This window comes from Thermoactinomyces sp. CICC 10521 (genome assembly GCF_016055135.1).
In the GTDB taxonomy this organism is placed as follows: Bacteria; Bacillota; Bacilli; order Thermoactinomycetales; family Thermoactinomycetaceae; genus Thermoactinomyces_A; species Thermoactinomyces_A daqus.
This window is the reverse complement of the sequence record NZ_JAECVZ010000004.1, coordinates 114,799-170,636: the sequence shown is the minus strand read 5'-3', so window position 1 is coordinate 170,636 and position 55,838 is coordinate 114,799. Positions and strand designations below refer to the sequence as shown.

Annotated in this window: 52 protein-coding genes and 1 pseudogene; 13 read left to right on the top strand and 40 right to left on the bottom strand. The window is 51.1% G+C overall.

What is annotated here, in order from left to right; genetic code table 11:
- Positions 1 to 119: 119 nt before the first annotated feature.
- From I8U17_RS05120 to I8U17_RS05070, 11 genes are all read right to left on the bottom strand, one after another.
- Positions 120 to 1,337 (bottom strand): dihydrolipoamide acetyltransferase family protein, encoded by a 1,218-nt coding sequence (locus I8U17_RS05120; RefSeq protein WP_198059116.1) that lies wholly within the window; start codon positions 1,335 to 1,337, stop codon positions 120 to 122.
- Between the two features lie 21 nt (positions 1,338 to 1,358).
- Positions 1,359 to 2,336 carry an alpha-ketoacid dehydrogenase subunit beta gene (locus I8U17_RS05115; RefSeq protein ID WP_033100149.1) on the bottom strand — a complete coding sequence of 326 codons (978 nt, stop codon included), beginning with the start codon at positions 2,334 to 2,336 and terminating at the stop codon, positions 1,359 to 1,361.
- Positions 2,333 to 3,415, bottom strand: a complete 1,083-nt coding sequence (gene pdhA, locus I8U17_RS05110; protein ID WP_370589213.1) for a pyruvate dehydrogenase (acetyl-transferring) E1 component subunit alpha — start codon at positions 3,413 to 3,415, stop codon at positions 2,333 to 2,335. The genes I8U17_RS05115 and pdhA (I8U17_RS05110) overlap by 4 nt, the downstream gene beginning before the upstream one ends.
- A gap of 5 nt (positions 3,416 to 3,420) precedes the next feature.
- Complete coding sequence (locus tag I8U17_RS05105; protein WP_033100190.1) at positions 3,421 to 4,521, bottom strand: Leu/Phe/Val dehydrogenase; 1,101 nt, start codon at positions 4,519 to 4,521, stop codon at positions 3,421 to 3,423.
- 152 nt (positions 4,522 to 4,673) lie between these two features.
- Positions 4,674 to 5,468 (bottom strand): enoyl-CoA hydratase-related protein, encoded by a 795-nt coding sequence (locus I8U17_RS05100; protein WP_033100147.1) that lies wholly within the window; start codon positions 5,466 to 5,468, stop codon positions 4,674 to 4,676.
- A 12-nt stretch (positions 5,469 to 5,480) separates the two neighbouring features.
- Positions 5,481 to 6,254, bottom strand: coding sequence for an enoyl-CoA hydratase-related protein (locus I8U17_RS05095; protein WP_033100146.1), 774 nt, complete (start codon positions 6,252 to 6,254; stop codon positions 5,481 to 5,483).
- Between the two features lie 204 nt (positions 6,255 to 6,458).
- The gene (locus tag I8U17_RS05090) at positions 6,459 to 6,740 is read right to left on the bottom strand and encodes an AbrB/MazE/SpoVT family DNA-binding domain-containing protein (protein ID WP_052154041.1); all 282 of its coding nucleotides are present in this window, start codon (positions 6,738 to 6,740) and stop codon (positions 6,459 to 6,461) included.
- Positions 6,741 to 6,848: 108 nt separating this feature from the next.
- The gene (locus tag I8U17_RS05085) at positions 6,849 to 7,913 is read right to left on the bottom strand and encodes an anti-sigma factor domain-containing protein (RefSeq protein WP_198055894.1); all 1,065 of its coding nucleotides are present in this window, start codon (positions 7,911 to 7,913) and stop codon (positions 6,849 to 6,851) included.
- A gap of 22 nt (positions 7,914 to 7,935) precedes the next feature.
- Complete coding sequence (locus tag I8U17_RS05080; RefSeq protein WP_198055893.1) at positions 7,936 to 8,643, bottom strand: sigma-70 family RNA polymerase sigma factor; 708 nt, start codon at positions 8,641 to 8,643, stop codon at positions 7,936 to 7,938.
- A 227-nt stretch (positions 8,644 to 8,870) separates the two neighbouring features.
- Complete coding sequence (locus tag I8U17_RS05075) at positions 8,871 to 10,811, bottom strand: AMP-binding protein (RefSeq protein ID WP_198055892.1); 1,941 nt, start codon at positions 10,809 to 10,811, stop codon at positions 8,871 to 8,873.
- Positions 10,812 to 10,963: 152 nt separating this feature from the next.
- Positions 10,964 to 12,373, bottom strand: a complete 1,410-nt coding sequence (locus I8U17_RS05070) for an amino acid permease (RefSeq protein ID WP_198055891.1) — start codon at positions 12,371 to 12,373, stop codon at positions 10,964 to 10,966.
- A 274-nt stretch (positions 12,374 to 12,647) separates the two neighbouring features.
- Here I8U17_RS05070 and I8U17_RS05065 point away from each other — a divergent pair, with 274 nt between their 5' ends.
- Positions 12,648 to 13,364, top strand: coding sequence for an alpha/beta hydrolase (locus I8U17_RS05065; RefSeq protein ID WP_220184974.1), 717 nt, complete (start codon positions 12,648 to 12,650; stop codon positions 13,362 to 13,364).
- Between the two features lie 48 nt (positions 13,365 to 13,412).
- Here I8U17_RS05065 and I8U17_RS05060 read toward each other — a convergent pair whose 3' ends face one another.
- From I8U17_RS05060 to I8U17_RS05025, 8 genes are all read right to left on the bottom strand, one after another.
- A complete protein-coding gene (locus I8U17_RS05060; protein ID WP_198059115.1) occupies positions 13,413 to 14,375 on the bottom strand; it encodes a glycine-rich domain-containing protein in 963 nt (320 codons plus the stop codon).
- 216 nt (positions 14,376 to 14,591) lie between these two features.
- Positions 14,592 to 15,029 (bottom strand): BrxA/BrxB family bacilliredoxin, encoded by a 438-nt coding sequence (locus I8U17_RS05055; protein ID WP_033100186.1) that lies wholly within the window; start codon positions 15,027 to 15,029, stop codon positions 14,592 to 14,594.
- Between the two features lie 79 nt (positions 15,030 to 15,108).
- Positions 15,109 to 15,708 carry a pyridoxamine 5'-phosphate oxidase family protein gene (locus I8U17_RS05050; RefSeq protein WP_033100141.1) on the bottom strand — a complete coding sequence of 200 codons (600 nt, stop codon included), beginning with the start codon at positions 15,706 to 15,708 and terminating at the stop codon, positions 15,109 to 15,111.
- A 222-nt stretch (positions 15,709 to 15,930) separates the two neighbouring features.
- Positions 15,931 to 16,422: a preQ(1) synthase gene (gene queF, locus I8U17_RS05045; protein ID WP_033100140.1), complete on the bottom strand. Its 492-nt coding sequence runs from the start codon at positions 16,420 to 16,422 to the stop codon at positions 15,931 to 15,933.
- 20 nt (positions 16,423 to 16,442) lie between these two features.
- A complete protein-coding gene (locus I8U17_RS05040) occupies positions 16,443 to 16,829 on the bottom strand; it encodes a 6-pyruvoyl trahydropterin synthase family protein (protein WP_033100139.1) in 387 nt (128 codons plus the stop codon).
- Positions 16,830 to 16,835: 6 nt separating this feature from the next.
- Positions 16,836 to 17,534, bottom strand: coding sequence for a 7-cyano-7-deazaguanine synthase QueC (gene queC, locus I8U17_RS05035; RefSeq protein WP_033100138.1), 699 nt, complete (start codon positions 17,532 to 17,534; stop codon positions 16,836 to 16,838).
- A gap of 14 nt (positions 17,535 to 17,548) precedes the next feature.
- Positions 17,549 to 18,262 (bottom strand): 7-carboxy-7-deazaguanine synthase QueE, encoded by a 714-nt coding sequence (locus tag I8U17_RS05030; protein WP_033100137.1) that lies wholly within the window; start codon positions 18,260 to 18,262, stop codon positions 17,549 to 17,551.
- Positions 18,263 to 18,517: 255 nt separating this feature from the next.
- On the bottom strand, positions 18,518 to 19,081 hold the full coding sequence (locus I8U17_RS05025; protein ID WP_033100136.1) for a class I SAM-dependent methyltransferase: 564 nt from the start codon (positions 19,079 to 19,081) through the stop codon (positions 18,518 to 18,520).
- Between the two features lie 377 nt (positions 19,082 to 19,458).
- On the opposite strand from I8U17_RS05025, the gene I8U17_RS05020 reads away from it, so the two are divergent.
- Positions 19,459 to 19,647: a hypothetical protein gene (locus I8U17_RS05020; RefSeq protein ID WP_198059114.1), complete on the top strand. Its 189-nt coding sequence runs from the start codon at positions 19,459 to 19,461 to the stop codon at positions 19,645 to 19,647.
- 92 nt (positions 19,648 to 19,739) lie between these two features.
- Here the strand turns inward: I8U17_RS05020 and I8U17_RS05015 are convergent, their stop codons facing one another.
- The 5 genes from I8U17_RS05015 to I8U17_RS04995 form a co-directional block, all read right to left on the bottom strand.
- Positions 19,740 to 20,489, bottom strand: coding sequence for a DeoR/GlpR family DNA-binding transcription regulator (locus I8U17_RS05015; protein WP_232330915.1), 750 nt, complete (start codon positions 20,487 to 20,489; stop codon positions 19,740 to 19,742).
- A gap of 268 nt (positions 20,490 to 20,757) precedes the next feature.
- Positions 20,758 to 21,507 carry an SDR family NAD(P)-dependent oxidoreductase gene (locus I8U17_RS05010; RefSeq protein ID WP_033100133.1) on the bottom strand — a complete coding sequence of 250 codons (750 nt, stop codon included), beginning with the start codon at positions 21,505 to 21,507 and terminating at the stop codon, positions 20,758 to 20,760.
- 56 nt (positions 21,508 to 21,563) lie between these two features.
- Entirely contained in the window at positions 21,564 to 21,848 is a 285-nt protein-coding gene (locus I8U17_RS05005) for a hypothetical protein (protein ID WP_152568492.1), read from the bottom strand.
- 76 nt (positions 21,849 to 21,924) lie between these two features.
- On the bottom strand, positions 21,925 to 22,674 hold the full coding sequence (locus I8U17_RS05000; RefSeq protein ID WP_033100131.1) for an IclR family transcriptional regulator: 750 nt from the start codon (positions 22,672 to 22,674) through the stop codon (positions 21,925 to 21,927).
- A gap of 103 nt (positions 22,675 to 22,777) precedes the next feature.
- Positions 22,778 to 23,653: a LysR substrate-binding domain-containing protein gene (locus I8U17_RS04995; RefSeq protein ID WP_198055889.1), complete on the bottom strand. Its 876-nt coding sequence runs from the start codon at positions 23,651 to 23,653 to the stop codon at positions 22,778 to 22,780.
- A gap of 239 nt (positions 23,654 to 23,892) precedes the next feature.
- Between I8U17_RS04995 and I8U17_RS04990 the strand changes: the two genes are divergently transcribed.
- From I8U17_RS04990 to I8U17_RS04980, 3 genes and pseudogenes are all read left to right on the top strand, one after another.
- Positions 23,893 to 25,110 carry an MFS transporter gene (locus I8U17_RS04990; RefSeq protein ID WP_033100130.1) on the top strand — a complete coding sequence of 406 codons (1,218 nt, stop codon included), beginning with the start codon at positions 23,893 to 23,895 and terminating at the stop codon, positions 25,108 to 25,110.
- A gap of 320 nt (positions 25,111 to 25,430) precedes the next feature.
- Positions 25,431 to 28,136: an aconitate hydratase AcnA gene (gene acnA, locus I8U17_RS04985; protein WP_033100129.1), complete on the top strand. Its 2,706-nt coding sequence runs from the start codon at positions 25,431 to 25,433 to the stop codon at positions 28,134 to 28,136.
- A gap of 251 nt (positions 28,137 to 28,387) precedes the next feature.
- Positions 28,388 to 29,040, top strand: a pseudogene (locus I8U17_RS04980) (site-2 protease family protein).
- Here I8U17_RS04980 and I8U17_RS04975 read toward each other — a convergent pair.
- Together I8U17_RS04975 and I8U17_RS04970 are read right to left on the bottom strand one after the other, a co-directional pair.
- Complete coding sequence (locus I8U17_RS04975; RefSeq protein ID WP_232330914.1) at positions 29,037 to 29,546, bottom strand: GNAT family N-acetyltransferase; 510 nt, start codon at positions 29,544 to 29,546, stop codon at positions 29,037 to 29,039. The pseudogene I8U17_RS04980 and the gene I8U17_RS04975 sit on opposite strands and share 4 nt — an antisense overlap.
- Before the next feature lie 58 nt (positions 29,547 to 29,604).
- Positions 29,605 to 30,405 carry an ATP-binding cassette domain-containing protein gene (locus I8U17_RS04970; RefSeq protein ID WP_198059112.1) on the bottom strand — a complete coding sequence of 267 codons (801 nt, stop codon included), beginning with the start codon at positions 30,403 to 30,405 and terminating at the stop codon, positions 29,605 to 29,607.
- 602 nt (positions 30,406 to 31,007) lie between these two features.
- Here I8U17_RS04970 and thiC point away from each other — a divergent pair.
- Complete coding sequence (gene thiC, locus I8U17_RS04965) at positions 31,008 to 32,840, top strand: phosphomethylpyrimidine synthase ThiC (protein WP_198055884.1); 1,833 nt, start codon at positions 31,008 to 31,010, stop codon at positions 32,838 to 32,840.
- Between the two features lie 4 nt (positions 32,841 to 32,844).
- Here the strand turns inward: thiC and thpR are convergent, their stop codons facing one another.
- Together thpR and tpx are read right to left on the bottom strand one after the other, a co-directional pair.
- Positions 32,845 to 33,417, bottom strand: coding sequence for an RNA 2',3'-cyclic phosphodiesterase (thpR, locus tag I8U17_RS04960; RefSeq protein ID WP_152568491.1), 573 nt, complete (start codon positions 33,415 to 33,417; stop codon positions 32,845 to 32,847).
- Between the two features lie 102 nt (positions 33,418 to 33,519).
- Positions 33,520 to 34,041 (bottom strand): thiol peroxidase, encoded by a 522-nt coding sequence (tpx, locus tag I8U17_RS04955; RefSeq protein WP_033100126.1) that lies wholly within the window; start codon positions 34,039 to 34,041, stop codon positions 33,520 to 33,522.
- A 409-nt stretch (positions 34,042 to 34,450) separates the two neighbouring features.
- On the opposite strand from tpx, the gene I8U17_RS04950 reads away from it, so the two are divergent.
- Entirely contained in the window at positions 34,451 to 35,959 is a 1,509-nt protein-coding gene (locus I8U17_RS04950; RefSeq protein ID WP_198055883.1) for a class I adenylate-forming enzyme family protein, read from the top strand.
- 24 nt (positions 35,960 to 35,983) lie between these two features.
- Here the strand turns inward: I8U17_RS04950 and I8U17_RS04945 are convergent, their stop codons facing one another.
- Genes I8U17_RS04945 through hutU form a run of 3 tightly spaced genes read right to left on the bottom strand, consistent with a single transcriptional unit; the run spans position 35,984 to position 39,924 of the window.
- Positions 35,984 to 36,982: an agmatinase family protein gene (locus I8U17_RS04945; RefSeq protein ID WP_198059111.1), complete on the bottom strand. Its 999-nt coding sequence runs from the start codon at positions 36,980 to 36,982 to the stop codon at positions 35,984 to 35,986.
- Complete coding sequence (gene hutI, locus I8U17_RS04940; RefSeq protein WP_198059110.1) at positions 36,964 to 38,256, bottom strand: imidazolonepropionase; 1,293 nt, start codon at positions 38,254 to 38,256, stop codon at positions 36,964 to 36,966. Before hutI ends, I8U17_RS04945 begins: the two co-directional genes overlap by 19 nt.
- Positions 38,257 to 38,262: 6 nt before the next feature.
- Entirely contained in the window at positions 38,263 to 39,924 is a 1,662-nt protein-coding gene (gene hutU / locus I8U17_RS04935; RefSeq protein ID WP_198059109.1) for a urocanate hydratase, read from the bottom strand.
- Positions 39,925 to 40,229: 305 nt separating this feature from the next.
- Here hutU and I8U17_RS04930 point away from each other — a divergent pair, with 305 nt between their 5' ends.
- From I8U17_RS04930 to I8U17_RS04920, 3 genes are all read left to right on the top strand, one after another.
- Complete coding sequence (locus I8U17_RS04930) at positions 40,230 to 40,547, top strand: iron-sulfur cluster biosynthesis family protein (protein ID WP_052154035.1); 318 nt, start codon at positions 40,230 to 40,232, stop codon at positions 40,545 to 40,547.
- Positions 40,548 to 40,591: 44 nt separating this feature from the next.
- Positions 40,592 to 41,173 (top strand): YdcF family protein, encoded by a 582-nt coding sequence (locus I8U17_RS04925; RefSeq protein WP_198055879.1) that lies wholly within the window; start codon positions 40,592 to 40,594, stop codon positions 41,171 to 41,173.
- A gap of 140 nt (positions 41,174 to 41,313) precedes the next feature.
- Complete coding sequence (locus I8U17_RS04920; protein ID WP_160173818.1) at positions 41,314 to 41,541, top strand: DUF1128 domain-containing protein; 228 nt, start codon at positions 41,314 to 41,316, stop codon at positions 41,539 to 41,541.
- 111 nt (positions 41,542 to 41,652) lie between these two features.
- On the opposite strand, the gene I8U17_RS04915 is transcribed toward I8U17_RS04920, so the two are convergent.
- From I8U17_RS04915 to I8U17_RS04880, 8 genes are all read right to left on the bottom strand, one after another.
- A complete protein-coding gene (locus I8U17_RS04915) occupies positions 41,653 to 42,045 on the bottom strand; it encodes an acyl-CoA thioesterase (RefSeq protein ID WP_198059108.1) in 393 nt (130 codons plus the stop codon).
- 28 nt (positions 42,046 to 42,073) lie between these two features.
- On the bottom strand, positions 42,074 to 42,694 hold the full coding sequence (locus I8U17_RS04910; protein WP_198059107.1) for a hypothetical protein: 621 nt from the start codon (positions 42,692 to 42,694) through the stop codon (positions 42,074 to 42,076).
- A gap of 263 nt (positions 42,695 to 42,957) precedes the next feature.
- Entirely contained in the window at positions 42,958 to 44,376 is a 1,419-nt protein-coding gene (gene lpdA, locus I8U17_RS04905; RefSeq protein ID WP_198059106.1) for a dihydrolipoyl dehydrogenase, read from the bottom strand.
- Positions 44,377 to 44,380: 4 nt separating this feature from the next.
- Positions 44,381 to 45,664 (bottom strand): dihydrolipoamide acetyltransferase family protein, encoded by a 1,284-nt coding sequence (locus tag I8U17_RS04900; protein ID WP_033100117.1) that lies wholly within the window; start codon positions 45,662 to 45,664, stop codon positions 44,381 to 44,383.
- Positions 45,665 to 45,785: 121 nt separating this feature from the next.
- Positions 45,786 to 46,766 carry an alpha-ketoacid dehydrogenase subunit beta gene (locus I8U17_RS04895; protein ID WP_033100116.1) on the bottom strand — a complete coding sequence of 327 codons (981 nt, stop codon included), beginning with the start codon at positions 46,764 to 46,766 and terminating at the stop codon, positions 45,786 to 45,788.
- Positions 46,767 to 46,769: 3 nt separating this feature from the next.
- A complete protein-coding gene (pdhA, locus tag I8U17_RS04890) occupies positions 46,770 to 47,876 on the bottom strand; it encodes a pyruvate dehydrogenase (acetyl-transferring) E1 component subunit alpha (protein WP_198059105.1) in 1,107 nt (368 codons plus the stop codon).
- Positions 47,877 to 48,635: 759 nt separating this feature from the next.
- A complete protein-coding gene (locus I8U17_RS04885) occupies positions 48,636 to 49,964 on the bottom strand; it encodes a hemolysin family protein (protein WP_232330913.1) in 1,329 nt (442 codons plus the stop codon).
- Positions 49,965 to 50,575: 611 nt separating this feature from the next.
- The gene (locus I8U17_RS04880; RefSeq protein ID WP_033100115.1) at positions 50,576 to 51,442 is read right to left on the bottom strand and encodes a Cof-type HAD-IIB family hydrolase; all 867 of its coding nucleotides are present in this window, start codon (positions 51,440 to 51,442) and stop codon (positions 50,576 to 50,578) included.
- A gap of 146 nt (positions 51,443 to 51,588) precedes the next feature.
- On the opposite strand from I8U17_RS04880, the gene mnmL reads away from it, so the two are divergent.
- Together mnmL and mnmM are read left to right on the top strand one after the other, a co-directional pair.
- Positions 51,589 to 52,578, top strand: a complete 990-nt coding sequence (gene mnmL, locus I8U17_RS04875; protein WP_232330912.1) for a tRNA modification radical SAM protein MnmL/YtqA — start codon at positions 51,589 to 51,591, stop codon at positions 52,576 to 52,578.
- Between the two features lie 6 nt (positions 52,579 to 52,584).
- Positions 52,585 to 53,154, top strand: a complete 570-nt coding sequence (mnmM, locus tag I8U17_RS04870; RefSeq protein WP_033100114.1) for a tRNA 5-(aminomethyl)-2-thiouridylate-methyltransferase MnmM — start codon at positions 52,585 to 52,587, stop codon at positions 53,152 to 53,154.
- Positions 53,155 to 53,418: 264 nt separating this feature from the next.
- On the opposite strand, the gene I8U17_RS04865 is transcribed toward mnmM, so the two are convergent.
- Positions 53,419 to 53,799 (bottom strand): S1 RNA-binding domain-containing protein, encoded by a 381-nt coding sequence (locus tag I8U17_RS04865; protein ID WP_033100113.1) that lies wholly within the window; start codon positions 53,797 to 53,799, stop codon positions 53,419 to 53,421.
- Positions 53,800 to 54,132: 333 nt separating this feature from the next.
- Between I8U17_RS04865 and pckA the strand changes: the two genes are divergently transcribed.
- Positions 54,133 to 55,716: a phosphoenolpyruvate carboxykinase (ATP) gene (pckA, locus tag I8U17_RS04860; protein WP_198059104.1), complete on the top strand. Its 1,584-nt coding sequence runs from the start codon at positions 54,133 to 54,135 to the stop codon at positions 55,714 to 55,716.
- Positions 55,717 to 55,838 lie beyond the last annotated feature (122 nt).

The window sequence follows — 55,838 nt, the reverse complement described above, 5'->3', positions numbered from 1 at the left end:
TAGGTCACATCAGGTTTACTTTATCTGTATATATCCTAGAAATATACAAAACCCCATTCCTTTTCCGAAGAAAAGGGGGGGGTTTGTCATCAATCTCAGCCGGTTGATTCTACCGGCTTTCACACTAACTCTTTCACCAGCCTGCCAGGGTCGGAAACATATTCTCCCAGGGTTTTTGTAAAGCGAATCGCATCCGCCCCATCCAGGACGCGATGATCAAAACTGAGCGAAACATTCATTTGCCAGCCAGCCGTGAGAACGCCTTCCCGAACGACCGGCTTTTGTTCAATGGGATGAATAGCCAGGATGGCCACTTCCGGGGGATTGATAATCGGTGTAGCCCAGCTGCCGCCAAGCGCACCGGCGTTGCTGATGGTAAATGTGCTCCCTTTCATATGCTTGGGCAAAAGTTTTCCTTCTCTCGCCCACTCTGTCAATTGTCCCAATTCCTCAGCGATTCTCTCCATACTCTTTCTTTCCACCTGATGGATTACGGGAACCAGCAAACCGCGCGGCGTATCGGTGGCAATCCCCAGAGAAACGGAAGAAAAACGCCTTACTTTCTGTTCATCTTCCAAAAAATGGACATTGAAATGAGGATGGTGTTTCAAAGTGACGGCAACCAGTTTGGCCAGAATCGCCATGTAGGTCAGACGGGGCCCTTCGGGGTCGTGAAGCCGGTTCTTGCGCCACTCCACCAATCCGTCAGCGGCCAGCTCATCAAAGTGGGTCGCGTGGGGTTTGCGCGTCACCGAAAACAACAACCGGTCAGCGATCTTGCGACGGGTGGGGGTGAGGGGTTCTTCCACCCACTCCCGGGCATGCGAAGGGGCATCGACAATCCCGGTTTGCCCGTCTTCGCCGGCGGATAACAACTGATTCGATCGGGCTGCCTTCCTCACATCATCATCAGTCACCCTGCCGTGAACGCCTGTCCCCTCCACTTGCAGCAAATCAACTCCCAAATCCCGTGCCAGACGGCGGGTGGACGGCGCGGCCAACACCCTTTTCCGCTTCTTTGCTCCTGTCGCCTCCCGCAGATTCTTTTCGTCCCCGCCGGAAGCTCCCGGTGTTGGAGGCGGATCCGGTTTCTCTTCCTCCTGACCTGCGAGCCTGTATAATACTTCTCCCACCGGAACCACATCCCCGATTTTCCAGCAAAGGCTGGCAATGCGTCCGGCCGCGGGGGCAGGCAGTTCGACCACAGCCTTATCAGTCTGCACTTCAATCACAGGCTGATTTTCTTCCACCTCTTCTCCTTCCGCCACCAACCAGCGCACCACTTCCGCTTCTGCCACGCCTTCACCGATATCCGGCAAGCGAAATGCCACTGACATCCCATTTCCCTCCTCGCTTTCTTAAAATGATGCAACCTGACCGATCGCTTGTGAAACGCGCTCCACTCCGGGAAGAAAATGGTCTTCCAAAGCAAACATCGGAACCGGAGCATCATATCCGGTCACGCGGGCGATCGGAGCCTCCAAATACAAAAAGGCGTGTTCTTGGATCAGGGCAATCAGTTCGGCGCCAAGGCCCGCCGTTTTCGGAGCCTCATGAACGATGACGGCTCTGCCGGTCTTTTTGATCGATTCGATGATCGTCTCTTCATCCAGCGGATAGAGCGTGCGCAAATCGATAACGTCACAGCTGACCCCTTTTTGCTCCCACTCCCGGGCCGCTTTTTCCGCAATCGGCACCATCGCCCCCCAAGCAAATACGCTGAGATCATCCCCTTCTCTCACCCGTCGCGCTTTTCCAAGCGGCACTTCGAACCAGCCCTCGGGGACCTCTTCTTTGACGGAGCGATAAATTCGCATCGGCTCCAGGAAAATGACCGGATCCGGATCTTTGATCGCTGCGAGCAACAGCCCTTTCGCGTCGGACGGGGTGGAAGGCACGACGACTTTCAGACCGGGAATATGCACAAACAAGCTTTCTGTCGAATCGCAATGCAGTTCGGGAGCGCGAATTCCGCCTCCGTAAGGGGCCCGGATGACCAGCGAGGCGGGAAACACTCCCTGTGTCCGGGTGCGCAGGCGGGCGGCATGCGTGACGATTTGTTCAAAAGCGGGATAGATAAAACCCATAAACTGAATTTCCGCCACCGGTCGAAACCCGTTGACCGCCAGGCCGATCGACGTTCCGACAATCCCCGCTTCCGCGAGAGGCGTATCAATCACGCGCTCATCGCCGAACTCTTCCCACAATCCGTCCGTCGCCCGAAATACCCCTCCGTTTTTGCCCACATCTTCCCCGAGAACGATTACACTGGGGTCGGTCTTCAAGGCGACGCGCATTCCGTCACAGATCGCCTGCACGATGGTCATCTTCGTCATCCTACTCCCCCCTTATCCTGTTCCAATTGCTTTTGTTGCCGCCTTTCATTGGGAGAAAGCTGCGCATACACATGTGCGAACAGATGGGTGGGCGGGGCGGGAGGACGGCTTTCCGCTTCCCGGATCGCCTCATCGATTCGCCGCTTGCACTCCTGTTCCCACTCTTTTTCCTCTGCTTCATTTAGAAGGCCTTCCGCTCGTAACAAGTGAATGTAGCGCTTGAGCGGGTCTTTCTTTTGCACCCACTCTGCCACTTCTGCATCGGGACGGTAGCGTTTCGCATCATCGGCTGTGGTATGGGAACCTTTGCGATAGGTTACCGCTTCAATCAAGGTCGGCCCTTGACCTGACCGGGCCCGTTTCACCGCTTCCGTCATCACATCATAAACGGCAAGCACATCATTGCCGTCAACGCGGACTCCCGGAAACCCATAGGCAGCGGCCCGTTCCGCCACCGTTTCCGACGCGGATTGGCGCGAAAAAGGAACACTGATGGCGTAGCCGTTATTCTGGCAGAAGAGAATCACCGGCACGCGAAAAACGCCTGCGAAGTTGCATGCTTCATGAAAATCGCCCTCCGAGGTGGCTCCATCTCCAAAATAGGCAACAGCAACCGACGATTCTCTGCGCAGTTTTGCCGCCCAAGCCGCCCCGACCGCATGCGGAATCTGAGTGGCGATGGGAACGGAAGGCGGAAGCAAGCGAACCCCTTCGGGCGGCTTGCATCCCTCCACCCGTCCCATCCAATAAAGCAGAATATTGGCGATCGGCATTCCGGCGATCATCGCTACCCCGTGTTCACGATAACTGGGGAAAATCCAGTCTTCCTCCTTCAGCGCCATCGCACTGCCGATCTGTGCCGCCTCCTGGCCTTCCAGCGGCGCATAGGTGCCGATCCTCCCCTGCCTCTGCAACAAAATCGCCCGGCGGTCAAACATGCGGACGAGCGTCATCTCGCGGTAAAATCGAAGTTTCGTCTCCCGGTTCAGCCGTGTCCATATCTCCATCCCCCGTCCCGACAGCGTGCCGTCCGGCAGGAGATATTGAACGAGATTTTCTTGACGCTGGTCAGTAAGCACAAACCCTACCTCCCTCTTTCCGACAAATGAAAACCGAGCAGAATCCGGCGAAGATCCGCCACTTTCTCGATGCGCTCCATCACCAGTTGATCGGCTGCCCTGCTCGTGGCAATATTCTCGGCATGCGAACGTTCATAAATGGCTAACAACATGTCATAAATCGCTTTCGTCTTGGCCAGAACCCGTTTCTCTTCGTAACCCTCCACTTCATCGGCTACCTGAATCAATCCGCCCGCATTGACAAGATAATCAGGGGCATAGAGAATTCCTTTTTCATGCAGGTAATCGCCATGACGCGTTTCTTCGAGCTGGTTGTTGGCAGAACCGACAATCGCCAGGCAGCGAAGCTGGTCGATCGTTTCATCGTTCACCACACCACCGCGGGCGCAGGGGGCGAAAATGTCACACTCCACGCGATGGATTGTATCCACTCCGGTCAATTCCACATTATCTCCGTACTTTTCTGCCAATTCCATGCAACGCTCCTCGTTGATATCCGCGATCACCACCCTTGCCCCCTCGGCAACGAGCAGTTCAACCAGGCGGTATCCCACTTTTCCCACTCCTTGGACCGCCACTTTGCGCCCGCGCAGCTCAGGTGATCCCCAAAGGTACTTCGCCGTCGCCTTCATTCCCTGCAAAACACCGAACGCCGTAGGAATCGAGGTATCCCCGCTGCCGCCGTGTTCTTTTGGCAGACCGACAATCGCCTTCGATTCTTTGGCGGCATGAACAAAGTCCTCCGCATAAGTCCCCATGTCCGTTCCCGTCAAAAAGCGCCCGTTCAATCCTTCGACAAAACGGCCCACCGCCCGGAACAATTCGGGGGTCTTATCAGTCCGGGGGTCCCCGATGATCACCATTTTCCCCCCGCCAAAATCGGCATCCGCCAAACCGCATTTATACGTCATCCCTTTGGACAAGCGCAACACATCCTCAAGCGCTTCATCCGTGGAGGAATACGGGATCATGCGACAACCGCCCAGCGCCGGGCCCAGTGTCGTGTTATGGATGGCAATGATCGCCTTTAATCCGGTCGGCCGGTGGCGGCAAAATACTACCTGCTCGTGTCCGTGCTGATCCATGAGATCAAAAATATCGCGCATCATCGCCTGATCTTCACGCTCTTGATTTTTTCCCTGATCGATTTTCATGCTTCCCATATCTCTCATCCCCATTTTTCCAGCTTGAAGCGATCAGACAAGCCTGAAAATCTCCAACCTGCTTCATCATATGACCCAAACGAAGGGGTGTGCGTTTATTCCCCTTTGAACGAAGGTTTCCTCTTTTCTGCAAAAGCTTGTACCCCTTCGAGAAAGTCCCGTGTCTGCCCCGCTCTCTCCTGCAGAACGGCTTCCGATTCCAGAGCCTCTTCCAGACTTCCTTCCATCCCCTTGTAAATCGCCTGTTTGGTCAATCCGATCGCCACCGTCGGCCCCTCCGCCAGCTTGCGCGCAAAGGCAAAAGCTTCGTCCATCAACTGATCTTCGGAAACCAAGCGGTTCGCCAGTCCGATCGCTACGGCTTCTTCCGCTTCGACATCCCGTCCCGTCATCGCAATTTCCAGCGCCCTTCCCAGCCCGACCAGCCGCGGCAAAAAGTAGCTCGAGCCGCTGTCCGGAACCAGTCCGATCCTGACGAACGCTTCGACAAACTTTGTTTTCGGCGTGATCAAACGAAAATCGCAGGCCAAAGCGAGGCTTGCTCCGGCTCCGGCCGCCACGCCGTTGACAGCCGCAATGATCGGCTTTTCCATCCCGACCATCGTTTTGATCAGAGGATTATAACGGCTGCGCACGCTGTCACCGAGTGAAATCAGCTCTCCTTTTTTTTGCATGGCGGAACGGTCGTTTAAGTCTTGTCCAGAACAAAACGCTTTCCCTGATCCGGTCAAAATGACAGCGCGGATTTCCCTGTCTTCTTTTACCTTTGTCAATTTTTCCAGAAGCTCACGGCTGAGCTGGTTATTGATCGCATTATACAGCTGTGGCCGGTTTAGCGTAAGAATTCCGACCCCCTCTTTTTTCTGCAAAAGAACCGTGCGTTCACTCAATTACGTCCCCTCCTATTTTCCTTTGAATTGCGCTTTTCTTTTTTCTATAAATGCATTCATGCCTTCACGCTGATCTTCGGTGGAAAACAGCATGCCAAACGCCAGCTGTTCAAAGTGAAGTCCCTGTTCCAGCGACATTTCCTGCGCCCTTAGAATCGCCTGTTTCGCCATTTTAACCGCCAGCGGCGGCTTTTCCGCAATCTTTTGCGCCAGGCTCAACGCTTCCGGTTCCAATTGTTCCGGAGGAACCACGCGGTTGATCAAGCCCCAGTCCAATGCCTCCTCCGCGGTAATCGGATCGCCGGTCAAGATCATCTCCATTGCCTTCCCCTTGCCGACCGAACGAGTCAACCGCTGCGTTCCACCCGCTCCCGGAATCACCCCAAGCAAAATCTCCGGCTGCCCAAAACGGGCGGTTTCCGCCGCAATAATGATGTCACAGCACATGGCCAATTCATTTCCGCCGCCTAAAGCATAGCCTGCCACCGCAGCGATGAGCGGCTTCTCCACCCGGCGGACCCGCTGCCAATCGGCGAAATAGGCGTTTCCGACAAATTGGAAAGGAGCAGCATCGGCCATTTCACTGATATCCGCTCCGGCGGCAAACGCCTTGCCCTGACCCGTAAGGATGATGCAGCCGATGTTCTCATCCCTGTCCATTTCTTCCAACACGTCTGCCAGTTCTTTCATCAACGATGTGTTTAATGCATTTAACACGCGGGGCCTGTTGAGGCGGACAATCCCGACCCTGCCTTCCCGTTCTACCAGAATCAGCGGCTCGTCCATCTGGCTTGTTCCTCCTTTTCTGTTAGAAAGCGGTTACATTTAATCTTTTATAAAAATAATCTCTTTTCTGATCATACGATTTTATTTTACCAAACAAGCGGTTGTTTGTCATTTCCTTCATGTACAGCAGCACAGCAGTAAAGACAGGAAATTCCCGGCATCCACATGCTTCGCTCAACAGAAAAAGCGCCCTTTTCCAGGCGCTTATTTGTGTGAAACGGTCTTTTGCGGCTGTTTCGCCAACACATATTTCGCTGTTTCTGAGATGCATTCTTCACAAATGATCTTGTCACGAAAGTAGAAGAGATTGTAAGAACTTCCGCACAAAATACAACTGGGGTTATATTTTTTCAGGACAATCGCATTGTTATCCACAAAAATTTCCACCCCATCGTGGGGATTGATGCTCATCAAATCTCTTAATTCCTTTGGTAAAACGATGCGTCCCAAATGGTCTACTTTGCGAACGATCCCGATTCCTTTCATCCCATGGCTCCTCTCATTACTGTTGAAAGCTGTTTCGGGAGGTGTCAGCTTGCAACAAACAAGCGAGCGTCACAAAAAGGTTGTCGGTATCGCTGTGACCGTTTATCTCTACTGGGAACCTGATGGACTCTGCGTCATTGACCCAGTTGAAGTTCCCGTGTCGGTTTGGGTGTTGCCTTCCACATTGGTCGTAGCAGAACCCGGGTTGTTTGATGTGGAAGTGTCAGTTCCCGGATTGGCTTTAGTCGGCTGATTGGTCTGATCGGGAGTATTCTGCTGACTTTCGTTATCGGTGGGTGTCTGATTTCCCGATCCATTCAATTTCTGATTGGAATCCGCCGGTTCTTCCGTGGGCTGGTCTTTTGGCGGGGTTTGCCCATCCGTTTCCGAACCGTCATCGATAATCGAATTCCAATCCGTAGCAGAAGGCTTTTTCAACAATTCGGATACCGGTTTGATATCATTGGCCAAAGCTTCGATCGGCGTATCATTGACCTCTTCCAGCGGAAGCTCTTTTCCTTCTTTCTTCGCGAGCACCCAGACAGCGTATTTCGCCGGCGACAAACCTTTCTTCGCCGCTTTTGTCTGCACTTTTTTGGGCATGGCCAAAGTGTGCACATGCAAACCGAGATGTCGGTCTTCGCTCTCCTCACTGATCACCTTTTTCAAGGAATTGATCGTGGAGACGCTCTCTTTCTCCTCTTTAATCCCTGACAGCACCACTTGGTCTTGATTGTGCAGATATCCGTTTCTTCGCGCTGCTTCCAAAAACTGAACAGCAAAATCGTCGACGCTTTCCCCATGGAAATCAGCCTGCTTCAGCAGCTTTTCCGCCGACTTGTTCAGCGGTTCAACCTTGACCACTTTTCTATCTTTATTTAAAGCGATGGCAACACTCGGATTTACATCAAGATACACATAGGTTTGGGCATAGGCTTTGTCGGGTGCCGCCGAGGACAGAATAAAAAAAGTTCCGAGCATCGCCGCAGCCGCAGCAGAAATGGCCGCAATCCATGCAGCGCGCTTCTGCTTTCTCACGGGTGATGTCTGAACGGAAATTTCTTCTCCAACCTGGGAAAGATCATTGGTTTTTGGAACTTTAACAAATTCACCATCGGTGGTTAAAATGATCCAGTGCTTCGCCTGAACCTCCATAATGATCCCTTTTCGCATCAGTCCAACCTCCCTTCTTCCCCTATAACCCAATGTAACTGCGGATCAGGGTAAGATCTTCGACCACAACAATGGTGAGGGCGATAAGGTAGTTTCGATGTCTGTTAAGCGTTCGTCTGTGCAAACCGAGTGTTTTTGCCAGATCTTTCTCTGTCTTTTTCTGGGATAAAAACTTTTGCATTAAGTTTTTGTCCGATACTAACATTTTGGCAACTTGCAACAAACTTTCCCGTGTATCCCGATGTTTCGGACTCTTTTTCGTCAATTCCTCCAACGTGATTCCGTATTTTTCCAAAGAACGGATAAAAATTTCAATCTCCAAACGGCGCAATCGGTCTGTCTCTTCTTTTTTGTGTCTTTCAAACGACAAAGCGACTAACTCTTGATTATGCGTCTCTTCTTCACGTGCACCCGGCGCAGAGAGGGGAACCGAGCGTTGATGCCTGCCTTCCTGCCTGAAATAGTCTACCAGCCGGCGCTGGATGACCTTGTAGGCAAATGATAAAAAGGTGGCACGATGTTCGGGATTATATCTCCCGATCGCTTCATCGATCGCCCGATAAGCAATCATGTATTCATCATCATGAGGTGTAACAACCCTTCTGCAGATCCGTGATGCAATTCTGCGCACGTGCGGTTCAAGTTCACGCAATAGTTCGTCTCTCTGTTCAGGAGAGTGCGTTTCTTGCACCTGTAACACGCGCATTTCCAAATCTGTTCCCCGAAACATGCAATACCGACACCTCTCCCTATGTATTTATTCGCATCGCCAACCTTGTTTTTGTCCCCACAGGCCATCAACATTTTACCATGTTCCCCGCACCCCGTCTTTTGAAGATAATTTATTTTAAAAAATAGTATAAATTAAAGCAAGGTGTCGACTTGCATGATTTGCAGAAACAAAACAGGAAGAGGATCACCCCGGGCGGATGCCTCCTCTTCCTTCTCCCCCGTCCGTCACACACCGGCCAACCGGCGAATTTTTTCAACTGCGTGTGCATTCTCCAGCGATGAAAGATCCCCTGCATTCTCCCCCAGATAGGCGGCACGAATGACCCGGCGCAAGATTTTGCCGTTACGCGTTTTCGGCAGTTCGTCCACGATATGCACCCGTTTCGGTTTTAATGCTTTTCCCATCCGCTCTCCGACGAATCGGACCAGCTCTTCTGTCAGCGACTGAACTTCCTCCCCGTCGCCGCGTACGACAACGAAACAGACGGCGCTTTCCCCTTTGTCGGCATCCGGAACCCCGATCGTTGCCGCTTCAATCACGGACGGATGATCGACCAGAACCGATTCCATCTCCGCCGGTCCCAAACGTTTTCCGGCGATTTTCAATGTATCATCGGAACGGCCGGTGATGAACCACTGCCCCCCCTCATCGACAATGACCCAGTCCCCGTGCAGCCACGTTTTGGGCCAGCGCGACCAATAGGTATCCTCATAGCGTCTGGCATCCTGCCAAAATCCGCTGGTCATGCCTACCCACGGCTGCCGCAACACCAATTCGCCCACCTCGCCCCGAACCGTTTTTCCCTGATCATCAAACACCTCGGCGTCCATTCCGGGCAGCGGTCCGGCAAAACCGCAGGGAACGATCGGCTTGAAGAAATGGTTGCCCAAAATTCCGCCAGAGATTTCGGTTCCGCCTGAGTAGTTGAAAATGGGAACCCGCTTTCCTCCCACTTGTTCAAACAGCCAGTGCCAAGGCTCCGGGTTCCAGGGTTCCCCCGTCGAACCGAACACGCGCAGACTGCTTAAATCCCGCTGGCTGAACCACGATGTGCCATGTTTCATGAGCGCACGAATCAGCGTGGGAGAAATGCCCAGATGGGTAACGCCGTGTTTTTCCGTCAATTCCCAGAGACGTCCCGGAGTCGGATAATCCGGCGTACCTTCAAATACGAGCATGGTGCTTCCCAACAGCAGAGTGCCAAAAACCATCCACGGCCCCATCATCCAACCCATATCGGTCACCCAGAACAGAATGTCCCCCAGTCCCACATCGAAGGCATAACCCGCATCAAAGGCCGCTTTGAGCGGAAATCCGCTGTGTACATGGACCGTTCCTTTCGGTTTGCCGGTTGTTCCGGAGGTATAGATAATCATAAACGGGTCATTCGCGTCCGTCACCGCAGGAGAAAGCGTTTTCATTTCTGCAGTCAATTGATCCCACTTCACATCCCGGTCCGGGTTCCACGGACAATCTCTTCCCAGCCGGCTGACCACAACCACTTTCTCCACACTCGGCGACAAATCTGCAGCCCGATCCGCCTCCTCTTTCATCGCAACCACTTTTCCCCGGCGCAAATAGCCATCAGCCGTGATCAGCCATTTCGCCTGACAGCCCTGAATCCGGGTCGCCACCGCTTCAGCTCCGTATCCGGAAAAACAGGGAGTAAAAATAGCGCCTATCCGGGCAACCGCCAGCATGGCTATCACATTTTCGGCAATCATCGGCATGTAGATAGCGACGCAGTCCCCCGCAGCCACCCCCAATTTCTTCAATCCGCATGCCAGCCGGTTCACTTCCAGCCACAGGTCGCGGTAGGTGTATTTTTTCGTCGTCCCGTCATCTCCCTCCCAGATGAGGGCCAGGCGATGCCGGGCAGCGGGTTCTTCGACAAACCGGTCCAGGCAGTTATCGGAAATGTTGATCTTTCCATCGACAAACCAGCGGGTCCAGGCGATGCCATCGGACATATCCAACACTTGCCGGTACGGCATCATCCATCGCAAGCCCAGATCATTCACAACTTCATCCCAAAACCAGGCGATATTCTTGATTGATTGTTCATAAAACCGGTCATAGTCCCGAAACCCCAGCCGTTTCATAAATCGATACAAGCGTGTCTGTTCCATTTGCTCTTGTTTTGGAAACCATACTGGCTTGTGCATCGAAAGATCACTCCATTTCTGAATAAAATCATCCCTCTATATTTTAAATCTATTATGATTATTGGGTCAAAACTTTGCATATTTCAGATATAAAATACACACTTTCACAGAAAAAAAGCTCCCATGCTCAACACATGGAAGCCCGCACATCTTTATTTCGTTTCCATTTTCAATCTCGCGGCCTCGCTCTTTTTGCGGAAAAAGAGGAAATACAGGATATAACAAAGAATAAATGCCGGAATGCCGTATTCGATCGCCGGCCGCTGCGTCGGATCAAACCACAGGCTGATCAAAGCGATCAGGTTAATGAGAAAGGCAAGAATCGGCACAACCGGATAAAGCGGCGTTTTAAAATGGAGTGCTTCCAATTTTCCGCCTTCGGCCAGGTAACGGCGCCGGAAGAAAAACTGCGATGCAGCAATGGACATCCATGCCAGAATCGCCGTCATTCCCGCGATGGAAAGAAGCACCATATAGACAGTATCCTCAGCAAATTTGTAAGACAGGAGGGAAAGGCAAGCAATTGCCATACTCAAAATCAAAGCGTTAAACGGAACACCCCGTTTGGTCAGCCTGCCGAACACCGGACTGGCCATACCGTTTTTGGACAAGGCGTACAGCATCCGCGTCGTTGCGTACAAGCCCGAGTTCGCCACGGATAACAGTGCCGTCAAGATGACAAAATTCATGATATCCGCAGCATATGGAATGCCGATTTTATCAAGTACAGTCACAAACGGGCTCTCCATGACCCCAGCCTGTTTCCACGGCAATAATCCGCATAAAACAAAAACAGCCAGTCCAAAAAACAAAATCGTTCTCCACACCGTTTGCCGGATGGCGCGCGGGATCGTTTTTTGCGGGTTTTCACTTTCCCCGGAGGCAATCCCAATCAATTCCGTCCCCTGAAAGGAAAAATTGACGGCCACCATCGTAACCAGCACATTGATAAACCCATTGGGGAACAACCCGTCCTGAGTAAAGTGGCTCAAGTAGGGAGCCGCTTCTCCACCCTTCAGGTGGATGAATCCAAACATGGCAGCCCCGCCCAAAATAATGAACAAAATGATGGTAATCACTTTGATGCTGGCAAACCAGAACTCGGTCTCCGCAAATCCCTTGGCCGAGAAAGCGTTTACAACAAATAACACGACTCCAAAGATTAAGCACCATACCCAAATCGAGACATGGGGAAACCAGTGCTTCATGGTCAACCCGATCGACGTGAGTTCCAGCGCCACTGTCACGGCCCAGCCCAGCCAATACATCCATCCGACGGCAAAACCGGTGGCCGGCCCGATGAATTTGGTGGTATAATCCTGGAACGATCCTGCAGAAGGCATCGCCACAGATAATTCACCCAGGCACAACATGATCAGGTACATGCAGATTCCGCCGATTATATAAGATAATACCGCACCTAACGGCCCCGCCTGTCCGATCGTGAAGCCTGTACTGAGGAAGAAGCCCGTTCCGATCACTCCACCGAGGGCAATCATGAACAAGTGGCGGCTCTTCATCGATTGTTTCAGCTGTCCTTGCTGCTCTTGACTCGTATTCAACAGACGACCTCCCCTTTTTTTATAGCCATTTCCCTCTAACTCGATTTTATAATTTTTTTAAAAAAACGCAAAGCAATATTTTTCCGCACTCGTTAGAAATGACAGATTTCTTGTATATTTTATTGAGTCCTGAACACAAATACCTTTAAACTATCAATACCAACAGTATAAATATACAAGAAAGTGATATAAATAATCAACAGGTAAATAAAGCAAAAATAAGGTATAGTATGGGTACAATCGTCTTACACCAAGGGAAAAGGAGCCAATCACATTGAAAAGGATCATCAAAAGAGAAGAATTGAACAGCAAGCATCTGGGTGAAACAAAAGAAATTTTGGTTTATCTTCCCGACGACGAAGAGAAAAACGGAGAATATCCTCTGCTCGTATTGCATGACGGGCCGGATTACTTTAATCTTGGCCGGATAGTAACCCAGGCCACCCGCATGATGGAGCAGAAAAAAATCATACCGTTCATGATGGCGGCCGTACCCGTGCAAAAGGAAAAACGCACGTCGGAATACTCACCCATCGGCCAGCGTCAGCCGCTTCACATGAACATGATCGTCGAAGAACTTCTCCCTTTGATTCGCACAAAGTATCCCGCCAGCCGGAAAAAAGAGGATCTCGTGATCGGCGGTTCCTCCCTCGGCGGAACAGTCTCCCTGCATATCGCCTTGACTTATCCCGAGGTATGTGACCAAGTGCTCTCCCAATCCGGCGCGTTCATGGAAGCGACGACTGAGCAAATCCTGCGTCAGCCTTCGCTCTCCCGCCTTAAACTGTATCAATCGGTCGGAACATCGGAAACGGCCGTTCCCACGCATCTGGGCACGTTCGATCTCGTTGCACGCAATCGCGAAATTTATCGCAGCCTGAAGGAAAAAAACGCGCAAGTTCACTACATTGAAGATGAGGGAGACCACACCTGGGGCTTCTGGCAACGGGACCTGCCCCGTGCCCTGCAAACTTTCTTTGGCACAGAGTGATCTACATAAAAATCATCCGCAGAGGCTTCGGCCCCCTGCGGATGGTTGCTAATCCAAAAACTCCTTTTTTCCGTCCGCTGTTTCCACGTCACTGCCTGAAGCGGCAAAACATCCAAGCTCATCCTCCGACCCCGGATCTTTGCCAAACAACTCCTGATAACGCTGGCGAAAACTTTCCGGAAAATAACTGGACAAAAAGATGACACCCTTAACCATTGAAAGAGCCAAATCTTTGTTTTGCGGCTGAAACGCGGCGTTCTTCCGAAATGAATCAACATCCGTGCCAAATCGGAAAGCGTGATGTTCAACTTCTCTCAGCAGTTTTTTTATGTATTGAATCAAATGGCGAACAAGCACTCCAGCTCCGGGAAGATCATTTTGCGCCCGAGTGTTGAAATATTTCTCTGCCAACCGATCCTCGTCTTCCTTTTTGAATTCTTCGAGGAATTCCCTGGATAACGGGTGTCGCAAGAAAGGTCCCCAGGTTTGCAAACTGTACCGGGTCGGTTTGAACAGCAGGACATACACGAGATCGAACCACGCGCGTTCTTGCGGATTAAAAGGCGCATCCGTTTTGTTCGGGGCATGGTGCAATGCCGTTTTAAGGTAACGTCTGCAAAAATCCTCATATTCGCGGGTAAACATCAATTTTTCGTGCCAGATTTCATCGACTTCCCGGCTGAACATCGGAACACTTTTCAGGAGCGCGGCCATGATCAAATAACGTTTCCATTCAAACCAGCGGTTTTCCCATTCAGTCAGACTGATTTGGTGTTCGCGAATGACGCGTTCCTTAACCCGTTCCACATAGCGTTCGGAAAGCGATTGTTCCAAGTGGCGCAACAATGCCCGGAAGTTTCCCCGAAACTCTTCGCCATGATCCTGCATGCCAAGATCGGGCAAAACGTATAAAAGCCGGTGTTTCTTTCTCTTGGCCAACCGATAGAGAACATTGACCACGATGCTCATTCCAATGAAAAACACCAGCAACAAACCAGCGATGATTTCCATTCCCCGCCATCTCTCCTCTCTCTACCATTGTAATCAATCGATGAAGAGAAATGCACCCTTGCCGCTCATCAGCCAAAGAAATGACACCTTCTCACCGGCAGAAAAACAGGGATGAAAGCTGGACACAATCGGGAGGGGCGTGGCATCCCCCGCCGCTATTTCACAGAAAAAACTCCCTCAGAATTGGGAGGGAGTTCAAGGGCCGTCATTCTGCAATTAGTCACAATACCGGTCATAAGCAGCCGTCAGGTTGGCAGCGATCTCTTCCAGCGGCACATTCTCGATTTCATGACGGTGAATCATATGCACCAACTTGCCGTCTTTTAAAAGAGCAAAAGACGGGGAAGAAGGCGGTTGACCTTCAAAATACTCGCGTGCCCGGGCGGTTGCTTCCCGGTCTTGCCCGGCAAAAACGGTATATAAATGATCCGGCACTTTATCGTGTTTCAGCGAAAAGGCAGCTGCGGGGCGGGCCAGGCCGGCTGCGCATCCGCAAACGGAGTTGACCACCACCAGGGCCGTTCCTTTTGCGCCTTCGCCGGTCAAGGCTGCATCCACCTCTTCGGGTGTGCGCAATTCCTTAAATCCGACGTTGGTCAACTCATCACGCATATGTTGAACCATAGCTTGCATTTGTTGGACATAAAAGTTCATGGACACTGTCATCCCTCCTTCGCATCTATTTTATCCCATTTTCAAAGCAAGAGTCTACCAATCATGCTTGAGGCCTTTGTCACGTCATTTGCTGCTTGTACATCTTTGTCCCAAAAAAGTCCCCGCTGGCCGTGGACATTTGATTTGCCTGCACAGCCGGTTCCACCTTTTTCAGCAAGGGAATGTTTTTGGAACAATGAATATAAGCTTCGTCAATTTTCACCAAAACCCAAGCCTCCACCTGTTTTTCCACTGTCTGCTGCAGATGAAGCGCAATCGGTCTCGGAATGCATCGCGTCAGTGCTTCATCTTCAATGATTCCCGCTGTCCCGTTGATATGCAGACCGATTCTGTGGGTAAAAAAATCGATAAACAACATTCCGATATGCGGATTTTCCAACATGTTCCCAAGGCTTGCCAATACACCATTTCCACGATACTCCGGGTATATCACGTTTTTTTTATTTATTATATGTATAAACCCTGGTTTACCGGCACGAAAGGACATATCGCAATTCCCCTGGCGGTCGCTTGTGGCAAGAAACATCATTTCCTGTTTCAGGAGAAAATCCTGCATGGCAGGCGACAGGTGATCAAGCATCTGATTTTCATAAAATGTGTTGGCCCGTTTTTCGGTGCCAAACCTCTTTTGGAGCCAGTGCTCGCCTTGTGAAGACATGGATTTAACACACCTCTATACTTTATAGGGTTTTTTCTTAACCAAAGTATAAGAAAAATAATCAAATTCAGCAAACAATAATCAGAAATGTTTTACATGTTTCTGGTTCTCATTTGAAAAACAAATTCGTTAAGGTTTTTTTGTGAAAACGGGTGCACCCCTTCGTTCCCAGCGTTTCAAATGGTCGATCAGAGGTACACCCGCTCGCCAGCTGTATATTCCTTACCGGTTATCCACCCGCTCCGGGTAGAGGTCGTGCTTGGCCAAGCGCTCCTGCGCAATTTTCTCCCATTTTGTCCCTGGTTTTCCATAATTGACATAAGGATCAATGCTGATCCCGCCGCGCGGGAGAAATTTTCCCCAGACTTCGATATATTTGGGATCCAATTTTTTAATCAAGTCTTTCATGATGACAACCACACAGTTTTCATGAAAGTCCCCGTGATTGCGGAAGCTGAAGAGATAAAGCTTGAGCGACTTGCTCTCCACCAGCTTTTGATCCGGAACATAACTGATATAGATTGTAGCAAAATCGGGCTGGTTGGTAATCGGACAAAGGCTGGTAAATTCCGGGCAATTAAACTTGACAAAGTAGTCGAGGTCCGGATGACGGTTATCAAACGCTTCGAGCAAACCGGGATTATATTCAAATTCATAGTCCGTCTTGCTGCCAAGCAAATGCAGATTCAAGTCTTCCTTCTTTTGCTCGTTCATGTTCTTTCCTCCACACATGATTATAAACGCTCAAAACGCGCATAGGCTTCATTCGTTTCCTGCACTTCGACCCATTTGACCAGCGGCTGGTTTTTCTTTTGCCGGCAAAGGCCATCGATGATCGAGAAAAAGACTTCAGCCACTTTTTCCGTAGTGGGGGCAGCCCCTCCTTGCTCGGGATCGAATTCGGGAAACTGGTTAAGCAGATAATGGTCATATTTTTTTTCCAATGCATGCTTTACCTGACGGAAATCAATCAACATATGCTGCTCGTCCAGTTCCTGCCCCTCCACGCAAAAAGTCACTTTGTAGTTATGACCGTGAATCCGTTCGCACTTGCCCGCACCCGGGACGCTATGGGCACAGGAAATCCAGAAATGCTTGACGAGTGTATACTTGCCGCGCATCGTTCATCACCTGAATTGTGAGGGAATTTTTTTATAGGGGATCGGATCAGTTGCGTTGTTTTCCGCAAAACCCTTGAGCCTGAGCAGGCAGCTGTCGCATTCCCCGCAGGCTTCTTCCCCGCCGAGGTAGCAGGAAGTGGTCAGTTCATACGGTACGCCGAGTTCCAAGCCGCGCCTGATGATTTCCGCTTTGGACCAATGAATGAGCGGTGTCTCAATGCTCAATTTTCCCTCCGATGTAACCCCCATTTTGGTCGCAAGATTAATCGTCTCCGTCATCGCAGCGATAAACTCGGGCCGACAGTCCGGATAACCGCTGTAATCAACCGCAGTCACTCCTGTATAAATCTTTTCCGCCCCGATCACTTCGGCATAAGCGGTCGCCAGTGACAAGAAAATCAAATTTCGCGCCGGCACATAGGTGTCGGGAATCCCATCCTGCACTCCGCCTGTTTGCACCTCGATCGCCTCGTCGGTCAGGGCACTGCCGCCAATATCCCCCAAAAAGGAAACGTTCACGATTTTATGCCGTTGTTCCACTCCATAGAAAGCCGCCACTTTTTTGGCATGCTCCACTTCTTTGTCATGCCGCTGCTGGTAATAAAAAGTGATGGGATACAATTCATAGCCTGCCTCTTTGGCAATCCCCATGCACGTGGTACTGTCCAAACCGCCGCTCAATACGACAACCGCTCGATTGCTCATGCGTTTTCTCCCCCTTAAACGCCCCGCGCATCGGGGTCCCAAATGATTTTGTGAATCTGCAAATTGAGTTTGACCTTAGTCAATCGCTGTTCGAGGATCAGATCCACCAGACGGTCCGGTTTCATCGTTTCCCAGACCGGGCTGAACAGCGGGACGCCCTTCTTCATTTTTTCCTTTACCACGGACGCCGCCAGGCAAAAATCTTCCTCATCAGCGATCACAAACTTCACCTCATCCGTGTCACGCAAAAAGGCAAAATTCTCTTCAATCATCTTGTCGTTTTCTCCGCTGGCCGGCAGTTTGTAATCCAAAATAAACCGGACCTTTTGCCCGATTTTTCCGTTGTTTTTGCGCCATTCATCAAAAGGCCCGAGGTGGATGGCGCCGTTGGTTTCCACATGCACGTCATCCACCTCTTCGATTCCGGCAAGGGCCGCCATCAAAAGAAGGGACTTATTCCCGTGCATCAGCGGCTCACCCCCGGTCAGGCAGATGTGCCGATTGCCGTATTCCCTCACCTGCCCGACAATTTCTGATACCGTGGCAAAGTACTCCGGTTTAGCGGGGGCATAACTGTAGGGTGTATCACACCACGTACAGCGCAGATTGCAATTGTACACCCGTACGAACGTGGTCGGATACCCCGCTTTCGTCCCTTCTCCTTCCACTGTTTGAAATACTTCGACCATCGGAAGTTTCGGATCTTCCGTCAATCGTTCTTTCTGCAAAAGAACGCACCTCTTCTCTATCTGAAAAGCGTTTCGCTCAGGATCCGGACTAAACCCATGCTATCAAAAGCAGGCGCGGACAGACAATACCGCACATCCAAAAATCATAGCGAAATTCGCCTTGTTTCACAAGATCGGTCTTAAAAAAGGGAAAATCAGGGATTCAAAAGAGCGGAGAGCAACCCGGCCATCGTTTCGGAAAAGCCGGGCAGATATCGTGGAATTCAAAGGTAAGGGTTGCCTGCAATCAGCGGTTCAAAACGGCTTTACCGCATCGACGATCAGGGAAACACTTTTCAGCTCACCCGACTGATTGCGGTGATCAAAGCGGCGGGAGCGGTAGATAAAACCATCGAGGGGATCCCAGTCCACATAATGAAAATGACCGTTTTCATCGCAGTATTCAAGCAGCTTCACCAAAAAACCGGCTTCCTCAAACATCCGGGTGAACGATTGATAATTGTAGACGATTTTATGCGAAGCAGCCGGGTTATCCGCATTTCCCGCTCTCCCCGCTTTGACGAGTTGCTGATATTCTTTGTTTTGAAAATACCCGTCCGGCACGGCACAGCGAATCCATCCTCCCGGCAATAAAAAACGGCGGCAAATACGGGCAGCCCTCACTCCTTCTTCAAAAGTCAGATGCTCCCACACATGTTCCGCCAAAATGGCCGTAATCGATTCTTCAGCAAATCGCGCTTCCCAATCTTCCGGTTTCAGCAAATTCAATTCATGTTCATTAGTGTGAATCCAGCCCGGGTTGTTGATCGTTTTTCCCGCCCCTACAACGACGCGGATTTCGTCAATTGATTCACCCATTGTGAAAACCCCCAATAAGTTCTGTTTATCTGTCTGCCATCAGGCGTGTGGATTGGTGGAATCATCAAAATGCCGGATCGGCCATGTCGCGCTCAAGCGTCTTTTTTCATTATAATCCTGATTCTGCTTGAATTTTTATGTTATTTTTGCGAAACCTGCGCCTGGAACGGTGCGGGAAAGACAAATATTTCCCCGGTCATAAGCGGGTTCACATCCGCATACAGATAAAAAACCGACTTTTCAGCTGTTGATTCCTTATTTTTGAGCGCCAAGCCGGAGAATCAAAACACAAACCAACCTGTCAGGTTCCGGGACAGGAAAATCGAGCGGCTAATTCCCCTTTTCCTTGTCGAAAATGAAAAAGGAGGAGGGAAATGATGAGTAAGAAGCTGACGGATGATTCCTATGTGCGCATCTTTGATGCCGAAGAATGCGCCATCATTGAATTTGCCCTGCTTGATACTTACAAGCGATTAAAAAACTATGAGGACGAATGGCACCAGCAACAACTGAAAAAAATGAGAAGGCTGTTAATCCAGAAGTTTGAAATTCTCCCGGACGAATAACAAAAAAGCAGTCACCGCCGTGTGCGGGCAATGCCGTTGCAGTTCTTCCTGACGATACAGACCGGGTCCAGGCTTGCCCGCGTTTCTCCATATTAATCCCGTCCTTCTCCTGTCTCCAGTGCTTCGATCTCCAATCTGTCCAACACCGGCTTCCAACGCTCCGGAATCCGGTCGGCAATCAAAAAATCAACCTGGTCCAGCGAACACACTTTGTAAAACAAGGGCTTCCCGAATTTTGTATGATCAGCGAGCACGATCACCTGTTCAGCGCGATGGATCATTTCCCGCACAACCTGCCCGTCCTCTTCGCTTTTAAAAAAAATGCCTTCATCGGTAATTCCGCCCGCGCCCATTAAAAATTTGTTCACTTTATATTCCTGCAACTTTCGGGTCGTCTCCGATCCGTACAAATAGCGGTCCCGCGCATGGAGTATCCCGCCCAAGACGTGAATCTTCACTCCCGGTTTCGCGGACAGGATATCGGCGATGTCGATCGAATTGGTGACCGCCACAATGTTTTGCGCCGTTATTGCCTGGGCGGCATATTGAACCGTCGTGGAAGTATCCAGCAGAATCGTGTCATAATCCTGAATCCACTTCGCCGCTTCCCTCCCGATTCGCTCTTTGCTCTCCCCTTTCAGATCCAGCCGTTCCTTATAACTTTCAATTTCCTGGTTCAAGGTAGGGAGAACCGCGCCACCCCGGGTTCGGATGATCAGTTTTTGCTCGCTCAATTTGACCAGATCCCTTCTCGCCGTGTCGCGGGAGACGTTAAATTGCTCGCAAATGTCCTGTACGCGGATCCGGCCGTGTTCTCTCAAATATTGTAATATCCCCAGCATTCGTTCCTCCTGGTACATGATTCGCCTCCGTTTAAGCATTTTTAAGCAAAGTTAAGCATTTATCACCAATAAAAACAATAAACACTTACTATTGCTTAATTTTAACGTTGCTTTTTGCGATCCGGCAAGGTAGATTGAGGATAGGAGAGAGGGAAAATCAACCACCGGTATCCCCTTGATCCTGCCACTCCCGGTTGCCAGCGTAACCTGCCGAAAGGGCGTGATGGCAATGGGAAAAGTCCCGGGACCAACATCCCCGGGACTCTCATCACTCTTCATAAATCATTTTGCGCGTCATTCCGCCGTCGACCACCAGCTGAATCCCCGTCACAAAATCATTTTCGGGATCACTCAGGTAGAAACAGGCTTTTACAATGTCTTCCGGTTTCCCCACCCGTCCTGCCGGGTGCTGTTCATGATCAACCGCCCGCAACGCTCCGTAATCACCCGTTTCAACCCAGCCCGGGGCAATCGCATTCACCCTGATCCCGTCCGGGCCCAATGAAATGGCAAGTGCATGGGTCAACCCGACGATCCCCGCTTTGGATGCGGCATAAGCCTCTGTGTTGGGTTCAGACATGAGTGCGCGGGTTGAAGCGAGGTTGATGATCACGCCGCTCTTTTGCGTTCGCATCACTTTTGCCGCTTCGCGCGAGCATAAAAAGACGCTGCGCAAATTGGTGTCAATCACGTCATCCCACTCTTCGGCCGTCAGGTCATAAGGCGATTTCCAACGTGATACCCCCGCATTGTTGATCAAAATATGCACCGTTCCGAAGGCATCAACGGCTTTTTGCACCAATCGGACAATCTCCTCTTCTTTGCGCACATCAGCGGGCACCGCAATCACTTCTCCATTCAACGATTGCAGGCGGCTTGCTGCTTTGAGCAACAGATCCCGGTTCAGATCAGCCATGACCACCTTAGCCCCTGCACGCGCATAACCCTCGGCAACAGCCCTGCCGATTCCCTGGGCTGCCCCGGTGACAATCACCACTTGACCGCTGAATTTCCCCATCGGTCCTTCCTCCTTTTCACAAGAAAAATCCCCACACCTCGGCGGGGAATCATCCTTCATTGCTCTACTTTTTGCAAGATCGATTGATAAACGCCGGTCCCGTGCCCATGAATATGATGGATTTCATCGCGGGCCAAACGGGCCACCAACGCTTTCTCTTCCTGCGTCATCTCGCTCTTTAAATCGCGCAGTTTCCGCTGCAATTCACTGATCAAGCGCAATTCCCGTTGCCTCTCTTCCGGGGTCGCCGCAAGCTCATCAGACTGCCCCTGACGCAACCGGACTGCTTCTTCTTCCAGTCTTGTGGAAAGAAAATTCATCTCTTCCGGGGAAAAAAGCATCAACTTTTCCTCCTTGTTCCTGAGGCTTGCATCCATAGTATCAGCCAATGTCTTTTTTCCCATTCTCTCTTCCGGCCTACGAGCGGATCATTTTGCCCATTTGCACCGCCGCCTCTTTCATCCGCGGGACAAACTGAATCATCTTGTCGATATTCATGCGGGAAACCGGACCGGATACGGCCAAAGCAGCCACCAAATCGCCCCGCTTGGAAAAAACAGGGACGGAAACGGCAGCGGTTCCTGCTTCCCGTTCTTCCACACTGATGGCAAACCCTTCTTCCCTGATTTTCTGCAATTGTTCAAGGTACTGTTCACGCTCGAGATTTTCCGGCCAGTCGGGGGAAGAGAGTAATTTGGATACCGCTTCTTCCCCGGCATATGCCATGAGGACTTTGCTGGAAGCACCAACGGCAAGCGGCATCCGCGCCCCAACCGGAGCCACGCGCCGGATCGCCTGCCTGCTTTCCACCGCCTGAATCCGCACGCGCTCCCCTCCGTCGCGAATATATAAACTGACCGTTTCATCCAGTTCATCACGCAACCGCTCCATCTCCGGCAAGAAGAGCACAGCCGGGTCATCGGACTGATCAAGATTGGCCGACAGCTCCCAGACGCGAAAACCGAGGCGGTACTTCTCCGACTGAGGATCGCGTTTTACAAATCCCTTTGCCTCCAATGTAGCCAAAAGGCGAAAGACCGTGCTTTTATTCAGTCCCGTCTTCTCGGCGATCTCCATCATTCCAAGTTGGGATGCATCTGCAAAGCACAACAATATATCCAAAGCCCGCTCGGCTGCCCGCACTGTTGCTTTTTTCGCTTCACTCAAGGTTTAGCCCCTCCGCGTTTCATTCTATGAAACTTATTTCGTTTTTCAAACATTATACTCTTCCAGGCTAAAAGATGAAATAAAAATATCGTGCAAACATGGTTCACCCCAAGCGCTGCATCACAAACGTCCGAAATTTCAAGACCGGAAGCGGCATGAATCCGCCTTCCCGCCAGGCCATCCCGATCATCCTGCGGCAACGGGGTTCACTCACTTCCAGACAAACAGTTTTTTCCTGATTCAGTCCGGAAACCTCCGGGATCAAAGCGATGCCCAGTCCCGCCGCGACCAATCCGGCCACGGTTGTCACCTCTTCCCCCTCAAAAGCGACTTGCGGGCGAAAACCGGCTTCCCGGCACAGGTTTTCGGTGATTGAGCGCAATCCGTATCCATGTTTCATGCAGATGAACGGGTCGTTTGCCACCTCATCCAAACGAACGGTTCCTCGCCCGGCCAAACGATGGTGTCGCGGAACCAGAAGAACCAGTTTCTCCTCAAGCAAATCCACCCAGCCGAAACCGGGACGCCGCACCGGGGGGGAGGTAAAACACAAATCGATTTCCCCCGCCTCCAGCTGTGTCAAAATATGCTGGGCTGAATTCTGGTAAAGCTGAAAGCGAACGAAGGGATTGGCCTCTCGAAATTCCCGCAGCAAGGACGGAATAAGCTGCGCACCCAGCGTATGCAAAAAAGCGAGTGAGACCAGTCCCCTCTCCGGATTAAGAAGATCGTCGATTTTCTTTTTTCCTTTTTCAATCTCAGCCAGCGCCCGCTCCACATGCTGAAGAAACAGATGCCCATAGCGGTTCAGGCGCACTGATCTTCCCTCCCGTTTAAAAAAGGGAACGCCGATTTCCTCTTCCAGCGCAGCGATGGAACGACTGAGCGCGGGCTGGGAGATCGCAAGCTGCTCGGCGGCGCGTGTGAAATGTTCCAGACGGGCGACGACCCTGAAATATTCGAGCTGTTGCCATTCCATCCCGATCCCTCTTTCTGTTCATTTAATAACAGAAAAACATTGATTTAATGCAAAAATGAAATTTTACGACCAGCAAAGGATAGCGCTACGATAAGAGAAAGAGGGGAGATGCCCCCTTTTTTTATATTTCAAGCCGGGCCTTGGTATGCCCACCCTCTCCGGTTTTGCTCCCGTTTCCACCTTCAGGTTGCACCAAAAAGAAAGATGAATGTTTTCCATCCTTGAAGGAGGCATAAACATTGAACAAAATTGTTCCGGGATCCCCCGCCTTTGCCAAAGCGCTGACTTGCCTTTTCGCCGGGGGATTCGTAAGTTTTTCCATCCTTTACAGCACCCAGCCTCTTTTACCCCTTTTCTCACATGAATTTCACGTAAAGCCCGTAACCGCAAGTCTATCCGTATCACTGTCAACGGGGATGCTCGCCGTCTTCATGCTCTTGGCGGCTTCTCTCTCCGATAGCTGGGGCAGAAAAAAAATGATGAACCTGTCGCTTCTTTGTTCTTCGGTTCTCGCTTTGCTGCTTCCTTTTCTGCCCAATTTCACTCTCCTGCTCATCTTCCGGGCGCTGACCGGAGCAGCACTGGCCGGTCTACCCTCGATCGCCATGACCTATATTAATGAAGAGTTTCATCCCCAAAGCCTGGGGCGGGTGATGGGCATTTACATCGCCGGCACTTCCATTGGCGGAATGAGCGGGCGTATCGCCGTCGGCATTTTGTCCGATCTGTTTTCATGGCAAACGGCTCTTACCTGCATGGGTCTCTTCAACCTGTTGCTCAGCTGTTGGTTTTGGAAACACCTGCCGGAGTCCGCTCATTTCCATCCAAAACGGCTGAAGCTCCGCAGCTTGTTTTTTTCCCTGGTCAATTGCTTGAAAAATCCGGGTTTGCTCTTATTATACGGAATCAGTTTTGCCCTGATGGGCAGTTTTGTCTCCCTGTACAATTATATCGGTTACGATCTAATGGCCTCGCCTTATCACTTGAGTTCTTTTGCCGTCAGCCTGATCTTCATCGTCTATTTGACCGGAACATTCAGTTCGGCCTGGATGGGCCGTCTTGCCGACAAATGGGGGCAGGCGAAAGTTTTGGGCTTTGGAATCTTCCTGATGCTGATCAGCGACGGACTCAGTCTCTATCCCCATCTCATCAGCAAAATAATCGCGGTCGCAATTTTTACTTTCGGCTTTTTCGGCAGTCATTCCGTGGCCAGCGGCGGGGTGGGAAAACTTGCTGCCGCCAGCAAAGCACAAGCATCTTCCCTTTATCTCTTTTTCTATTACACCGGTTCCAGTCTGGCGGGTTCAGCGGGAGGCTGGTTCTGGAGCCGGTTTGGTTGGTTCGGGGTGACCGAAATGATCGGCTGCCTGTTGCTTGTCTCACTCGGTTTGGTATTTCTCCTTTTCCTCCTGAGAGAGAAGCCGAAGCCCGGCCGAAGTTTTTATAAGAGTCATTAACCTTGTCATGATCTAAACCGCTGCTCACCACACATATAGTAAGACAGGGGATGTCCGTCGGGGAAAACCGCTTATATTGTTGCAGGCCGCACAAGATTCCCGGCTTTCGTCTCCGGGTTGCGCCAAAGAAGCGAATGGTTTTTTCCGGATGTTGGAGTGACAGCCCCCGCTCCTGGTTGATCAAAGCCTGCTTTTTTCCATTGTTTTCTCATTTTTTTTAAGTGGAAGCCTATACAATATTTCAAAACCATTGTATAATGGTATCGAATTTAGAACCTTGTTTCACCAGACGAAACCAACCCGCAAAGGAGGTTGCCCGCATGGCAAAGGATTTGTTCAACGTCCGCTCCAAACTGACCGTTGAAAATCAGGAATATGTGTACTACCGTTTAAGCGGATTGGAAGAACAAGGAGTCGGCTCTGTCTCCAAATTGCCATTCTCCATTAAAGTGCTGCTGGAAGCAGCCGTACGCCAATTTGATGGAAAATCCGTAACAAAAGAACATATCGAACAATTGGCCACCTGGGCAGAAAAGCGTTCCGACAAAGAAATCGCCTTCAAACCCGCGCGGATCGTGCTGCAGGATTTCACCGGGGTACCGGCCGTTGTGGACCTTGCTGCACTGCGCTCAGCCATGGCGCGCGTCGGCGGTGATCCCAAACGCATCAACCCGCTCATTCCCGTTGATCTGGTCATCGACCACTCCGTGATGGTCGATAAAGCCGGAACTAGCGATGCTTTGGAGTACAACATGGACCTGGAGTTCAAACGCAACGAAGAGCGTTACCGACTCTTGCGCTGGGCTGCCGAATCCCTGGATAACTTCCGCGCTGTTCCTCCGGCAACCGGCATCGTCCACCAGGTAAACTTGGAATATTTGGCCAATGTGGCCGTGACCCGGGAAGTGGACGGCGAAAAAGTGGTATTCCCGGATTCGCTTGTCGGTACCGACTCCCACACCACCATGATCAACGGGCTCGGCGTTGTCGGCTGGGGCGTTGGCGGCATTGAAGCCGAAGCATGCATGCTCGGGCAACCGCTCTACTTCATCACCCCAGAAGTGATCGGCTTTAAACTGACCGGAAAACTGGCTGAAGGAGCCACTGCAACCGACCTCGCCCTCACCGTCACCGAAATGCTGCGCAAAAAAGGCGTTGTCGGCAAGTTCGTCGAGTTCTACGGTTCCGGTCTGTCCAATCTGAGCCTGGCCGACCGTGCGACGGTTGCCAATATGGCTCCGGAATACGGTGCCACGATCGGTTTCTTCCCGGTTGACGAAGAATCGCTCAACTACCTGCGCAACACCGGGCGCGATGAAAGCCTCGTGCAGCTCGTAAAAGAATACTACACGGCACAAGGCCTCTTCCGTACGGATGAAACACCTGATCCGGTATACACCGATACGATCGAACTCGACCTGTCGACCGTCGTTCCAAGCTTGTCCGGACCAAAACGCCCGCAAGACCGCATTGAGCTGAGCAAAATGAAAGAATCCTGGAATGAAACCTTGCGCAAACCGATTGATGAGCGCGGATTCGGCCTGTCCGACCAGGAAATCAGCAAATCGGTCAGCGTTACCCGTCCCGACGGAACCACTTATGAACTGAAACAAGGCTCGGTTGTGATTGCAGCCATCACCAGCTGTACCAACACATCCAACCCGTCCGTGATGGTCGGCGCCGGTTTGGTGGCGAAGAAAGCGGTCGAAAAAGGCCTGAGCGTACCTGCTTACGTGAAAAGCAGCTTAACCCCCGGTTCCAAAGTCGTAACCGACTATTTGACCAAGGCGAACCTGATTGAACCGCTGGCAAAACTCGGCTTCACCGTGGCCGGTTACGGTTGCGCCACTTGTATCGGAAACAGCGGCCCTCTCTCTGATGATGTGAGCAGAGCGATTGAGGAAAACGACCTGACCGTCGCCTCTGTCCTCTCCGGTAACCGTAACTTTGAAGGGCGCATCCATCCGCTGGTGAAAGCAAACTACCTGGCTTCCCCGCCGCTGGTTGTCGCTTATGCCCTCGCCGGAACAGTCAACATCGATTTTGAAAAAGAGCCGATCGGCCACGATCCGAGCGGACAGCCGGTTTATTTAAAAGATATCTGGCCGTCTTCGCAGGAGATCAGCGATGTGATGGCCAGCGCCATCAGCGCGGAACAATTCCGCAAACAGTATGCCAAAGTGTTTGATGCCAACGAACGCTGGAACCAACTGCCCACACCAAAAGGCGTTCTGTATGAGTGGGATGAAAAATCGACCTATATCCAGGAACCGCCTTTCTTTGTCGGCCTGTCACCGGAAGTGGAAGAGATTAAACCGATTTCCGGCGCACACATCCTGGCTCTCCTCGGTGATTCCGTGACCACCGACCACATCTCGCCGGCAGGAAGCATCGCCACCAACAGCCCGGCCGGACGCTACCTGCAAGAAAACGGCGTCAGCGTAAAAGACTTCAACTCCTACGGTTCACGGCGCGGAAACGACCGTGTTATGACCCGCGGCACCTTTGCCAACATCCGCATCCGCAACCAGGTGGTACCGGGATCGGAAGGCGGCGTAACGGAACACGTTCCGAGCGGTCAAGTGATGTCCATCTACGATGCGGCGATGAAATACAAAGAGGAAAACACCCCGCTCGTCGTCATCGCCGGCAAGGAATACGGCACCGGCAGCTCCCGTGACTGGGCCGCAAAAGGAACCAACCTGCTCGGGGTCAAAGCCGTGATCGCCGAAAGCTTTGAGCGCATCCATCGCAGCAACCTCGTGGGCATGGGCGTGCTCCCGCTGCAATTCAAAGATGGCCAAAGCTGGAAATCGCTCGGCCTGACCGGAAAAGAAACCATTGATATCATCGGTTTGAACGATCAAATCGCTCCGGGTCAAACCCTGAAAGTGAAAGCGACCAAACCGGACGGAAGCACGGTTGAATTCGATGTCGACGTGCGCCTGGACAGCGTGGTCGATGTGGAATATTACCGCAACGGCGGTATTTTGCAAACGGTCTTGCGCCAAATCCTCAACGGTTAAAGCGGGTAAGAATCCCGGTCAGGAATGATCTCTTCGATGACCCGGGCGCATGGGAAGAACGGCTCACCCAGCTTGGAATATCCGTTCAGCATTCGGTTCCCATCCCCGGGTATGCCCGTTTTGAATTTCTAAATCCGTTTGGCAATCGCATTGAATTGATCCAAATGTTATGATGAAAGCAGTGCCACCCACTCGGCACTGCTTTTTGATTATCTCGAAAAAGGTGATGCCCTGTGAATTTTTCATCCTGGCTGGCCTATCCGCTATCCCAGCTTCCCTTCATCCTGGTCACGCTCCTGATCGCTTTTACCGTCCATGAATTCGCTCATGCCTATACCGCTTACCGCTTTGGAGACCCGACAGCCAAAAATGAAGGAAGGCTCACATTAAATCCGGCGGCCCATCTTGATCCGCTCGGGGCGCTGTTGGTGATCATAGCCGGATTTGGCTGGGCAAAACCCGTGCCGGTCAATCGTTTTTATCTGCGCAATCGCAAACTGGTCGGTCCGCTCATTACCATCGCCGGCCCCTTGAGCAACCTTCTCCTGGCCTTTCTGTCCCTGTTCATCTGGGACCTGTTGCAGCAGTTTTCCTGGTATGCCAGCCTTACTCCGAACATGATCGGCATCATGACCACCTTTTTTTCCATCATGGTCCATTTCAATATCCTTCTTTTCTTCTTCAACATTCTGCCGTTTCCACCCCTGGACGGGTATCGCTTCATCGAAGATCTGGTTTCCATGAAACGCGGGCGAAAATGCATCAATATGAATCGTACGGCTGGCTCCTGTTCATCATTCTGGCGGTCACTCCACTCGGAAACTTTGTCTTGGCCCCTTACTTCTCTTTTTTCATCCCCGGTACAATTAATGCCATGAGCGATTGGCTGCATTTTCTGTTTTAAAGAGAAGAATCCTCTGCTCCCGGCAAGCGCTTTTCCAATTCAATCTCATCATGCAGCGGAATGCCCTCATTTCCGACCAGCGGAATGGAGGGTTTTTGTTTGCGCGCCTCGTCAACCGCTCCCGGGTAAAGAGCAACCATCCGGTACCCCCGTTTTTGATAAAAACGCAAAGCATTCAGATTGTCGTTGGTTGTGATCAGACAGATGCGCTTCCCGCCCTGCTCTCTCACCTTTTGCTCAACCGCCCGGAGCAGGCTGCCGCCCACCCCGCAGTTTGGGATCAGCGCATTGAGGCTCAGGATCTCCGTCGCATCGGCCCGAATCGCAAACGTGACGGCTCCCACCGGCTTCCCTCGCTGAATCGCGATCAGGGCGGACAACACATGCAGATGAAAAACGTTCCCTTTGGAAACCATCTTTGCTCCGCCCCATTCCTTCTGCCACAAGCGCCGCAACCACTCCTGCTCTTCACCCGATTCGGGGGCGCGGATGATAGTTTTCGTCATGCTGTTGACTCCCCTTTTCATCAGGTATGTTGCTTTCCATAATCTGAGGTTTGCGACGCTACCGGAAATGGCGCAGGTTGGCAAATGCCTGCATCGCCTGGTACCAGGCAGCCACGGTTCCTTCCGGCACACTGGCTGCGAGGTATTTCTTTTTGCCGATCCGGCGGCATACCCCTGCCTCCATCAAGATCAAGTCATCAGCCGCCTCCGCCAGCTCCATGTCCTTTTCCGTGGCGATCATGGTAATCCGGCCTTGCGGATTGGATCGCAACTCCCGCCACAAAAGTTTTTTGCCCAATTCATCCAATCCCTCGGTCGGTTCATCCAAAATCCAGATGGAGGGATCGACCAGCAAACTGTGAGCCAATAAAAAGCGTTTAAAAGCTCCTCCGGACAGCTCACTGACAAACGAGCGGCGAAAACCGGCCAACCCCCATTTGGCCACGATTTCAGCACTCTTTCTTCGCGGATTCATCACGCGCTTCAACTGCGCTTCATACAAAAACGCTTTTTCAACGGTCATGTCCGTCTCCCATCTGCAGTGAACGGGAACATAACTGATTTTTCCCTTCAGCTCCGTCAAAAAGGATGAGCCGGCCGTCGCATTTCCCTTCGACCAAACGTACGATTTTTGCTCACCCCATTGATAAATAATCCGTCCGTCATCCGGGACAGAAACCATGGCGGTTAAACGCAACAGCGTGGTTTTGCCCGCGCCTTTCGGGCCCAATATAACGGTAACTCCGGCCCGGATCGAAGCGGAAAAATCGAGCAATCCCAGGCAGGGCGAACGGAAGGATCGTCTTGACGCTTCGTAAGAATCAAATGTTTTTCTCAAATGGAACCAATCTATACGCAACGGTAACGTCACCCTTTCCGGCCGAATTGCAAGTCTGTCCAAATCAAGTGTTCTGTGAAAGGCATGGTTTTCGGGTTGCGCCCCCCTGACCCAGCGTTTCTGCTGATCAGTCAGCAGGCCGCCATCCCCCCTCCTGATTTTTCAAAAAATTTTTCTTCCGGCGCTGTGTCAGACAAATGTTTTTATGTAAGAAAAGATCTTGATTTTCATGGGGTTATTAAAAAGCCTGAGTGAGAGGATCAAACATCCATCTGTCCAAATACATGATAAATTCTGACCTTTATATTCTTTATTAATTCTAGTATAACTTACAATAAAATCCAAGTGGACGATTTAAAGGAGAATCTTTTTGCAATTGGGTGACATTCTGTTTTGGCAAAGGAATGGATTGACCCCATCCTCCTTCTGTGATAGGTTGAAAGTGTAGAATTCCATATGCGAGAAACGGGAGCTTGGAGTGAGCCAGGCTGAGAGGGCGGAGAACTCTGCCGCCGACCGGTGAACCTGATCTGGGTAATGCCAGCGTAGGAATGGATGAATAGGGATCATTGCATCTCCTTTTCGCAAATTTTCTCCATTTTCCAGTCATACGCGCTTGGTGTATGGCTATTTTATTTCTCTTCCCTCATTTATCCTCTCCCGTTTTCTCCTTGTGGACCCTATCCACAAAACAGGAGGAAAGCAAATTGAACCGCTACTTTTATCCCAACAGCAAGAAAGTGTATGTCGAAGGATCACGTCCCGATCTCCGCGTTCCGATGCGGGAAATTTCACTGTCCCCGACCAAGGACTGGCGCGGGGAAACCCCGAATGATCCGGTTCGCGTCTATGACACGAGCGGCCTCTATACCGACCCGCAAGCGAAGATCGACCTGCGCAAGGGCTTGCCCAAACTGCGGCAAAAATGGATTCTGGAGCGGGGCGATGTAGAGGAATATGAAGGCCGGCAGGTACAACCGGTCGACAACGGATACCGGTCGGAAGAAAAAGTCCGGCAGCTCGACACATTCCCGCATCCCAATGTTCGGCCGTTGCGCGCCAAAGCCGGTAAAACGGTGACGCAGATGCATTACGCCAAAAAAGGAATCATCACGCCGGAAATGGAATTCGTCGCCATCCGTGAAAACCTGGATCCCGAATTCGTCCGGCAGGAGGTGGCCAGCGGACGCGCCATCATCCCGGCCAACATCAATCATCCGGAAGCCGAACCGATGATCATCGGCAAAAATTTTCATGTCAAAATCAATGCCAATATTGGTAACTCCGCCGTTTCTTCCTCCATTGAAGAAGAGGTGGAAAAAATGACTTGGGCGACGTTGTGGGGCGCCGATACCATTATGGATCTGTCCACGGGGAAAAACATCCACAATACCCGGGAATGGATTATCCGCAACTCACCCGTGCCGGTGGGAACCGTGCCGATTTATCAGGCGCTGGAAAAAGTGAACGGCGTTCCGGAAGATCTGACATGGGAAGTGTACCGCGATACCCTGATTGAACAGGCGGAGCAGGGAGTCGATTACTTCACCATTCATGCCGGTGTGCTGCTGCGATATGTTCCGCTGACCGCAAACCGCGTGACCGGAATCGTCTCCCGCGGTGGTTCGATCATGGCTGCCTGGTGTCTGGCACACCATGAAGAAAACTTCCTGTACACCCATTTCCGGGAGATTTGCGAAATCCTGAGAACCTATGATATTTCCGTCTCGCTCGGCGACGGATTGCGCCCCGGGTCGATCGCCGATGCCAATGACGAGGCACAGATGGCGGAGCTTCACACACTGGGAGAGTTAACGAAAATTGCATGGGAATATGACGTGCAGGTAATGATCGAAGGACCAGGCCATGTACCGCTCCATAAAATCAAAGAAAATATCGATATCGAACAGAAAATCTGCCATGAAGCTCCTTTCTATACATTAGGTCCATTGACCACCGACATCGCTCCCGGTTATGACCATATCACCTCGGCCATCGGTGCAGCGCTGATCGGGTGGCACGGAACCGCGATGCTCTGTTATGTCACTCCGAAAGAGCACCTGGGCCTGCCGAACAAAGAAGATGTAAAAGAAGGGGTGATCGCCTATAAGATCGCCGCACACGCTGCCGATCTGGCAAAAGGTCATCCCGGCGCGCAAATTCGCGATGACGCCTTGTCCAAAGCGCGTTTTGAGTTCCGGTGGGTCGACCAGTTCAATCTATCGCTCGATCCGGAACGGGCCAGAGCGTTCCATGACGAAACCCTGCCGGCCGAACCTGCGAAAACGGCTCACTTCTGTTCCATGTGCGGGCCCAAATTCTGCAGCATGCGCATCACGCAGGATATTCGCGAATACGCGGAGAAAAACGGATTGGCGCTGGCAGAAGCTGCAGAAGCAGGAATGAAGGAAAAGGCGGCCGAATTCAAACAATCCGGTTCATCGATCTACAAATAAGCGATCAGCGGAATGGGAAACGGGCCATTGCGTGATACATGGGCTGTTTTCCCAATTTCGTTTCATACAGGATCAATTCCCGGACGATCCAAGTCTGCGTCAGTCTCTCCGGCCATGCCGCCTGTAACAGTTCCGGGGCCGGAAAATCATGCATTTGGCATTTTCGCGCCAATGTCACATGCGGGCGGTATGGGCGCTCTTCGCGGGGAAAGCCAAGCGGAGCCAGTCTGTTTCCGATCTTTTGTTCAAGCGATGTCAAAGCCGGCAAATCCCCGCTGACCCCGGCCCACAAAATTCGCGGTGAGGCAGGGCGGCCAAACGTTCCCAGTCCCGCAAGCGTCAGGGAAAAGGGGGAAGCAACCGCTGCCAGTCCGCGCAGTTCCTCCGTTATTTCCCTGATTTGCCGCGGAGTGCAATTGCCCAAAAATTTCAGGGTGATATGATAGTCTTCCTGATTCACCCATTTGCCGAAAGCCCAAGTTTCGCTCTGTTTTTCACACCAGTCTGCCAGCATCCGTTTCAGTCCGGCAGGCAGGGAAACGGCAATGAACAATCGCGGTTCAGGCTGACGTTGCAAATCGCTCACTTCCTTTGTTTTCAAGATTTAAAAAGGGGACCCTCATCTGTTACAGGGTCCCCTTCCTTTATGCGCATAAATCATTCTCCCGCTTTATGTAACTTATTGACCCAGCGCTTTTTTGGCGGCAAGAACAGGTGCTTCGTAGTCAGGATGGTTGGTTGCTTCTTTTACGTATTCAACATAAACCACCTTGTCATTTTGGTCGACAACGAAAACAGCCCGGGTCAACAAGCGCAATTCTTTGATTGCCACCCCGTAGGCCGTGCCGAACGAAAGATCACGATGGTCGGAGAGCGTTTGCACATTTTCCACTCCGGCTGCACCGCACCAGCGTTTTTGTGCAAATGGAAGGTCAACGCTGACCGTAAGAACTTTCACTCCGTCCAATTTGGCGGCTTCTTCGTTAAAACGGCGGGTTTGCAGATCACAGACGCCTGTGTCCAGGGAAGGAACCACGCTGATGATGCGAACCTGCCCTTTGCTGTCCTCCAGGGTGACCGGAGAAAGATCATTCGCCAATACGGTGAAGTTCGGTGCTTGATCGCCCACTTTGAGCTCCGGGCCGATGAGGGTAACCGGGTTGCCTTTAAATGTCACGGCTCCATGACGTTCTACTGCCATCACAACCAGCCTCCTATTTCATGAATTCTTCTCTATCTTACCATGAGTTCCCTTTGAAGGGAAACAAGCCATTCCGATGAATTCTCCCCGGACGACGCCTGTCCGTTCACTTTTTTCCCGAAGCGGACACCGTTTCTCACTGGAGTGCTCATACATACACGATCAACCGCAAATGCTTGGTCAGCAATGTCTCAAGGATTAAATTCCATATGATTCCGAAGAGATTCACCTTCATTGACAAGAGCGATCTTTCGCATCGCTTCCCTTATTCACAAGATTGAAATAACCGCTTTCCTTCTTTATTATGAAAAGAGGATTTGGATCATTTCATAAAATATTTATTTTAAATTATATTACTCGATCCAAACATCCTCCCCTTACTTCATCAAATTTTAAATGGAGGCCATTCATGAATACGCTCGGTGAACTTTTGCGCAGTCGAACTTATTTGACTCCTAATCTTGAAGCAGTCGTCTCTGCCGGAAAACGAATCACTTATAAAGAATATGCTTCCCTCGTCAACCGCCTGGCGAATTTCCTGTTGCAGCGCAATGTGAGAAAAGGAGACAGAATCGCTTTTCTCTTGTCCAATGATTATCCTTTTCCCCTCATTTTCCTGGCTGCGGCAAAAATCGGTGCGATTGCCGTCCCGATCAACTGGCGGTTAAAGCCGGCCGAGATCGGATGGATTTTGCAGGACTCCGGGGCAAAATTGCTGTTTTTTGATCATGCGTTTCAGCAGGCAATCGCAGAGATCGGCAACCTGCCGGAACTGGAAGAAGCGATCCGCATATACCGGGATGAAAACCATGACTCCTTTGCCGACTTGCTTTCTTACTATCCCGACACGGAGCCAAACCTCCCGGTTGAGGAATATGACCCGGCCATAATCATCTATACCTCCGGGACGACCGGAAAACCAAAAGGCGTCGTCTGCTCGCACAAAAATATTTATGCCGCCGGACTTGCCAATATCAATACGCTGGATTTGCGATTGGCCGACCGTTTTCTGTTTGTCACGCCTCTGTTTCATATCAGCGGAATGATGTTTATTATCAATGCGATCATTCGCGGCATGACATTAATTCTGGCTCCCCAATTTAATCCGGTTCAGCTCTGGGATCTGGTCGAAGCCGAAAAAATCACCGGCATGATGTCCGTCCCGTCCATGCTGACTTATATGCTGGAAACAGCCAAAAGCTGCAACCGCGACACCACCTCGCTCAGGAGCATCGTCTGCGGCGGATCACTGGTGCCGCCCCATCTGATCAAGGGTATGTACGAATTGGGCTATTCCATCAATCAGGTTTACGGGGCAACGGAATTTACGGGTGCGATTACATACTGGATGCCCAACATGGGATTGGATAAATGCCATTCAGTGGGAAAAGGACTTTATTTAACGGAAATCAAGATTCTCGATCCTGTTACTGGCGAAGAACTGCCGCCGGGAGAGTACGGTGAAGTGGTTGTCCGCGGGGAACAGGTATTTCTCGGCTATTGGAAGAACAACGAGGAATCGCAAAAAGTGATTCATGGCGGCTGGTATTACACAAAAGATGTCGGCAAATTGGACGAAGACGGATTTTTGTATATCATCGATCGCCTGCGTGATATGATCATCTGCAGCGGTGAAAAAGTTTTTCCGGCCGAAGTGGAAAGCATCCTCATGCAGTTGGAGGAAATCAGCGATGTGGCCGTTGTCGGTGTGAAGCATCCGGTCTGGGGAGAATTGCCGCGCGCCTATGTTGTGTTAAAGGAAGGGGCCTTAATCACGGCGGACAAGATCCTCGCCCATGCGCGCAAACACCTGGCCGATTACAAGTTATATGACGTGGAGTTTATTGACGAGCTGCCGAAAAACAGCATGGGCAAAACATTGAAATACCTCTTGCGAAAATATGCCAATCAGGAATAAACAAACAGCCTGTGAGAAGCTGACTCACAGGCTGTCTTCTACCCCTCTCCGCCGCAGACAAACCCCGGACAGGAAGGATAAAATCGTGTGCATCGCCGTTTTTACCGAAACTCCGGCCACATCGCGAAACGGATCGAGGCAGACAAGATCAAGTGCTTTTACCTGTTCTTCCTTTCCCAACCGATGCACCGCTTCGAACATCTCCCATGAGAACATTCCGCCCGGGGAAGGGCCCGGAGATCCCGGCAGAAAGGAAAGATCCAGCACGTCGATATCCACGGTCACATAGATCAGATCAACCTTTTCCTTCAACCGGGAAACCGCCTCTTCCATAATTGCTGAAAGACCCCGGCTGCGCACTTCGCGCATGGTAAAAAAGACAATCCCCTGCTCATCGACATATCGCCGGTAAACCGCTGCGTTGGCAAAACCGTGAATGCCGATCTGCACAATGTTTTCCCCCTGAATCGTACCTGACTCGATCAATCCGCGAATCGGCGTGCCATTACTCGGCCCCCCGCTCTCCAGGCTCCGCACATCAAAATGGGTGTCAAACTGCAACAGCCCGATCTTTTTTCCCGAATGAAACTGCGCAAAAGATTTCACGGACGGGCAGGTAATCGAGTGATCCCCGCCCATGATCACCGGCAGAAAATCAGGAAAACGGGCAGTCGCCTCATAGACGTCTTTCATCCCTTGTTCAATGTGGCGGTGGCACAGCGAAATATCCGTCACATGCATGCGAATGTCGCCAAGATCCCGCACCTTAAGCGGAAACAGGTCTACATCGTGATCCACATCGTAGGTGGAAAAACTGCGCCAGCTCTGTCTGACGGCCATCGGCGCTTCACTGGCGGCAGAAGCGCTGATCGAGGAACGCGAAAGCGGAACCCCGATAAACCCTACATCCATTTCCTCTTTGCCATCCCACGGCAAAATCCAACCGCTCACCTTGGGATCAAAGGGATCGCTTCCACCCGTTTGATGGATGAACGGCGGCGGATTCAGATGGGCAGATCGCATCGTCTCCCTCCCTGCACAACCAATTCCCCTTTTTTAAAGACCGAATCAGTCAAATTCACTCCGTAGTGATAAGAAAGATGGGCGTAGTTCGGAGCATCCAGGATCAAAATATCCGCTTGTTTGCCCGGCTCAAGACTGCCGATCTCTCCCGCTTTGCCGATGGCGTGGGCGCTGTTGATCGTCGCAGCGGCAATCACTTCGGCCGGCGTCATCTTCATGTTTAAACAAGCCAGATTCATGATGACCGGCAGCGAAACCGTCGGTGATGAACCGGGATTAAAATCGGTGGAAAGCGCAACCGGCACACCCGCTTCCAGCATGTCGCGGGCCCGGGCACAGGGAGCCATCAGGAAAAAAGCGGTGCCCGGCAGCAGAACGGCGACGACCCCCGCTTCCGCCATGGCGCGAATCCCGCGATCGGAAACCTTCAGCAGATGGTCTGCGGAAATCGCTCCGATCCGCGCGGCCAATTCAGCGCCACCCATCGGTTCCAGCTCATCGGCATGCAATTTCGGCACCAATCCCCACCTTTTGGCCTCCGTTAAAATGCGTTCCGTTTGCTCAAGCGAAAAAACACCCTTCTCACAAAAAACATCACAAAACTCCGCCAAACCTTCCCCGGCAACACGGGGGATCATTTCCCCGATCACCAGGCGCACATATTCTTCGGGATCATGCTTATATTCCTCCGGAATCGCGTGGGCTCCCATAAAAGTGGAAACAACATCGACCGGATGTTCCTCATGAACCCGCCTGGCCACGCGCAATTGTTTCAACTCATCCTGCAGCGTCAGCCCGTAGCCGCTTTTTGCTTCAACCGTGGTGACACCGTGGAGCAAAAAGCGATCCAACCGCTTCAGTGTCTGTTCCGTCAGTTCCTCTTCCGTCGCGCTTCTCGTCATGGCCGTGGTGGCCAGAATGCCGCCTCCTGCTTGCAAAATTTCCAAATAGGTGCGGCCGTTTAACCTCATCTCCAGCTCATATTCCCTCGTTCCGGCAAAGACCAGATGCGTGTGGGGGTCGATCAATCCCGGCATCACCACTTTGCCGGCGGCATTCAGCACCCGGACCCCGTCAAGCCCGCCCCAGCGCAATCGGACCTCCCGCTCCACCTCTTCCCTGCTGCCAACCGCGAAAATCCGCTCATTTTCAATGGCCAGACTGCCCTGCTCTATGATGCCCAATTCGGACATCTGCTTGCCGCGCTTCGGCCGGTCGCTGGCCCCCTTCAAGGTGAGGAGCTGGCTCGCGCCGTGAATCAGCCATCGGTTCATCGTTCCTCACTCCATCATCGGAATCTGAATCCCGTGTTTTTTCGCTGTCCGGATCGCCCGTTCATAACCGGCGTCCACATGGCGGACAATGCCCATGCCCGGATCGGTGGTCAGCACCCGTTCCAGCCGTTTGCCCGCTTCCGGTGTTCCGTCGGCCACGATCACCATGCCTGCATGGATTGAATAACCCATTCCGACGCCCCCGCCATGATGCAGGGAAACCCAACTGGCTCCGCCGACGGCATTGATCATGGCGTTGAGCAGTGGCCAATCGGCAACGGCATCGCTGCCGTCTTTCATCCCTTCCGTCTCCCGGTTGGGCGAAGCGACCGATCCGCAATCGAGGTGATCACGCCCGATCACGATCGGTGCTTTAATCTCCCCTGAAGCGACCATTTCATTAATAATGCGCCCGAATTTTGCCCGTTCTCCGTATCCGAGCCAGCAAATGCGGGACGGCAGCCCCTGAAACTGCACTTTTTCCTGCGCCAGTTTGATCCAGCGCACCAGATGCTGATTGTCGGCAAATTCGCGCAGGATCACTTCATCCGTTTTATAAATGTCCTCGGGATCCCCCGACAGGGCAACCCAGCGGAAGGGCCCTTTGCCTTCACAGAACAGCGGACGGATGAAAGCCGGCACAAATCCGGGGAAGTTAAACGCTTCCTTCACCCCTTCCTCATAAGCCATTTGCCGGATATTATTACCGTAGTCGAAAGCGACAGCGCCGCGTTTTTGCATGTCCAGCATCGCCGTTACATGCTTGGCCATGCTCGCCTTGGCCGCCTTCACATACGCATCGGGATCGGTCTCTCGCAAGCGGTCCCCTTCTTCCAGAGTCATTCCTTCCGGGAGGTAGCCGTTTAACGGGTCATGCGCCGAAGTTTGATCCGTGACCAGATCAGGAATAAATCCGCGCCGGACCATCTCGGGAAGGATTTCAGCCGCATTGGCACACAATCCGATGGAGAGCGGACGCCCCTCGCGTTTTGCCGCTTGGGCCAATTGCAACGCTTCATCCAGCGAATCCGTTTTCATATCCAGATACCTGGTAGCCAAACGGCGCTCGATCCGTGCGGGGTCACATTCAACAGCGATGATCACTCCGCCGTTCATGGTCACCGCCAGCGGCTGAGCCCCGCCCATTCCGCCGAGTCCTGCCGTCACGGTGACGGTTCCCCGCAGCGAACCGCCAAAGTGTTGCCGGGCCGCTTCGGCAAATGTTTCATACGTTCCCTGTAAAATTCCTTGTGTTCCGATATAGATCCAGCTTCCCGCCGTCATCTGCCCGAACATGATCAACCCTTTTTGCTCCAGTTCGCGGAACGTCTCCCAGTTTGCCCAGGCCGGAACGAGATTGGAATTGGCCAACAGCACCCGCGGCGCATCCCGGTGCGTTCGGAACACCGCAACCGGTTTGCCGGATTGGACCAACAGCGTTTCATCATCTTCCAGTCTGGTCAGCGTATCCACAATCGCCGCAAATGCCTCCCAGTTGCGCGCCGCTTTGCCGATGCCGCCATAAACGACCAGATCCTGCGGCTTTTCGGCCACATCCGGATCAAGGTTGTTCATGAGCATTCGCAGTGCCGCTTCCTGAATCCATCCTTTGGCCGTCAGCTTCGTTCCCCGGGGTGCACGAATCACTTCCCGGCTCCAGTCACGCATAGCCCGTCCCCCTTCTGACATCGGTTTAGAACTTTCGGAACGATAAAGGCAAATGATATTTCACGACCGGCTAAATACCAAGGCGACAGATAAAAATAAAATTTTATAATTTAACAACTTCTTGTTTTTACATTAACATTGAATAAAAACAAGGAGCAAGCGACTGTATTAGTGATTTAGCGCAATGACGCAGACTCGAATGCAGGCCGGGTCATGCCTTTCTTTTCAGACCCCTTGTTTTTTGATATATTTCTTTGTGAACTCTGCTCGGAACCGTTGGAATTTCACTGGACGGAGATGAAATCATGAACATCAATCTCAGCCCCCGCGCCGCGGCCAAACTGCATCTGCTTCTTTATGAAGAAAAAAAATCCGGCGGCCATTCCCTGGCTGTTCGCATTATTCCGCTCACCACCGGTTGCAACAGCCTTTCGTTCGCCTTGGAAATAACCGAGGCTGACGCGCGCATGGAAACCGTTTCTGTCAACGGCGTCCCCTTTGTCTGGCGCGGCGATGAGCGGGAATGGCTGGACGGGGTCATCATCGACCTCAATCCGGAAAACGGGAAATTTTCCATCTTTCATCCACACCCGCCATCCATGCCGGAATGCCCTTTTGAATGAAGGTAAACAGAAGATCAATTTCTCCGCAAAAGGAAAGAGAAACCATGCAGTTTAAAAAGTGGATCTTATTCGCGACCGCCTTGATGGCGCTCCTGATCCTCCTCCCCGTAGCCGTATTCTGGAATTGCGTCTCGCGCTATGATGATGTCCAACCCGGAACGGGCCATTATCAGCTCGGTATTGTACTGGGTGCCGCACTGTGGGATGGCAAGCCAAGCCCCGCTTTAAAGGAGCGCTGCCAAACGGCCATCATGCTGTACCAACAAGGAAAAGTGGATTATCTTCTCTTATCCGGAGGACCGGAAGAGGAAGGAATAACGGAAGCGGAAAGCATGAAACAATTCCTGGTTGCCCACGGGGTTCCGGGCAGCCGGATCATTCTTGAAAAGCGATCGACCAACACCAAGGAAAACATGCAATACTCCGCCGCCATTCTGAAGCAGAAACCCTTTGCATCCATCACGGTCATCACACACGATTACCATATGTACCGCGCTTTGCAGTATGCCAAATGGTTCGGGATCAAGGCCGATCCTTCTCCCGTTCACTCGAAGGTTCTGTTCGTTCCCTATCACAAAGCGCGTGAATGCTTGGCGCTGGTCAAGCAACAATTGTTAAAAAAATAGCCGGATAATGCTGCCGGGGCGCAGGAAGTCACATTCCTCAAACACCCGGCCTTTCGGAGCATTGCTGCGATCATACTGGGTTTTTCGGCCTTTTTTCGTTACAATAATAAGGAATGTCATACAAAGAGAGGATGGAAACGGTGAATTTGGAAAAGGCAACCGAGGCCAATCTGGAATATCTCATCAATGAGATCAAAGCGAAGCTCAAGTTGGTCAATGCCGCTCTGATCAACCCAAACGATTTCAATCTCGGTCAATATGAGGAAATCCGTGAGATCTATGAGTTGATTGAAAAAAAGCAGGGAAAGCTGACCATGATGGAGATCGAAGGCATCCTGGAAGAACTGCGCGATCTGCGGCAAAAATAAGAGAAGGCAGCGGGCATAAAGCAGCGTCCCACTTCTTGCCCGCTGTCTTCTTGACAATCCATGACTTGTCTGCACAGCCACTTTCACCGCAAAAGTATGTACCCCGCTCCGCTAGTCAAAGTGTGCCGCCAGTTCTTTGGGGAGCGGAACGGATTTGCGCGCTTTCAGGTCGATGGTACAACATGTCACTTCCGCATCAGCCACCAGCTGGTTCTGCTCGTTATAGATTTCGTGCTTCAATACAAAACTGGTGCGCCCCTTGCGAATCGGCTCCGTGGAGATCGTCAGTTTCTGCCCCAGTTTCGCTTCTTTCCGATAGTTGATATTGATATTGACGGTAACGGTCCCCACTCCCATTTCCGTAAACACGTCAAAAGGCAATCCCGTACAGTTATACCAATCCTCACGGCTCCATTCCATGTATTCCAGATATTTTGCATTATTGACGTGCCCCATCACATCGATTTCCGTTGGCCGCACTTCAATCTGAATTGAGGTTTTCATCTTCTCCCTCCCCAGTTCACACATCGCTTTAATAAATATTTTTCCACCGGTCGGCAAAACACTCTTCTTTCAGCGTATCGATCATGTCTATCATTTCATTCCAGTATTGTTCATCTTTATAACAATGAAACTTCCTGGCAATGTACGCCTGATTCCATACAAAGGCACGGAAGGTCAGCGGATTTAACGGCAGCCCTTCCACCCCGTACTCTTCAATAAAACACTTAAAAAGCACCGGCTTGATCTGTTCAAACAATTCAGCCATAATTTCTGTTTTCTCTGTTGCAGATGTTGAATTCAAATAAATTTTAAACCGGGCTTTCGCCCAGGCGTGCAACACCCGCCGCGTTAAAAAATTGTTTTTATATTTCATCCACGCTTCTTCATCTTCGATCGTAACCGTCGGTTGATCTCCCAGAATTTGGCCCACAATCCGAAAAACGGCATGAAGCTGCCCGTTTGTCATATCACCCGGTTTTTCATGCTTAAGACTGACATTCATCTTTTTCAACGCCGGAATGATATCGCCCATTTTCATCAACCCATGCCTCCTTAAACACGCTGTCATCCCTGTGACAAACGCATTCTCCCCCATTCTCCTCATCACGATGATCGGTTGCAGCCACTTATAAAAGAGGGATTTAATCATTTCCATGTAACCCCTTAAAATTCCTTCAATTTAACGAAATTTAAAATAATAATTTTTGTTAAAATTTGCATGCTCCTGATAAAAGCTCTTTCGTCTTCTTGCAATAAAAAAGCACTGCGGTCATCATGCAAACTACACGACTATTATATTATGAATCGGAGGCAAATCAGACAGCAGAAAGATTATTTTTAAATTTCTGTCATATTTCCACAAAACAACCCCCCTTAATGCTCAAAAAGCGTTTTAAGGGGGGTTGCAAGAAATTATTTATTTACCATATGAATCGCATGTCCAAGAATGCCTTCCGCTGCTTCCATAATCGTTTCCGGCAAGGTCGGATGCGCGTGGATGGTGAGGGCCAGATCTTCGGCATTTGCTCCCATTTCCACGGCAAATACTGCTTCGCCGAGCAACGAGGAAACTTCCGGACCAACCATTTGTACACCCAGTACTTGTTTGGTTTCGGAATCAGCAACGATTTGTACAAAACCTTCGGCATGATTCATGGACAACGCGCGTCCGTTGGCTTGGAAGGCAAACCGGCTGACAACCGGGTTATAACCTTGTTCTTTCGCTTGCGCTTCGGTCAAGCCGGTATAGGCGATTTCAGGATCACTGAAGATAACAAACGGCATGGCCTGATAATCGATGACGCTGTTGAGCCCGGCAATCGCTTCGGCGGCAATTTTGCCTTCGTAGCTCGCTTTGTGGGCCAGCAGCGCACCGCCTGCGCAGTCACCGATGGCATAGATGTGTTCCACATTGGTGCGGCATTGGTTATCGATTTTGATAAATCCGCGCTCATCCAGTTCGACACCCGCATATTCCAGACCGAGCTCATCGGTGTTGGGTTTGCGGCCAACGGCAACAAGGCAATAGTCAGCGGTAAACGTTTGTTCTTCCCCGTTCACCTGCGCACGAACGACAACTTCATCGCCCGTGTTTTCGCCGCCTTGCACCATCGCTTCGGTAATGACGTTCACACCGGTTTTTTTCAATTTGCGGCTGACAACTTTGGTCAGCATCGGGTCGGTTCCCGGAAGGAGAGATTTGGTTCCTTCGAGAATGGTTACTTCCGCACCCAGTTTGGCATAAGCCGTCCCCAGTTCCAATCCGATATAACCGCCGCCGACCACGATCAGACGCTTCGGCACTTCTTGCAGATTGAGTGCTTCCGTCGAGGAGAGAATCCGTTTGCCGTCAAACGGCAGGATTTTCAGCTCAGCCGGACGGGAACCGGTCGCGATGATCACATCGTTGAATTTATAGGTTTGGCTGGAATCGTCGGTTACGACACGAACGGAATTGGGACCGCTGAAAAATGCTTCACCGCTTAAAATCTCCACTTTGTTTCCTTTGAGGAGCGATTTTACGCCGCCGGTCAGCTTTTTCACCACTCCGTTTTTCCATTCCATCAGTTTGGGCATATTGACGGTCACATCGCCGGAAACTTCGATCCCCATTTCGCCCGCTTCCTTGATCCCGGTATACCGTTCAGAAGCCGAGATGATCGCTTTGGAGGGAATACATCCGCGATTGAGACAAACGCCCCCGAGATTTCCTTTATCCACGATTGCAACGGAACGTCCCAATTGGGCGGCGCGAATGGCGGCCACATATCCGCCGGGGCCCGCGCCGATGACGAGAACATCTACTTCTTGAGCAAGATCTCCCACTACCATGTTATCACATCTCCATCATTAACAATTTCGGGCTTTCCAAGACTTGTTTCAAACGTCCGATAAACCGTGCAGCAACATCCCCGTCGATCAGGCGATGGTCAAAGCTCAAAGATACATGCAGGATGGAACGAACGGCAATTTCGCCATTGTGAACAACCGGTTTCTCTTTGATTGCCCCGATACCGAGAATCGCAACTTCAGGATAATTGATGATCGGTGTGAAGAATTCACCGCCAAAACCGCCGAGGCTGGAAATGGTGAAGGTGCTGCCTTTCAGTTCACTCGGATCCAGCTTCATTTCGCGGCCGCGTGCAGCCTTGTCGGCAATTTCTTTGGCCAGATCAAACATCGATTTGCGGTCGGCATCGCGAATGACAGGAACCATAAGGCCATTGTCCGTTGCCGTGGCCAAGCCGATATGATAGTAATGTTTGATCACAATCTCCTGTTTTTCATCGTCAATGGATGCATTCAGAGTCGGGAACTCACGCAGGGCGGCCACGACCGCTTTGATGAAGAACGGTAGATAAGTAAGTTTGATGTTGCGCTCTTGAGCAACGGATTTGCCCCATTTGCGCAATTCGATCAGTTCGGTTACATCGAATTCGTCCATCAGGGTAACATGCGGAGCCGTATGTTTGCTCTCGACCATGCGCGTGGCAATCGTGCGGCGAATGCCTTTGAGCGGAATCCGTTCCTCGTTTCCGGTCGTTTCGATCGGTGTTTTTTGTGCAGGTGCTGCCGCGGGCACTTCCGGAGCCGGTGCTTCCGTTTTTTGCTCTGTAGCCGGTTGAACCGCGCCTCCCTCGGCAAAGCGTTTGACGTCTTCGGCCAAAATCCGCCCGTTTTTGCCGGAACCTGTCACTTGTGTAATGTCAACACCCAGTTCACGCGCCAGTTTGCGAACGGACGGCATGGCGCTCACATTGCCGCGTTTGGCGGCAGGCGCTTCCGCTTGTGCTTCCTGTTTCGCTTCTGCCGGTTTTTCCTCTTTCGTTTCAACCGATTCTGCCGCTTGTTCCCCGGCAGCCTCTTCTTCTGCTACACCTTCGGCATCAATGACGGCGATGGTGGAATGAACCAAGGCGATCTCGCCTTCTTTTACTTTAATCTCTTTCACAACCCCTGTCACCGGGGAGGGAATTTCCACTACCGCCTTATCGGTTTGAACTTCGGCAAAAATATCGAATTCTTGAATCCGATCGCCTTCTTTGACATGCAACTTCACGATTTCGCCTTCGTGGATCCCTTCACCCACATCCGGCAACTTAAACTGATATGCTGCCACGATAGTTCCTCCTGTTCTAACTTCAGATCATCGGGCAAAAGGAGGCGGTGACCAAACCGGAAGTCACCGCGGATAGACTGTGTCCGCCCGAACTACACAGCCGTCATGGGAAGACAAATCATTAAAAATCAAGAACTTCGTAGATGCCTTTCACAACGCGGGAAGCATCCGGAATCCACTCTTCCTCAATCAGCGGGAAGGCGAGGACCGTATCCGGCGGAGCAACGCGTTTGACCGGTGCATCCAGTTTCAAAATGGCATTTTCATTAATTTGCGCAATCACTTCGGCAGCAATACCGGTACTGCGCGGAGCTTCCTGCACAACGATCGCGCGGCCGGTTTTTTCAACCGAGTTGATAATGGTTTCGGTATCGAGCGGGCTGAGCGTCCGCAGGTCGATTACTTCCACTTTGGCTCCTCTTTCTTTTTCCGCAATTTCAGCGGCTTTCAAAGAGGTGTGAACCATGGCGCCGTAGGTGATGATGGTCACATCGGAACCTTCGCGAACCACGTTTGCTTTCCCGATCGGAACAGTGTATTCTCCTTCCGGCACTTCATCCTTGAGAGAGAAATACAATTTCAGATGTTCGAGGAAGAAAACGGGATCGTTGTCACGAATGGCCGAAATCAGCAATCCTTTGGCATCATATGGATTGGACGGGCAAACGACTTTCAATCCCGGTGTTTGCGTGAGATAACCTTCCAAGCTGTCCCCGTGAAGTTCCGGTGGTTTCACCCCGGCACCAAACGGAGCGCGGAATACGATCGGTGCTTGGTAACGGCCGCCGGAACGGTAACGCATCCGCGGAGCTTGGACACAGATGGAATCCATCGCTTCAAAAATAAAACCGATGAATTGGATTTCCGCAACAGGACGGAATCCCTGGGTAGCCAAACCGATGGCCAAACCGCCGATTCCAGACTCAGCCAAAGGAGTGTCAAACACACGGTCTTCCCCGAACTCTTTGGCCAAGCCGTCGGTAACGCGGAACACACCCCCGTTAACCCCTACGTCTTCACCGAATACGAGCACGTTCGGATCCCGTTTTAATTCCACGCGCAGGGCATCGTTGATTGCTTTTACCATTGTCATCTTTGGCATGGTTTATTTGCCCTCCTTCGTATACTCTGCTTTCTGTTTTTCCAGATGCGGAGGCGTGATTTCGTACATGCTGTCGATCAGGCCGGCAATGGTCATTTTCTCAAATTTATCCGCTTTCTTCGCCGCATCCGCCACTGCTTGTTTTGCTTCTTCAATCGCACTTTCTTCATCTTGTTCCGTCCACAGGCCTTTTGCTTCAAGGAAGCGGCGGAAACGTACCAACGGTTCCCGTTCATCGTACTCAGAAGGTTCATCTTTGGAACGGTAACGGGTCGGGTCATCCCCGGACATCGAGTGAGGTCCAAGACGGTAGTTGAGTGCCTCGATCAAGGTCGGGCCTTCTCCGTTGCGCGCGCGTTCAGCGGCATCGGCCACCGCTTTGTACACAGCCAATACGTCAAAGCCATCCACTTGGATGCTGCGGATTCCTGCGGCGACACCTTTTTGGGCAACGGTTTCCGCCGCCGTCTGTTTGGAGAACGGTGTGGAAATGGCATAACGGTTATTTTGCACGACAAAAATGGCAGGCAATTTGTAAACGCCGGCAAAGTTCATCGCTTCGTAGAAATCACCTTGCGAGCTTCCGCCGTCACCGGTAAAGGTAATGACCACCTGTTTCTTGCCACGGCGTTTCAGCCCCATTGCCACACCGGAGGTTTGCACGTATTGCGCCCCGATGATGATTTGCGGCATCAGGACATGAACATCTTCCGGGATTTCTCCTCCGTGCTGATGGCCACGCGACCACAGAAACGCCTGATACATCGGATAACCATGCCAGTAGAGCTGCGGAATGTCACGGTAACCCGGCAGGATGTAGTCATCTTTGTTCAGCGCAAACTCACTGCCGATCATGGTTCCTTCCTGTCCGGAAACCGGAGCATAGAAGCCCAGCCGTCCTTGCCGCGCCAATCCTACGGCACGTTGATCCCATACACGGGTAAAGACCATTCTTCTCATCAATTCCCGAAGCTGTTCATCACTCAGCCTCGGCATTTGATCCTTGTTGATTACTTTCCCTTCTACCGACAGGATGGAAAACGGCTCGATCCGCTCAAGGCGAACCTCTGCGTTTCCATACCCCTTTTCACGCTGTTTGGTTTTGGCCATGGTTTTACTCACCTCAATCAGTATAAGTATCAGCGGTCGTGAAAGCGTTTCACTGTTATAACTAATTATGAGTTCTGTTTTAAAACAGTGTTACAAATCATTTCAAATCTGTTGATTTTATTAACACTTTCCCCAATGAAACAAATGGCCTTTCTTCAATAATACAACTCCACGAAAATTTGTCAATGAACCTTCCGGTTATTTCGCTGGCCTACCATCGCTCTCCTCCCTGTGAAACCCGGTGAAAATGCGCGGTGTGGACAAATTTCGCCACTCAAAATTTACGTTCTGCCAATGGTTGGCTGTCTTTCTTTGAACCAGGCTGTTGATTCTCTTTTATATTACCCCCGAATCAAAATCCCCTTTATGAAAAATTGAAAATAAAAATTCTCATTAAATACGGAATTAACGGTCTATTATATCCCCCCGGCCACAGCTTTTATGAAAATATTTTTTACTTAACACAAATCGTTCAACTGGAACGAACTAATAAAATATTTATATCAATAGCAATATACCCTTTATATTGAAAATAACTCAGCATTTAGAGTACAATGATTTAAAGCGAAAATGGCAGCAGTAAAATTAAAAGAGGTGACCCGGATGTACAGCTGTTTTGTTGCGGATCCTCCCAGCAGCTAATCTCCTTTCATCAATCTCATTGATGCAGACTCAGGTCCCAACACCTGAGTTTATTTCTTTTACAAGACCATAAAAAGAAGGAGACGACCAAATCGTCCCCCTATATATCCAATCAATCTATCGCGGCAGCGACAGCTTTTCCTCGCTCTCCTCGTTCCGGGTCAGATGCGGAGAAACGAAAATGCGCGAAATGCGCAACTGATCCATCTCCTCCACTGTAAACATCCATCCGTCATAGGGCACTTGGTCCCCCACTTCCGGGACTTTGCCCAATGCGGAAAAGAGCCATCCTCCGATGGTGTCATTATCGGGATCTTCTATATTGATATCAAAATACTCATTCACATCTTCGATCAGCAGGCGCGAATCAATGGAAGTATTCTCCCCTCGCTTCTGGAACTGCGGTTTTTCATTATCAAATTCGTCCTGGATTTCCCCGAAAATCTCCTCGATGATATCCTCTGTTGTCACCAGGCCCGCCGTTCCTCCGTACTCATCGACGACGATGGCCATCCCTCCCCGGTTCTTTTGCAGGTTGACCAAAATATCCTTCAATTCCATCGTTTCCGGAACAACCGTCACCGGGCGAGCCAGCTCTTTCAGGTTCGGTGTTTTCCCTTCAGATAATTTATTGTAAACATCCCGTATGTGAATAATCCCTTGTATATCATCCTTGTCACGCCCGCACAGCGGAAAGCGGGTATGATAGCTGTTCTTAATAATATTAAAGTTCTCCTCAAACGTATTATCCTGAAACAAACACTCCATCTTTACCCGCGGAACCATCACTTCACGGGCGACCCGTTCCGTAAAATCGAAGACATTATCAAACAATGTCAACTCTGTTTGGTCGATCACACCGCTTTTGTGGCTCTGTGCGATCAACATGCGAATCTCCTCTTCCGTATGTGCCTGCTGCGTTTCGTTGAATTCGATGCCAAACGCTTTTAATGCCAGGTTGGCACTGTAATTCAGAATGAAAATAAACGGTTTGAACAAGCGGTAAAATAAATGAAGCGGGACTGCGGTCCACAGGGTAATCGATTCCGCTTGGCGAATCGCGATCGACTTCGGCGCCATTTCCCCAAGCACAATATGCATAAAGGTAATAATGGAAAAACCCATCGCAATCGCAATTGTATGAATAAGCCAATCCGGGGCGCCCACATACGCCAACACCGGCGAAATCAGTTTGGCGACGGCCGGTTCTCCGATCCACCCGAGCCCCAGGGAAGCAAGCGTAATCCCCAGTTGGGTAGCCGACAGATAGGCATCGAGATTGGCCAGAACCCGTTGCGCCACTCTCCCCCTCCGATTCTCAATCTGTGCGATCCTGGTTGATCTCACTTTGACGATCGCAAATTCAGCCGCCACAAAAAAACCGTTTAATAAGACGAGCAGGACAACGAAAAACAAACGTATCAGACTACTGGCAACATCATCCAATTTTTGCCTTCCTCCCAGACAAATGAAAAATGAAAATGGAGCAGATGAAAATCTACCTTTCTATCTATTATATAGAAACACGCTGACAAGAAAAATATTAACTTCGGCAGAAAGATTCATTCCTGCCTTCTGCCTCTGGGCCGGGCTGGTTGATTTCCTCTGTTCAAAAACAGAGCAAACAAAAAAGGACCCGTCTGAATGGGATTCAGTTCATTCGAAGAAAGAAATCGCCGCCCCAATCGGCGAACGACACAGGGCGGTAATTTTCCTCTTGATGTTAAGATATGATGGCAACGTAAATAAATACATAAATACATCTCACAATTCACAATCACAACCGAAGGTGAGATTTAATCTTATCCATTGTCATTTGGAACAAGGATGTCAGGCTTTGAGAGTGGAAACATCCCCGCCTGAAGTTCTCTCATCCCCCAAACTGAAGTCACAGGTCTCTTTCTCGTGAAGTGATAAAACACCGCCGCCCGCCGGATCGCTCGTTTCCGGAAGTCGGCGGTGTGAATTTTTTCTGTGAAGTCAATGCAGCCGGGATCAGGAACCCGCGGACCCAGCCTTGAGTGTTTTCAGGTGGTGTATCTGCGTTCCAATATGGTTTACGCTTTGGCAAGCGCCCACTTTTCGATGGCATAGGCGACTCCGTGTTCCGAGTTGGACTTGGTTACGTATTTGCAGACGCGTTTCACTTCATCATCGGCATTGCCCATGGCCACGCTGTAACCGGCAATCTTCATCATCGACAAATCATTGCGGTTATCTCCGATCACCATCACCTGTTCAAGCGGAATTCCCAGCTTTTCGGCATAGAGAGCCACTGCCTTTCCTTTTTGCGCCTCGGGATGGTTCACCTCGATATTATTTTCGGCAGAGGCGGTCACAATGACGCCGCTTAGTTCTTCCGCCTTTTTCCGGGCTTGCTCCAGCTTATCCGGTTCCATGGAAAAAGCGAGGATTTTATAGATTGACGCATCAGGGTTTTGCAGAGCATCTTCAACATGTACCCCGGACACACAATAATGTTTCAAGCGGTCAATGGTCGCTGATTTCAAAACATCCGGGTCAACCTCAGGGTTTGCGCTCTTCACCCGATCCAGTTCCACTTTTAAAAGATCAAAGCCTCGACGGCTGGCATATAATCCCTGATCCGTATAAGCCTGATGGTAAATGCCGATCTCTTCAAACCTTTGATGCAGCATTTCCGCCTGTTCCCGACCCAGCGGAATCGATTGAATCCTCTCTCCGTCCCGGGTTTGGATACAGGCACCGTTTAAGAAGATCAAGGGACATTTCAATCCCGCTTCCTCGACCACTTCCATGGCCGAGCGGTAGGGACGGCCCGTCGCAATCATCACCTGCACGCCGTGTTCCTCAGCCAAACGAAGGGCCCGTTTATTTTCCTCACTGACTTTTCCTTCCTCATTTAAAAGGGTTCCGTCCAAATCACTGACAACCAGTTTAACCACGCTCTTCACTCCCTCGATGTTAGTGAGTCACCCGAATCTATATTGTAACTCAATTTCCAAAAACGATCATGAACTTGATGAAGAAGCATGCCAGCCGCAAATCATGTATAATAGGAACAGATTCAGAAGAATAAAGGATGATCGTCATGCACGAAGAGATGCCAACAACCGCTCCTCGTCTGTGGGGAGATAAACGTTACCATACATGGAACCATCATCTGCGCAGCCTGTTCGGGCAAAAAGTGTTCAAGGTGGCTCTGGATGGCGGCTTCACTTGTCCCAACCGCGACGGAAAAGTGGCCATCGGCGGCTGCACCTTCTGCAGTGCCCGCGGTTCCGGTGATTTTGCCGGCAACCGGCGCGATGATTTATTAAAACAGTTTCAAGAAGTGAAAGACCGAATGCACACCAAATGGCCGGACGCCAAATATATCGGCTATTTTCAAGCATTCAGCAACACGTATGCCCCGGTGGAAGTCTTAAAAGAAATGTACGAGCCGATCCTGGAGCAGGAAGGAGTGGTCGGTCTGGCCATTGCCACCCGCCCCGACTGCCTCCCGGATGATGTCGTGGAATATCTGGCTGAACTGAATCAACGCACTTATCTTTGGGTCGAACTGGGTCTGCAAACCATCCACGAATCCACCTCAAAGCTCATCAATCGCGGTCATGATTTTGCCTGCTTCGTCGAAGGTGTGGAAAAACTCCGGCGCCACGGCATTTATACATGCGCCCACATCATCCACGGTTTGCCGGGGGAAACAGAAGAGATGATGATGCAGACGGTGGAAGCCTGTGCCCATATGGATATTCAGGGCATTAAAATCCATTTGCTCCATCTGTTGAAGAACACGCCGATGGTGAAGCAATACGAAGCAGGGCTGGTGCAATTCCTGGAAAAAGACCAGTACGTTCGCCTTGTTGTCGATTCGCTGGAGATCCTTCCTCCCGACGTGATTATTCACCGCGTGACCGGTGACGGACCACCTGACCTTCTCATCGGTCCGATGTGGAGCACAAAAAAATGGGAAGTACTCAACGCGATCGACGATGAGTTGAAACGCCGCAATACCTGGCAAGGGAAAAAAGCACAGCCGCGGCAGGGCATTCAGCTTCCGGGCAACATCAGGGAGTGATCCGTCATGATCCTCCCTTCCATTTTGCAAAGCGCCCGCCACTACATAAAACAAGCCTTGCCTCCCGGCGGTTTCGCGATTGACGGAACGGTCGGCAACGGGTATGATACCCTTTTTCTGGCTGAAACAACCGGGCCGTCCGGAGCCGTATTCGGCTTTGACATTCAGCAAGCCGCCCTGCAACAAGCAAGGTGCCGTCTGGAAAAAGCGGGACAGCTGGAACAGGTTCGTTTGTTTCATGCCAGCCATCATCGGATGGGAGAGGAACTTCCCCCCCGATTGAAAGGAAAGATTCATGCCGCCATGTTTAATCTCGGCTACTTGCCACACGGGGATTCATCCGTCATCACCCGGAAAGAAACAACGATTCCCGCCTTGCAAACGGCACTGGATTGGCTCAAATCCGGCGGCATTCTCACCTGTGCACTGTATACCGGACATCCCGGCGGCCAGGAGGAAGCGGACCACGTCATCCGTTTTGCCACAGGCTTATGTCCGAAATCCTATCAAGTGCTGTGGCAACAGTTGATCAATCGGAAGCAAGCCCCTTCGCTGGTCATAATCGAAAAGAGGTAAACCCGATAAATGAAGCAAATCAGTTTCGGTCCCTCCCATTCCGGGCCCGTGAAAGCATGTTGCAGGCCAGGTCATGGTGCCTCCCTGAACATCACTGCGTTCCGAACGGTCAGTCAGCAGAGGGGCACCTCTTCCCCTTTTGCGATTGCCTGAACTTCCATCCGGGGTTGTGCGGCGCTTCCGATGTAAAGTTCAGATTCTCCCGGCAAGGATGCAGGCATAAAAAAACATCTTCCCCTCTGGAAGATGTTGCTCTCTTAATTTCTATCGGTTTCTTCTTTGCTTCGCCGCAAGTGCGCTCAAGCGTTCTTCGCTGCTCTTCATCCATTTTTTCATCATATCTTCGAAATCAGCAGGGCTTTTCCGTCCACCGCGACGATCGCCGCCTCTGCGTTCCCGCTGACGGTCATCCTGGAGCGCCTTTATCGACAAGGAAATCTTTCCTGACGGATCAATCGAAAGCACTTTTGCTTTGACTACCGCACCGACCTGCAATTCGTCTTCAACTTTTTCTACATACTTTGTCGAGATCTGAGAGATGTGAACCAAACCGGTTTCACCCGACTCAAGCTTGACGAACGCACCAAATGGTTTGGTAGAGATCACCTCTCCCTGTACGACGGCCCCTTCCTTTAACTCGCTCATTATAACACTCCCGAAGTGGAATTCATTCTGTACAAAGGTACCATTTATTTTTGTAAAAGTCAATGGGTATTAATACCTAGAAACAATTTCCTTAAGCTTTATGACAATCTCCACATATTACTTCCATCTTATTCCCAAACCAATTAAATATAAACGTTTTTTCAAGCATCGCCCGATTCGGCATTTGGTTCATCACGATTCGGAATCAGCGGCAATTAAAAATAACATATTCACCATCTGTATACCATTATGTTATACTATTTATTGATTCGGTATATCATAAATCGCGATTCCAACATAAAATTGCAAAAATAAAAAAGGTGGATGTTACGTATGAGTATGGTAATTCCCGCAAACAGCGGCTCAACCTTTAAGCTTGGCGCCAAAGTGCACTATCAGCTGACTGTCGCCGAACTGGTCGAGCAAGCACTCAAGCGAAATGAAGCGGTTCTCACAGCGAACGGTGCCTTACGGGCCACGACTGGCTCTTTTACCGGACGTTCCCCCAAGGATAAATATATCGCAGCGGACGAATCAATCAAGGAACAGATTGACTGGGGACCGGTCAACCAGCCGATGGAACCGGAAACATTTGCACTTCTTTTCAAACACATGCAAGATTACTTAATGGAAAAAGATGTTTTTGTTTTCGACGGATTTGCCGGAGCAGATCCAACCTACCGCCTTCCGGTACGCGTGATCAACGAATACGCCTGGCATAATCTGTTTGTTCATCAATTGTTTGTCAGACCGACAAAAGAAGAGCTGCAACAGCATAACCCGGAATTTACCGTCATCTGCGCCCCCGGTTTTAAAGCAGACCCGGCCGTCTTTGGAACCCGCTCGGAAACAGTCATCGCAATCAGCTTTGCCCGTCGCATGGTGCTGATCGCCGGGACGGAATATGCAGGGGAAATGAAAAAGTCGATTTTCAGCGTTATGAACTATTTGCTGCCGGAATACGGGGTAATGCCGATGCACTGCTCCGCCAACATGGGAAAAGACGGAGATGTCGCTCTCTTCTTCGGGCTTTCCGGCACCGGCAAAACCACCTTGTCCGCTGACCCGGAGCGTTTTTTGATCGGAGACGACGAACACGGCTGGTCAGACCAGGGCGTATTTAACATCGAAGGCGGCTGCTACGCCAAGTGCATCGGTTTAAATCCCGAGAAAGAGCCGCAGATCTGGAATGCCGTAAGTTTTGGCACAGTGCTGGAAAATGTGGTGCTGACAGCAGACCGATCCCCGGATTACAAGGATGACACACTTACGGAAAACACGCGTGCCGCCTATCCGGTTGATTATATCCCGGGAGCGGTAAAAGAGGGGCGCGGCGGGCATCCCAGCGTGATTCTGTTTTTAACCGCCGATGCTTTTGGCGTTCTGCCCCCGATCTCCAAACTGACACCGGAGCAAGCCATGTACCATTTTCTGTCCGGCTACACCAGCAAACTGGCGGGAACCGAGCGTGGCGTGACAGAACCCGAAGCCACTTTCTCCACTTGCTTCGGAGCTCCCTTCCTGCCTCGCCCGGCAGAAATGTATGCTGAGATGCTGGGCAAAAAAGTGGCCGAGCATCAGGTGGAAGTATATCTCATCAATACCGGCTGGACGGGAGGACCTTACGGGATCGGCCGCCGGATGGATCTCCGTTTTACCCGCGCGATGGTTCATGCCGCAATCAAAGGGCAGCTTCGCGATGTGGAATATATCGAAGACCCGATCTTCGGCCTTTCAATTCCCGTCTCTTGTCCCGGCGTGCCTGCCGAAATCCTGAACCCGCGCAATACCTGGGCCGCCCCAGCGGAATATGATCAAAAAGCGCGAGAACTGGCCAAGCGCTTCCATCAGCATTTCGCATCCTTTAGAAATGTGAGCGATTCCATCCGCCAATCCGGTCCCAGATTCGCCGACTGAACCGGAACAGCCAACAGATCAAAAACGGTCTGTTGGCTTTTTTTCGTAAAGGGGCATCACGTCCCCTCATCCTCGGCACTCCATTCACATAGACTTAATCATTTTTTAATGGAACAATGTTT

Coding starts and splice junctions, on each gene's coding strand:
- I8U17_RS05120 (WP_198059116.1), bottom strand. CDS start 1,337: ATGTCAGTGGCATTTCGCTTGCCGGATATCGGTGAAGGCGTGGCAGAA.
- I8U17_RS05115 (WP_033100149.1), bottom strand. CDS start 2,336: ATGACGAAGATGACCATCGTGCAGGCGATCTGTGACGGAATGCGCGTC.
- I8U17_RS05105 (WP_033100190.1), bottom strand. CDS start 4,521: ATGCGCGATATTTTTGATCTCATGGATCAGCACGGACACGAGCAGGTA.
- I8U17_RS05095 (WP_033100146.1), bottom strand. CDS start 6,254: ATGGACGAGCCGCTGATTCTGGTAGAACGGGAAGGCAGGGTCGGGATT.
- I8U17_RS05090 (WP_052154041.1), bottom strand. CDS start 6,740: ATGAAAGGAATCGGGATCGTTCGCAAAGTAGACCATTTGGGACGCATC.
- I8U17_RS05085 (WP_198055894.1), bottom strand. CDS start 7,913: ATGCGAAAAGGGATCATTATGGAGGTTCAGGCGAAGCACTGGATCATT.
- I8U17_RS05080 (WP_198055893.1), bottom strand. CDS start 8,643: ATGTTTCGGGGAACAGATTTGGAAATGCGCGTGTTACAGGTGCAAGAA.
- I8U17_RS05075 (WP_198055892.1), bottom strand. CDS start 10,811: ATGCACAAGCCAGTATGGTTTCCAAAACAAGAGCAAATGGAACAGACA.
- I8U17_RS05060 (WP_198059115.1), bottom strand. CDS start 14,375: ATGGAAATCATCGCTGGTTTGTTGCTGGTGTTTTTCATTGGAATGAGC.
- I8U17_RS05055 (WP_033100186.1), bottom strand. CDS start 15,029: ATGAACTTTTATGTCCAACAAATGCAAGCTATGGTTCAACATATGCGT.
- I8U17_RS05050 (WP_033100141.1), bottom strand. CDS start 15,708: ATGTCTTCACAAGGCGAGCACTGGCTCCAAAAGAGGTTTGGCACCGAA.
- queF (WP_033100140.1), bottom strand. CDS start 16,422: ATGAACGAGCAAAAGAAGGAAGACTTGAATCTGCATTTGCTTGGCAGC.
- I8U17_RS05040 (WP_033100139.1), bottom strand. CDS start 16,829: ATGCGCGGCAAGTATACACTCGTCAAGCATTTCTGGATTTCCTGTGCC.
- queC (WP_033100138.1), bottom strand. CDS start 17,534: ATGAGCAATCGAGCGGTTGTCGTATTGAGCGGCGGTTTGGACAGTACC.
- I8U17_RS05025 (WP_033100136.1), bottom strand. CDS start 19,081: ATGGGTGAATCAATTGACGAAATCCGCGTCGTTGTAGGGGCGGGAAAA.
- I8U17_RS05020 (WP_198059114.1), top strand. CDS start 19,459: ATGAGTAAGAAGCTGACGGATGATTCCTATGTGCGCATCTTTGATGCC.
- I8U17_RS05015 (WP_232330915.1), bottom strand. CDS start 20,489: ATGCTGGGGATATTACAATATTTGAGAGAACACGGCCGGATCCGCGTA.
- I8U17_RS05010 (WP_033100133.1), bottom strand. CDS start 21,507: ATGGGGAAATTCAGCGGTCAAGTGGTGATTGTCACCGGGGCAGCCCAG.
- I8U17_RS05005 (WP_152568492.1), bottom strand. CDS start 21,848: ATGCTTTTTTCCCCGGAAGAGATGAATTTTCTTTCCACAAGACTGGAA.
- I8U17_RS04995 (WP_198055889.1), bottom strand. CDS start 23,653: ATGGAATGGCAACAGCTCGAATATTTCAGGGTCGTCGCCCGTCTGGAA.
- acnA (WP_033100129.1), top strand. CDS start 25,431: ATGGCAAAGGATTTGTTCAACGTCCGCTCCAAACTGACCGTTGAAAAT.
- I8U17_RS04975 (WP_232330914.1), bottom strand. CDS start 29,546: ATGACGAAAACTATCATCCGCGCCCCCGAATCGGGTGAAGAGCAGGAG.
- thiC (WP_198055884.1), top strand. CDS start 31,008: ATGGCTATTTTATTTCTCTTCCCTCATTTATCCTCTCCCGTTTTCTCC.
- tpx (WP_033100126.1), bottom strand. CDS start 34,041: ATGGCAGTAGAACGTCATGGAGCCGTGACATTTAAAGGCAACCCGGTT.
- I8U17_RS04950 (WP_198055883.1), top strand. CDS start 34,451: ATGAATACGCTCGGTGAACTTTTGCGCAGTCGAACTTATTTGACTCCT.
- I8U17_RS04945 (WP_198059111.1), bottom strand. CDS start 36,982: ATGCGATCTGCCCATCTGAATCCGCCGCCGTTCATCCATCAAACGGGT.
- hutI (WP_198059110.1), bottom strand. CDS start 38,256: ATGAACCGATGGCTGATTCACGGCGCGAGCCAGCTCCTCACCTTGAAG.
- hutU (WP_198059109.1), bottom strand. CDS start 39,924: ATGCGTGACTGGAGCCGGGAAGTGATTCGTGCACCCCGGGGAACGAAG.
- I8U17_RS04930 (WP_052154035.1), top strand. CDS start 40,230: ATGAACATCAATCTCAGCCCCCGCGCCGCGGCCAAACTGCATCTGCTT.
- I8U17_RS04925 (WP_198055879.1), top strand. CDS start 40,592: ATGCAGTTTAAAAAGTGGATCTTATTCGCGACCGCCTTGATGGCGCTC.
- I8U17_RS04915 (WP_198059108.1), bottom strand. CDS start 42,045: ATGAAAACCTCAATTCAGATTGAAGTGCGGCCAACGGAAATCGATGTG.
- I8U17_RS04910 (WP_198059107.1), bottom strand. CDS start 42,694: ATGATTAAATCCCTCTTTTATAAGTGGCTGCAACCGATCATCGTGATG.
- lpdA (WP_198059106.1), bottom strand. CDS start 44,376: ATGGTAGTGGGAGATCTTGCTCAAGAAGTAGATGTTCTCGTCATCGGC.
- I8U17_RS04895 (WP_033100116.1), bottom strand. CDS start 46,766: ATGCCAAAGATGACAATGGTAAAAGCAATCAACGATGCCCTGCGCGTG.
- pdhA (WP_198059105.1), bottom strand. CDS start 47,876: ATGGCCAAAACCAAACAGCGTGAAAAGGGGTATGGAAACGCAGAGGTT.
- mnmL (WP_232330912.1), top strand. CDS start 51,589: ATGCACGAAGAGATGCCAACAACCGCTCCTCGTCTGTGGGGAGATAAA.
- mnmM (WP_033100114.1), top strand. CDS start 52,585: ATGATCCTCCCTTCCATTTTGCAAAGCGCCCGCCACTACATAAAACAA.
- I8U17_RS04865 (WP_033100113.1), bottom strand. CDS start 53,799: ATGAGCGAGTTAAAGGAAGGGGCCGTCGTACAGGGAGAGGTGATCTCT.
- pckA (WP_198059104.1), top strand. CDS start 54,133: ATGAGTATGGTAATTCCCGCAAACAGCGGCTCAACCTTTAAGCTTGGC.